Below are 57,223 nucleotides of genomic sequence, written 5' to 3' on the forward strand. Positions count from 1 at the left end.
CCGGGCCCTAACCTGTTGACCTAGCGACGGATAGACGGCCCGCCCCTGGGCACCATTTCCCCCATTTCCGAAAAGCCTCTGAGCCGCCCGGGCGCGACGTTGCGCGTCGCCCGGGACGATCCTAGGGCGCCGCCACGCCGGCCTGCTGCAGAGCGGCCAGCTGGTCGGCGACCGCCTGGGGGTCGAGGGCGAGGTCGATCGCCAGGGCGAGCAGGAGCAGCGCCGCTGCTTGGTCCCAGAGGGTGACCTGGGGCGCCCAGACCGGCTCGCGCAGCAGGGCTGCGGCGAGCAGGCTCCCGAGCGCCGCCCACTGCAGCAGGCCGCCGAAGATCGCCCAGGCCAGGGGCGGCGGCGCCAGCGAGGCGAGGAAGAAGGCGCCGGCGACGGTGCCGCCGAGCACCAGCAGCCGGTCGATGTCTGGGTCGTGGTCGCCTCTGTTGCGATGTCTCGTCAGGTTGCCGGGGTCGAAGCGCATGGCTGCACCTCCCTGGGCGAAGGCGTTGCGGGCCGCTCGGGAAGGGGCGCCGGCGAGGCCCGCGGCCCGCCGGCTCCCGAAGGCCGCTCACGCGGCGCGCTGTGCGGCCTTCCCCTTGCGGACCTCGATGCGCCGGGTCTCGCGGCGCGCCTCCTCGGTCTTGGGCAGCGTCACCTTGAGCACGCCGTCCTGGAAGCTGGCCGCGACCTTGTCGCGGTCGACGTGGGGCGGCAGGGGCATCACGCGCTGAAACCGGCCCCAGCGCCGCTCGCTCACCAGCCAGCCGGTGCCGGCCTCCTCCTGTTGGCGGTCCTGGCGTTTCTCGCCTTGGACGATCAGGCGATCGCCCTCGAGCGTGACCTCGACGTCCTTCTCGTCGAGACCGGGCAACTCCATGGTCATCTCCACAGCCGCGTCGTTCTCTGCGACGTCGGTGCTGGGCGTCCAGCCGAAGCGGTTGCCGCCCGAGGGCGCCAGGTCCCAGCGCCGCCAGACCTCGTCGAAGAAGCGGTCCATCTCGCGCTGGAAGCTCGCCAGCGGGTGCTCCTCGACGGCGCGACCGATCTCGGTCTTGCGATTCCAGGGAATCAGGCTGTTCAGTTCCATGGCTCCTTCTCCTCCTTGCGAAGCAAGACGTGAACCTCGACCGGCCCCGGCTCGTGGCGACCGGTCAGCGGGATGAAAGCACCACCACCCAGAAGGGCGGCGCCCAGAAAAAGGGAGCCGGCGCGATCAGCCAAGCGGCGAGACCGGCGGCGGCCAGCCAGTCCGGCTCTCTGGACCGGCCCGCGGCCATGCCGGCTCCCTGTCTCGAGCGATGTCGGCCGTCGCTGCGCAGGGCCTCGGGCCCGGCGGCTGCAGGACCGCGTGTCAGCCGTCTCGCAGCGGCCGGGCGGGCCGAATCGCAAGGGAGCGGCCTCGGCATCGGACGCCCTCCAGCGCGCGGCTCACCTCGCCCGCGGCCCGGCCCCCGCGAGGCCGGGAGCGCCGATCCGCGGCGAGAGGGCGCGCTTCAAGGCGCGGCGTATCGCCTCCAGGTCGTCGAAAATCCGGCCGTCCAGCTCGGCGAGCCAGGTCTGGTCCGAGAAGAACTGGACGCGACGGCCGAGGGTGACGGCCTGGCCGACGATGCGGCCGCCCAGGCTGACGTGCTCGGACTGCGGATCGAGGAAGAGATCGGGCGCGCCCGCCAAAAGCGCGGGAGCGGCCTGGGATTCGGCGAAAGCTTCGCTTGCCTGCATGGCTCGACATCCTCCGCAAAGCGATGACAAACCGCGGTTCCACCTGGAACCCGGGCCGCCCCATCAGGCGGCGGCCGCAGAAGCGATATTGGTGAGGCGGCGGGCCGGTTCAAGACCCCCTAAGTGCCTAGACGTGTTAGGGAAGTAGACGCATGCCGCTCGCACCGTCCGCTTCGCCCCGAGCGTCGTCGAGGAACGTTGCAGCGCCCGACGCGACACCCCCCGCGCCGCCTCAGTAGGCCAGCGCGTAGCGGGCGCAAAGCTCTTCGGGGGAGAGCTCCTTCATCAGGTCGATCTCGGCGCGCTTGTGGCGCCGGTAGGCCTCGACCAGGACCTCGCCGAAGGCACGGGTCGCCCAGGTCCCGGCCTCGAGGCGGTCGAGGGCGGCGGCGAGGCTGGTCGGCAGGCGCTCGCGGCCGAGCGCGGCCAGCGCGTCGGGCTCGAGCTCGGCGAGGTTCTGGGTCGTCACCGTCGGCAGCGGCAGCCCCTCGTCGAGGCCCTCGAGGCCGGCGTTGACGATGGCGGCGAGCACCAGGTGCGGGCTGGCGGCGGCGTCGGCGGCGCGGTACTCGAAGTTGAAGCGGCCGGCGTGCTGCTCGGCCGAGAGGCCGGTGCCGAACACCGGGCAGATGCGCAGCGAGGCCTCCCGGTCCTGGCTGCCCAGGTTGTTGAAGGCGGCGCTCCAGCGGTTCGGCGTCAGGCGCAGGTAGGAGGGCACGCCGGGGGCGGTCAGCGCGACCATCTCCGGCAGGCGCCGCACGATCCCGCCCAGGAAGGCGGCGGCGGGTTTCGAGACGCCCTCGGGCGCCGCCGGGTCGTGGGACAGCGGGCGGCCCTCGCGGTCCTGCAGGCTGAAGTGGACGTGGACGCCGTTGCCGACGCCGTTCGGGTCGAGGATCGGCGCGAAGCTGGCGCGTGCGCCCAGGCCGCGCGCCGTGGCGCGGGTCAGCTCGCGCAGGATCGAGGCCTCGTCGGCGGCGCGCAGGCCGGGCTGCGGCGCGACGGTGACCTCGCACTGGCCGGGGCCGTACTCCGGCATGAAGGTGTCGAGCTCCAGGCCCGCCCTGTCCAGCACCGCCATCAGGCGGTTCGGGAAGGCGCCGAGCCGGCGCAGAGCGCGCAGCGCGTAGCCCAGGCCCGGCTGCGCCTCGGCGTCCGAGTAGTGGAACTCGTGCTCGAAGCTGGCGATCAGCCGGAGGCCGTGATCGCGCTCCAGGCGCTCCAGGGCGCGCGCCAGCTGGCCGCGCAGGCAGCATTCCCAGGGTGCGCCGTCCAGGGTCAGCAGGTCGCCCAGCACGAAGGACTCGTCGAGGCCCCAGTCGGGCAGCGCGAGGTCGACCTCGCTGGAGAAGTCGGGCCGCAGCATCAGGTCGCCGAGCGCACCCCAGGGGCTCGGCGCGATCGGGCCGAAGGCGGTGATCATGACGTTGGTCGGCGTCCAGCCGACTCCGATCTCCCGCCGCCTCTCGATGGCGCGCCGGGGCATCGCCTTGCCGCGCAGCTGGCCGGCGATGTCGGGCGTGCAGACCATGATCAGGTCGGTGTCGGGGCGGGCGCCCTGGGGCCGGGCATTCTGGGACTCGGCGTTCTGGGAGCGGTTCGGCGTCATGTCTCGTCTTTCTTGGTACTGCGGGCGAGGGGGTCGTGCGTCAGGGCGTGCTCGAGGGGGCCGTCCTTGGGGATGCCGGGCCAGGCGAGGTTGAGGTTGGTCTCGACGCAGTCCAGCTCCTCGCACAGCGCCAGGCGCTCCTTGAGCGAGTCCTTGAGCCGGATCGCGAGCGCGCCGATCAGGCTCTCGGCCAGGACCAGCGGTGCGGCGAAGCTGTCCATCAGCGAGGGCGAGGCGGTCGGCAGCTGGAAGGTGTAGTCGGCCTCGAAGGTCGCCCGGTCGGCCCAGACGTCGGTGACCACGACCAGCCGGGCGCCGCGCTGCTTGGCCAGGGCGGCGAAGCGGCGGACGGTGCGCTGGTAGCGCCGGATGTCGAAGACGACGACGGTCGACCGCGAATCCATGTCCACCAGCAGCCGCGACCAGCCGTCCGGCTGGCCGTCGGCCAGGTGGACCTTGTCGCGCAGCACCCCGAGGTAGTCGGCGAACAGGCCGGCGACGTAGCGCGAATAGCGGCCGCCGATGCAGTAGGTCGTGCGCCGCGGATCGGCGAGCAGCTCGACGACATCCTGGAAGTCGGCCTCCAGGACGCCGCGCGCGCCCTCCTTCAGGTTCCCGCCGACCTGGGCGAAGGTGGCCTGGGCGAAGCTGCCCGGTGCGCCCGGCGCCGGGTCGAAGCGGTCCGAGGGGCCTTGCAGCAGCGTGTTGAGGTCGCGCTTCACGGCCTCTTGGAACTGCCCGTAGGTCTCGTGCCCGAGCCGGTTGACCAGGCGCAGCACGGTGGCGGTGCTGACGCCGGCGCTGTCGGCCAGGGCGGCCACGGTGGACAGCGCCGAGACGGGGTAATCCTTGAGGATCGCCCGCGCCACGCTCTTCTCCTGCTTGCCGAGCTCGGCGTAGGCGGCTTTCAGTGCCCCGGCCAAGCTGCGGTCCCTGTCGACCTCCACGTGCGATCCGTCCGTTGGGTTGCGATGGCTCTTCGAGCGGCCCGGCGGCGGGCAAAGCCGGACCGCCGACGCCGAAGAACCTATTGGTACATCTGCAATCCCTCAAGACGAAAATGTACGATACTGTTGACTCTACGCCCGGCTCGGCTAGCCTTCCGGCCAGGTAACGGTGATGGAAGCAGCGGCGGTCGCTCCCGGAAGAATGGGGTGGCGCCCCTGGCAGCGAACAACGGGGAGATGACATGACGGGACTTTCCAAGACACTCGCACTCGCGCTGGCCGCCGGCCTCGGGCTGGGGCTCGCTGCGACGGGCGGCGCCTCCGCCCAGGAGCCGATCAAGATCGGCGCCCTCTACAACGTGACCGGCGGCATGTCCTCGCTCGACGGCCCCTCGCTGCGCGGCGCGGAGCTCGCGGCCAAGCAGGTCAACGAGGCCGGTGGCGTGCTCGGCCGGCAGATCGAGGTCGTGGCGATCGACACGCGCACCGACCAGCAGGAGACGGCCAAGGCGGCACAGCGCGTGCTGTCGGACGGCGTGGTCGCCGGGATCGGCATGTCCGACACGACCTTCGTGATGGCCGCGGCCCCCCTGTTCCAGGAGGAGGGCATCCCCTTCGTCACCTCCGGGGCGACCCATCCGGAGCTGCCGGCCTGGGTCGGCGACCACATGTTCATGACGCCCTTCGGCGACGACGACCAGTCCTACGCGATCGCCGACTACGCCTACGACAAGCTCGGGCTCCGCAAGGCCGCGGTCTGGACCGACCAGTCGATGGACTTCACCAAGGCGCTCAGCAAGTTCTTCATCGAGCGCTTCGTCGAGCGCGGCGGCGAGATCGTCTCCGAGGACTCCTTCATGATCGGCGACACCGACTTCTCGGCCCAGATCGCGCGCCTGAAGTCGGCGGACCCGGCGCCGGACGCCGTCTTCGTCTCGGCGATCCCGACCGAGGCGGGCCTCTCGGTCAAGCAGATCCGCGAGGCCGGGCTCGAGCTGCCGGTCGTCTCGGGCGACGGCTTCGACACCGACCTGGTCGCGACGACGCCGGGGCCGGAGCTGGCCAACGACGTCTACTTCTCGACCCACACCTACCGGGGCGACGACCGCAAGGAGGTCACGGACTTCATCGCCGCCTACGAGAAGGAGTACGGCGTCGAGCCGGAGAATGCCTTCGCGCCGCTCGGCTACGACGCCCTGATGCTGGTCGTCGACGCGATCGAGCGGGCCGGCTCGGCCGAGCCCTCGGCGATCCGCGACGCCCTGGAGGAGACGCGCGGCTTCACCGCCGTCACCGGCGAGATCTCCTACACCCGCGACACCATGGTGCCGCCCAAGCCGATCTCGATCATCTCGGTGCAGGGCGGCAAGTTCGCCGTCGAGGAGATCTGGCGGCCGGAGTGACCCGCGGGCGCGACGCCGGCAGGACGAAAAAAGGCCCCGCAGTCCGCTGCGGGGCCTTTTCTCATGCCGGTCCCGGCGACGTCGCCCGGTCAGGCGGCCGCCGCGATGTCCGCCAGAATCTCCTCGACCGTCTGCACCCGGCAGTAGCCGCCGAAGGCCCTCAGGGACTGGGCGTGCTGCGCCTCGGTGCCGGCGGCGCAGGCGTCGGCCGCGCAGACCAGGTAGTAGCCGAGGTCGGCGCCGTCGCGCACCGCCATGTCGACGGCCTGGTCGGTCGCCAGGCCGGCGACCACCAGGTTGCGGACGCCGAGGTTGCGCAGCAGGTAGTCCAGGTTGGTCGCCGTGAAGACGCCCGAGGAGGTCCGGCGCAGAAGCAGGTCGTCCTCCTGCCGCCCGGTCTCCGGCAGGGTCTCGGCGAGCGGCGAGCCGTTCGGCACCAGGGTGCCCGCGAGCTTGTGGTCGAGGCCGCGTTCGCGGCCGTCCAGGGTCAGTGCCTCGGTCACCGTGTAGAGGATCTCGCAGCCGGCGGCGCGTGCGCCCGCCACCAGCCGCGCCACGGCCGGCAGCAGGCGCCCCTGCAGCGCCGCGGCGAGCTCCGGCGCCGCGGCGAGCCGCTCGGGCAGCGCCTGGCTTCGCTGCAGGTCGATGACCAGGATTGCGGTGACGGCCGGCGTCAGCGGCCAGTTCCGGACCGGCGCGACCTGCTTCACCGGCCGTCCGCCGCGTCGGGGTCGACCTCGATGCCGACGCGCGCGCAGGCCTCGCGGAGCGCGCCCTCCAGGATACCTGACCAGCGCAGGGTGCCCGCGTCGTCGCGCAGCAGGTCGTTGCGCACCTCGATCTCGACGCAGGGCAGGCCGCGCTGCTCGCCGTGGACCGGGATCGTGTAGTCGGTCTCGGGCCCGACGGCGTAGGGCTCGTTGCGGCCGATCAGGTCGCCGAAGCGGTCGTGCAGCACCTCGAAGAGGGCGGGCGAGAGCGCCGGGTCGCGGTCGTAGAGCACGCCGGCCTCCCAGGGTCGTGCGACGCCGTGGAACGCCGGCGTGAAGCTGTGGATCGTGACCAGCGCCTGCGTCCGGCCTTCGGCGCAGCGGCGGTCGAGCACCCCCGTGACGCCGTCGTGGAAGGGCCGCCAGATCTCGTCGGTGCGCTGGCGTCGTTCGGCCTCGCTCAGGCCCTGGTTGCCCGGCACCGGCAGGCCCTCGCCGGTCTCCGGGATATAGCTCGGCACGTCGGGGCGGCGGTTGGGGTCGCAGAGCAGCCGCGAGTAGCGCTGGTGCAGCAGCGGCGCGTCGAGAGCCCCGGACAGGTGGCGCGCCAGAGCCAGGGCGCCGATGTCCCAGACGAAGTGCGCCTCCCGGTGCTCGGGCGCCAGCTCCAGCGGGCCGAGCCGTGCCGGGAAGCGCCGGCCGCCGTGCTCGCAGACCAGCAGGATCCGGCTGCGCCCCTCGAGGTTCTCGGCGGCGAAGGGCGCGGGCTCGTCGGGTCCCAGCAGGGGCGCCGGCGACGGCCCCTCGACCGGCTCGCCCGGCGCGAGATCGGCTTCGCTCATGCTGCTCTTGTCCATGGTGCACAGGTGGGGTTGCGTGAGGCGGCTCCTAGCACGAACGATTTTGTACATCCAGGCTTGTGGATGCAATTATGTCCGATATTGTCCAAGTCGGGCCGGTCGGGGGGACCGTCGGCACGCGCCACCTACTGGGACAGGCCATGGCACTGGGACCGGCATGACGGATCTGCTCGCGGCCCGGGGGTTGGGCATCGCTTTCGGCGGCGTCGTCGCGCTCCGGGACTTCGAGCTCTCGGTCGCGGAGGGCGACCTGCTGGGGCTGATCGGCCCGAACGGCGCCGGCAAGACCACCGCCTTCAACCTGCTGAGCGGCGTGCTCGCCGGCGGCGCCGGCAGCATCCGCTTCGCCGGCCAGGACATCAGCCGCGCCAGCCCCGAGCGCCGGGCGCGCCTCGGCATGACCCGGACCTTCCAGAACATCCGCCTGTTCGAGGAGCTGACGGTGCTGCAGAACGTCATGGCTGGCGCCCATGCCCGTCACGGCGCCGGCCTCTTCGACGCCCTCTTCGGCGGCCCGCGCCTGAGGCGCAGCGAGGCGGCGATCCGCGAGCGGGCGGAGGCGGTGCTGGCCCGCACCGGCCTCGGCGACCTCGCCCGGCAGCGCGCCGACGCCCTGTCCTACGGCGATCGGCGACGCGTCGAGATCGCCCGCGCTCTCGCCAGCGAACCGCGCCTGCTGCTGCTCGACGAACCGGCCGCCGGCATGAACGAGCGCGAGAAGGCCGACCTCTCGACGCTGATCACCCGGCTGAACGCCGACGACGGCCTGACCATCGTCCTGGTCGAGCACAACGTGCGCATGGTCGCCGGGCTGTGCCGGCGCCTGCTCGTGCTGCACAAGGGCGAGCGCCTGGCCGAGGGTCCGACCGAGGAGGTGCTGCGCGACCCCGACGTCGTCGCCGTCTATCTCGGCCGCCGCCGCCAGCCCGCCGCCGTCGCCGCGAGCGCGCCATGCTGAGGCTGGAGGAGCTGCAGGTCGTGCGCGGGCGTACCCGGGTGCTGCACGGCCTGACCCTGGAGCTGGGCGCCGGCGAGATCGCCGCCCTGGTCGGCGCCAACGGCGCCGGCAAGACGACCACCCTGATGGCGCTGTCGGGCCTGCTGCCGATCGCCTGCGGCCGCGCCACCCTGGAGCTCGAAAGCGGCACGCTCGACGTTGCGCGGAGCACGCCCGCGGCCCTGGTCGCCGGCGGGCTGATCCACTGCCCGGAGGGCCGCCAGGTCTTCGCGCGGCTGACCATCGAGGAGAACCTGCGCCTCGGCGCCTACCTGAACCGCGACGAGGCCGAGGTGCGCCGGCTGCTCGGCGAGGCCTATGCCCTCTTCCCGGTGCTGGGCGAGCGGCGCGGCCTCAACGCCGGCGGCCTGTCCGGCGGCGAGCAGATGATGCTGGCGGTCGCCCGCGCGCTGATGGCCCAGCCGAAGGTCCTGCTGCTCGACGAGCCCTCGCTCGGCCTCGCGCCGCAGATCACCGAGCGGATCTTCGACACGCTGGTCGAGCTCAACCGGGAGCGCGGCGTCGCCATGCTCATCGTCGAGCAGAACGCCATGCTGGCGCTCGAGATCGCCCACAAGGGCTTCGTCATGGAGGAGGGGCGAATCGTGATGTCCGGGACCGGCCGCGCGCTGCTCGAGGACGCCGGCGTCGTCCAGGCCTACCTGGGAGCCTCGGCATGAGCGGCTACCTGCTGCAGCAGCTCGTCAACGGCCTGACCCTGGGCAGCCTCTACGCCCTGGTCGCGATCGGCTTCTCGCTGATCTACGGCGTCGTGCGCCTGGTCAACTTCGCCCACGGCGACCTGATGATGATCGGTGCCTTCTCGACGCTCGGGCTGGTCGCGGTCGGCGAGGTCGCCTGGGCCTTCGTGCCGCTGCTGGTGATGGCCGGCGGCTTCGCGGCCGGCGGCGTCATCGAGCGTCTCGCCTTCCGCTCGCTGCGCGGCGCGCCGATGATCACCGGCTTCATCGTCACGCTCTCGGCCTCGGTGGCGATCCAGAACCTCGGGCTGATGATCCTCGGCGCGCAGCCGCGCAACTTCGGCTTTCCCAGCGTCTTCCGCGAGCGCCTGGCCCTGGGCCCGGTCAACATCGCGGTGATCGACCTGGCGATCCCGGCGGCGACCCTGCTGCTGGCCGGGGCGGTCGTGCTCTTCGTGCAGCGCACGCGCCTGGGCATCGCCATGCGCGCGGTCTCGGAAAACGCCGTGGCGGCGCGGCTGATGGGCATCTCGCTCAACCGCGCGGTGCTCGCCGCCTTCGGCCTGGGCGGCGCGCTGGCCGCCATCGCGGGCCTGTTCTGGGGCGGCAAGTTCGGCCAGATCGATCCGCTGATGGGCTTCGTGCCCGGCCTCAAGGCCTTCGTCGCGACGATCATCGGCGGTGTCGGCTCGGTGCCTGGCGCGGTCCTCGGCGGCTACATCCTGGGCTTCGCCGAGGTCGCCTTCGTCGGCTTCATGCCCTCCGAGTACTCGGGCTATCGCGACGCCTTCGTCTTCGCCCTGCTGATCCTGATCCTTCTGCTGCGCCCCCAGGGCCTGTTCGGCCGCGAGGAGGAGGAGCGCGCATGACCCCGGCCCGGCTTGCCCGGCGGCTTTCCCGGCGCCTATCGCAGCGCCAGGCCCTGGTCCTGCTGGTTCTGCTGCTGGCCGGGACGGTCGTCCTGCTCGAGCTGCTCGGCAGCGGCTACCACCGCACCTTGGGCGCCCTGACCTTGATCAACGTCATGCTGGCGGTCAGCCTGACCATGACCAACGGCTTCACCGGGCTGTTCAGCCTGGGCCATCCCGCCTTCATGACGCTCGGCGCCTACGTCGCCATCGCCTTCACCTATCCAGCGGCGCGCAAATCCTTCGCCATGCCCGACCTGCCGGCGGTCTTCTCCGGCATCGAGTGGCCGCTGCCGGTCGCCGCCCTGATCGCGGCGCTGGCCGCGGCCGCCGCGGCGCGCCTCGTCGGCGCCTCCGTGCTGCGCCTCAAGGTCCACTACCTGGCGGTCGCGACCCTGGGGCTGATCATCATCGTGCAGAGCCTGGCCCTCAACCTCGACGGCCTGACCCGCGGCGGCCGGGGCCTGACCGGCGTGCCGCGCTCGGCCGAGCTGTGGCTGATCGCGCTTGCGACCCTGGTCGTCGTGGTCGGCTGCTGGCGGCTGAAGCATGCCTCGATCGGCCGCGCCATGCTGGCGGTGCGCGAGAACGAGATGGCGGCGCGCTGCTTCGGCATCGACGCCGTCGGCCTCAAGATCACGGCCTTCGTGCTGGGGGCCGGCGTCGCCGGCTTCTGCGGCGCGCTGCTGCCGCACGTGGTCGCCGTGATGACGCCCAAGTCCTTCGGCCTGATGCTCGCCTTCAACCTGGTCGCGATGATCGTCGTCGGCGGCCAGGGCAGCATCCTGGGCGCGATCTTCGCCGCCCTCGCCTTCAGCCTGGGCAGCGAGGCCCTGCGTCCCGTCGAGGAGTCGCTCGGGCTCTACGGCATGACCCAGGTCGTCGTGGCGGTCGCGCTGATCCTGGTGCTGATCTGGCGGCCGAAGGGCCTGTTCGGCCTCGACGAGCCGCTGGTGGAGGTGAAATGACCGGAGACTTCAAGCCGGGCCGCTCGGACCTCCGCCGCCTTGACTCTCGCAGCACGGCGCTGCTCCTGATCGACGTGCAGAACTACGTGCTCGACCCGGACAAGCACCCGCCGCGCCCGGCCTTCTACGAGCGGGCCGGGGGGCTCGTGCTGCCGACGCTGCGGGACCTGCAGGCGCGCGCCCGGGCCGCCGGCGTCGAGGTGATCTTCACGGTCATGGAGAACCTGACCCGCGACGGCCGGGACCGCAGCCTCGACTACAAGCTCTCGGGCTTCTTCATCGCCAAGGGCTCGGCGGAGGCCCGCGTCGTCGAGGCGGTGGCACCGGCCGCCGACGAGATCGTCCTGCCCAAGACCTCGGCCTGCCTGTTCAACTCGACCTGCTTCGACTACCTGCTGCGCAATCTCGGCGTCGAGACCGTCCTGTGCACCGGCTTCCTGACCGACCAGTGCGTCGAGCAGACCATGCGGCAGGGCTGCGCGCGCGGCTATCGCATGGTCTGCGTCACCGATGCCTGCGCCGCCGACACGCCGGAGCGGCACGAGCAGGCCTTGGCGCGCTTCAGCGGCTACGGCGCCCAGGTCGCGGCAGGCGACCTCGGCTTCGCGTAGAAGTGCTTCTCCCTGTTCCTTCCGAGCGCGCACTTGTGCTCCGCCGGCGATGCTGAAGCTGACGGTTGTATTCCGAAACCGCAATTGATCCGGAGCGAGCCACCGGGCTATTCTTCCGCGGCCCGCCGGGATAACTTCAGATCTATGAACGAGTTCAGTCTCCCGCCCCAGGCGATCGACGACATGCAGTGGGTGCTCGCCCACTGGCGTGCCCAGAAGGGCGCGCAGGCGCTGCCGTCGAAGAGCCTGATCGACGTGACCGACTTTCCGGCCCGCCTGCTGCCGATGCTGTTCCTGCTCGAGCGCATCGAGGCGGAAGCCAGCTACGTGGTGCGTCTGGCAGGGACCTCCTACCGGTTGATCTACGGCCGCGAGATCACCGGGCTGACGGTCGACGAGCTGCTCGCGCATTCCGACGCCGGCACCAACCTGCGGGCCGACCTGAGCCGGGCCCTGGAGTCAGCCGAGCCGGTCTTCATCGACGGCCTGATGACCTGGCCGGCGAGCGGCGCGAAGGTGCCATACCAGCGCCTGCTGCTGCCCTACTGCGCCGAGCCGGAGGGCCCCGTGCGCTTCCTGCTGGGCGTCGCCCGCATGACCGACCCGCGGATCGCGCTGCGCACCTGAAGGGCGTCCGTGCCCAGGCTAGCCGCCGTACCAGACGCCGACCACCAGGTGCAGGCCGACGACCAGGTCGCGCGCGAGCTCGAACTCGCCGGGAGGGTTGAGCTGGCGCAGGCGCACCCGCGCGCCGTCGAGCGCGACCAGCTCCTTGACGTAGGCGGCGTGCTGGCTGTCGTCCGATGCGCGGATCACCAGCACGTCCTGGCCGCGTCTGACCGGCCGCTGCGGGTGGACCAGCAGCAGGTCGCCCTGGCGATAGCGCGGCTCCATCGAGTCGTTGACGACGTACATCGCGAAGGCGCTGGGCACGCCGGCCAGGGGCGAGGGCCGCTCGATCCACTCGATCGGTTCGTAGCTGACCAGCATGCCCTCCGGCCCGCCCTGGGCGCTGGCGTAGACCGGCAGGTCGCGGGCGCCGAAGCTGGTCGGCACCGCCCCGCCGGCGTTGGGCAGCGGCGCGGCGACGCCGGGCGGAGTCGCGGCGCGCCCGCCGCCTGCCGGCTCCAGCCGGCCGTCGAGCAGCGCTTCAGGGTCGGCGGCCATCTCGCGCGCCAGGCGGACAAGATATCTAGGCGTTCTGGTGTCGCCCGACTCGAGCTGCTGGATCGCCTGCTGGGAGACGCCGACCAGCTTCGCGAGCTGCGGCTGGGAAAGCCCGCGCTCCTGGCGCCAGACTCGAACGATCGCTGCAAGGGACATGGAGGAACTTAACAAGAAAGGCCTGCTGGAATGCAACAACGACGATTGTTGCCCGGGGTCAGTCGGAACCGGAATCGCTGTCGGAGAACAGGCTGCTGAACCGCGAGACGATCAGGGCGACGCCGACCAGTCCGGCGACGTAGATCCCATAGCGCTGCACGAAATCCTCGCCGGGCTGGGCGCGGTTGGCGGCCTCGACGTTCGCCAGGTCTGCCGACTGCAGGAAGTCGACCAGCCGGGCCGCCTGCTCGCGGTAGGCCGGCGACGCGACCGCGCTGTCGGTGGTCCGGCCTTCGCTGAGATTGCGGAAGGCCTGGGCGGCAGCCAGCGGATGGATCTCCGCGACCCAGTCGAAGCGGGCCAGAAAGAAGCGCGCGCGCGCGGCGGCCTCGGCGTCGTCCTGGCGTTCGGCGGTCTCGGCCAGGCCCTCCCAGGCCGCGCGGAACAGCGGCCAGTCTTCGATCGCCGCCTCGAAGCGCCGCCGCGCTTCGGCCAGGTCGCCGCGCGCCAGGGCTTCGCCGCCGGTCCGGGTCGCCGCGTCGGCGGCGTCGTAGTCGTAGCGCTGCGCCACCTGCTGGGCCGGCGTGTAGATCAGCGGCATCGCCTCGGCGCGCGGCTCGGAGGCGGTGGCCCCAGGCCTGTCCGCGCCACCGCAGGCCGCCAGCGACAGGACCGCGGCGAGTGCGAGAGCGAGAAGGCGGCGCGGCGCGGACGGCGGCAAGGGGCGACTCCGGAAGGACCCTGTATCGGGCTTATCCCGTGGCGGAGCCGGCAGGGTCAAGTCGCGAGCAAAGCGCGCCCGGCGAGCCAGGTTCTCGATTGGCAGCCGTTTGCCGGGCCGCGCGGCCATCGCTCCTTTCCCTGTCTATTGCGCGGTTTTTTTCTGCCAGTTCGCCGCGCCGGCGGCCGCCAGACGACGCGGTCTTGCCATCTTTGCCTTGCAGATTCCATCTCGTGCCGATTGCGCACGGCTTGGCCTGCGCCCGGGCCGACCCCATATCACGGTTGCGGGCAAGGGTAGCGATTGCCCGCCCCGGACACCAGCAAGCGCCGGGCCGTACCGCTGCACAACCCTTCCTTGAACGCTTCGGCGCCATTGGCGCCGGAGCGTCTTTTTTTTACCTGCCGTTGACCAGCGCGGGGCTGGAAACGGCCGGGGCGAGGGTGCAGGCTTTGACTCGGACCTCGCTTTCCCAGCCGGGGCGCTTCGAGAGGCAGGCCGTTGCAGACCGACGTCCCGGAGTCCGGAGACCGCGAGGCTTCCGAGGGCCGCGCGGCGGCCGACGGCCCGGACGGCGAGGATTTGGCCGCGGCGCTCGAGGGCCTGCGGGAGCCGCTGTTCCTCTGCGACGGCCGGGGCCGGATCGCCTACCTCAATCCGGCGCTGCGCCGGCGCCTGGGCGTGCCACCGGGCGACGCCGCGGTCGGCTGCCCCTGGGAGAGCCTCTTCGACGGGGCGTCGCGGCGCCTGATCGAGCGCGAGGCCCTGCCGGCGATCCTGCGCGAGGGCCACTGGCGCGGCCCTGTCGCGCTGGGGCGCGCGGTCGCGCCGGCCCCGGTTTTCCAGCTATCGCTCTCCGCGGCCGATACCGGCGGGCTGCTCGGCCTGCTTCTCGGGGGCGAGAACGAGGGGGCCGGCCCGGAGGGGGGACTGATCTCCCGCGCCGAAGCGCGCAGCGAGCGCCTGGAAGCGCTGCGCCGCTTGGCCGGCGACCTGTCCCACGACCTGAACAACGCCCTCACCTCGATCCTCGGCTTCGCTCGCTTCCTGCGCGAGGACCTGCCGAAGGACAGCCAGCCGCACGGCTTCGCCGGGCAGATCGCGCTCGCGGCCGAGGGCGCCAAACGCAGGCTCGACGAGGCCCTGGCTTTCGCGCGCCCCGGCAGGAGGCCGGGCCAGGCGGTGGCGGTCGGCCCGGTCGTCGCGCAGGCCTGCGCGACCCTGCGGCCGCGCCTTCCGGACGGGACGGCCCTGGACGTCGAGGGCGACCAGGATCTTGCTGTCGAAGCCGAGCCCCAGGTCTTCGCCGAGGTGCTGCGCCAACTGCTCGCCAATGCCGCCGAGGCCCTGGAGGGCCGCGCCGGCCGGCTCGAGGTAAGCTGGCGCCTGGCCGAGGAGCCCGGCCGGCTGCCGGGCCTTGGCAAGCTTGGCGAGCCGGCGCGGGTGATCCTGCAGCGCCAGGCCGACGGCAGGCGCCTGCTCGTCGCGGCCGGCGCCCCCGATCCGGGGCGCCGCTTCCTGGAGCTGGTCGTGCGCGACAGCGGCGCCGGCATGACCGAAGCCGTGCTGGAGCACGCCTTCGAGCCCTTCTTCACGACCCGCGAGCCGGCGCGGGGCCGCGGCCTGGGGCTGTCCTGCGCGTTCGGCCAGGCCCTCGGGCAGGGCGGCGCGATCCTGGTCGATAGCGCTCCGGGCCAGGGCACGGCGGTCCGGCTGCTGTGGCCGGCCGCCGGGGCGGTACCGGGGGAGGCGCCTGCCCCCGGCGATGCAACCGGCCCCGACACGGCGGCCTCGGCGGCGCGTCGGCGGCTACCCAGGGGCCGGGGCCAGCGCATCCTGGTCGCCGAGGACGACCTCGTGCTGCGCGAGGCCCTCGGGGAGATGCTGCAACGGCTCGGCTACCGGCCGCTGTTGGTCGAGGACGGCGAGCGCGCCCGCCACGCCCTCGCCGGGGGTGAGGCGGTCGAGGCCGTGCTGACCGACCGCCGAATGCCGAAGCTCTCGGGCACCGGGCTGATCGAGTGGATGCGCGCCCAGGACCTGCACCAGCCGGTGCTGCTCTGCACCGGCTATGGCGAGGACCTGGACCCGGCCAGCCTGTCGCGCGTCGGCGCCGTTACCCTGCTGTCCAAGCCGATCGACGCCGCGACCCTGGCGCGCAGCCTCGATCGGCTGTTCGCCGGGCAGGGCTGACTCTCCGCGTCAGCCGGCTGGCAGCGCCGGCTCGACCTGCCACATCTCGCGGGCGTAGCCGCGGATCGTGCGGTCGGAGGAGAACCAGCCGGCGCGCGCGGTGTTGATGGCGGCGCGGCGGGTCCAGTCGTCGGTGTCGCGGAAGTCGAGGTCGACGGCGCGCTGGGCGTCGAAATAGGCCTGGAAGTCGGCAGTCACCAGGTAGCGGTCGTCGCGGCGCAGCCGCTCGGCCAGGCCGGCGTAGCGCCCGGGGTCGTCGGGCGAGAAGAGGCCGCTGCCGAGCTGCTGGACGACCTCGGCCAGCGCCGGCGTGTCGGCGATCGCGGCTGCGCCGTCGTGGAAGGGGGCGTGGGCGGCCGCTTCGGCGGCGCTCAGGCCGAAGACGTAGATGTTCTCGGCGCCGACGCGCTCGCCGATCTCGACGTTGGCGCCGTCCAGGGTGCCGATGGTCAGGGCGCCGTTCAGCGCCAGCTTCATGTTGCCCGTGCCCGAGGCCTCCATGCCGGCGGTCGAGATCTGCTCCGACAGGTCCGCGGCCGGGATCATGATCTCGGCCATGGAGACGTTGTAGTTCTCCGGGAAGACCACGCTCAGCCGGCCGGCGAGGCGCGGGTCGGCGTTGATCGTCGCGCCGACGTCGTTGATCAGCTTGATGATCAGCTTGGCGTCGGCGTATCCGGGTGCGGCCTTGCCGCCGAAGATCTTGACCCGCGGCGTCCAGTCGGCCTCCGGCGTGCGGCGCATGGCGTTGGCGAGCGCAGCCGTCTCCAGGATGTTGAGCAGCTGGCGCTTGTACTCGTGGATCCGCTTGATGTGGACGTCGAACAGCGCGTCGGGGTCGATGGTCTGGCCGGTGCGCGCCTTGACGTAGGCGGCGAGGCGCACCTTGTTGGCCCGTTTGGCGCGCGCGAAGGCCGCGCGGAAGCCGGTGTCCTCGACCAGCGGCAGAATCTCCTCCAGGCGCTCCAGGTCGTCGACCCAGGCGTCGCCGATCGCCTCGGTCAGCAGCGCCCGCAGCGGCAGGTTGCAGCCGTAGAGCCAGCGCCGCGGCGTGACGCCGTTGGTCTGGTTGACGATGCGCTCCGGGTGGGCCTCGTGCAGCGCGCGGAACACCGTCTGCTTCATCAGTTCGGTGTGCAGCGCCGAAACGCCGTTGACGCGGCGCGCCATGACGAAGGCCAGCTCGCCCATGCGGATCTCGCCGGAGGGCTCGACGATGCGCAGCGACTCGGGGCGCGGCCGGCCGGCGGCGGCGAGCTCGGCGCGATGCTTTTCGTCGATGCGCTCGACGATCTGCAGGTGGCGCGGCAGGACCCGGCCGAAGAGCGCGCCCGGCCAGCGCTCCAGGGCCTCTGGCAGCAGCGTGTGGTTGGTGTAGTGCAGGCAGCCGCGGGCCAGCTGGGTGGCCTCGTGGAAGGCCAGGCCGTGCTCGTCGACCAGCAGGCGGACCAGCTCGGCGCCGGCGACGGCGGGGTGGGTGTCGTTGAGCTGGATCGCGACCTTGGCCGGCAGCGACTCCAGGCCGTCGTGCTCGGCCAGGTGGCGGCGCAGCAGGTCGCGGATCGAGGCGGCGGTGAAGAAGAACTCCTGCTTCAGGCGCAGCTCGCGGCCCTGCTCGGTCGAGTCGTCGGGGTAGAGCACGCGGCTGATCGTCTCGGCCAGCACCGCCGGCGCCGCCGCCCCGGCGAAGTCGCCGCGGTTGAAGGCGGCGAGGTCGAAGGGCTGGGTCGGGCGCGCCGACCAGAGCCGCAGGGTGTTGGCCCAGGTGCCGCGCCAGCCCGGCACCGGGGTATCGTGGGCGGCGGCCGTCACGACCTCGGCCGGCGTCCAGACCGCTGCGTCGCCGCGGCTGCCGGCAACCGTGCCGCCGAAGCCGATTGCCACCGCCTGATCGGGCCGCTCGAAGTCCCAAGGGGAGCCGTCGGCGAGCCAGTCCTCGGCCTCCTCGACCTGCCAGCCGCCGTGGAAGCGCTGGCGGAACAGGCCGTGGGCGTAGCGGATGCCGTAGCCGTAGGCCGGGATGCCCAGGCTCGAGAGGGAATCCATGAAGCAGATCGCCAGGCGCCCGAGCCCGCCGTTGCCGAGCGCGGCGTCCGGCTCGTCGAGCACGATGGCGTCGTAGTCGGCGCCGAGGTCGGCCAGGGCGTCGCGCACCAGGTCCTCGAGGCCGAGGTTGGCGACCGCGTTCTGCAGCAGCCGGCCGACCAGGAACTCCATCGACAGGTAGTAGACCCGCTTGCGCTGCTCGGCCTGGGCCCTCTGCTCGGCGGCAAGCCAGGGCGTGACGATCTCGTCGCGCACCGCCCGCGACAGGGCGAGGCGCCAGTCGCGCGGGCTCGCCGTGGCCGGACTCTTGCCCAGCGAAAAGGTCAGGTGCTGCTCGATGCGCTGACGCAGCGGCGCCGCGGTCGCGATTCTGGCGGTCATCTGGCTCTGTGTCCGTGGTGGGAGCGGAACCCCTGCGGTCGGGACGTCCCAATCTAGCCGCTCCATGGTGAAGCAAGCCTTAAACCCGCCGCCGGAGTCCCGCCAAACGACGTGACGGGGCCAGTGTCTTGACGCCCTTCGACAGGCTCAGGGCGACGCGCAGGTGGGTCCCTCGTCAGAAGTCGGCTTCGGCCAGGGCCAGGGTGCTGCCGGCGCCCTGCGCAGCGGCGGCAGCGTTGGCGGCGACCTGGGGCAGGACCACGTCGGCGTAGAAGCGGGCGGTGACGAGCTTGGCTGACAGGAACGCCGCGTCGCCAGTGCCCTCGGCGAGGCGCGCCGCCGCCGCCTCGGCGCCCTTGCCGAGCAGCCAGCCGCCGGCCAGGGTGCCGAGCGCGCGCAGGTAGGCGCCGGCCCCGCTCGCCGCCTCGCGGGGGTCGCGTGCGAAGCTTTCGAGCAGCCAGTCGGTCGCCGCTTCGAAGGCGGTCAGCGCCTCGCCCAGCGCGGCGCGGATCGCGGGCAGGTCCGAAGCGGTCCCGCCGCCGTTTCCGCCCTCGACGAAGGCCCGTACCTCGGCCGCGAAGGCCCGGACCGGCTGGCCGTCGAGGCGGGCGATCTTGCGGCCGATCAGGTCGAGCGCCTGGATGCCGTTGGTGCCCTCGTAGATCGGGTTGATGCGGGCGTCTCGGTAGTGTTGTGCCGCCCCCGTCTCCTCGATGAAGCCCATGCCGCCGTGGACCTGGATGCCGAGCGAGGCGATCTCGACGCCGAGGTCGGTGCACCAGGCCTTGACCACCGGGGTCAGCAGCTCGACGACCTCGGTCTGGCGGCGCCGGCGCTCGCCGGCGTCGGGGTGCGCCCGCGCGAAGTCCATGCCGGCCACGGTGTAGTAGGCCAGCGCGCGCGCCGCCTCGGTCTGAGCCTTCATCAGCATCAGCGTGCGGCGCACGTCGGGGTGCTCGACGATCGCCACCGGCGCCGGGTCCTTCGAGCCGAGCGCGCGGCCCTGGACGCGCTGGCGAGCGTAGTCGCGGGCCTGCTGGTAGGCGCGCTCGGCGATCGCCACGCCCTGGATGCCGACGGCCAGGCGCGCGTTGTTCATCATGGTGAACATGTACTCCATGCCCCGGTTCTCCTCGCCGACGAGGAAGCCGGTGGCGCCGCCGTCGTCGCCGAAGGCCATGACGCAGGTCGGCGAGGCCTTGATGCCGAGCTTGTGCTCGATCGAGGCGCAGCGCAGGTCGTTGCGCTGGCCCGGGCCGCCCTCGGCGTTGGGCAGGAACTTCGGCACGATGAACAGGCTGATGCCCTTGGTGCCGGCCGGCGCCCCGGGCGTGCGGGCCAGGACCATGTGGACGATGTTCTCCGACAGGTCGTGCTCGCCGTAGGTGATGTAGATCTTCTGCCCGACGATACGGTAGCTGCCGTCCGCACCGGCCGGGGTGGCCCGGGTCTTGACCGCGCCGACGTCGGAGCCGGCCTGGGGCTCGGTCAGGTTCATGGTCCCCGACCACTCGCCGGCGATCATCTTCGGCAGGTAGCTCGCCTTCTGCTCAGGCGAGCCGTGGTGCTGCAGCAGCTCGACCGCGCCCATGTTGAGCAGCGGGCAGAGCGCGAAGGCCATGTTCGCCGAGTTCCACATCTCCGAGACCGCCGAGGCCAGCGCCCAGGGCAGCCCCTGGCCGCCGTATTCCGGGTCGAAGGGCAGGGCGTTCCAGCCGCCCTCGACGTAGTGGCGGTAGGCCGCGCGGAAGCCCTCGGGCGTGCGCACCACGCCGTTCTGGAAGACCGAGCCCTGCAGGTCGCCTAGCTGGTTGAGCGGCGCGATCTCCTCGGCGGCGAGTCGCCCCGCCTGTTCCAGCACCGCCTCGACCAGCTCCGGCGTCGCCTCGACGAAAGGCTCCAGCTCGGCGATCCGGCCGAGCCCGGCGATCTCCTGGAGCACGAAGCGCATGTCGTCGAGCGGGGCGCGGTAGTCGGTCATCGAAGGGCTCCGGGTGCTGGCGGGATCGAAGGCCTATGTAGCCCCCTGCCGTCGCACTGCCAACCGCCGGCCGCCGGCTCATGCCGCCCGGGGAAGGCTCCGCTCGCGCCGGAAGGCGATGCGCCAGCCGTCGGGCTCCTGCCGCGCCGCCGAGGTGAAGCCGCGCCGGCCGAGCAGGCGGCGCAGCGGCTGCGGGTGGAAGGGCGCGATTACCAGGAGCAGGCCGCCCTCGGCAAGGGCCTCGGCAGCGTCCAGGAGCGCCGGCAAGGGCTCGAAGCCGGCCTCGAAGATCGGCCGCGTGTCGACCAGGGCGTCGGGCTTCAGGCCCGCCCCCAGCTCTTCCCAGGCGACCGCCACGGGCGGCAGCGCCGGCGTCGCGGCGAGGCCCGGCAGGTCGGCGCCGTCGGCCAGCGCCACCAGGTCCTCGGGCGTGGTGGCGAGCATGGCGGCGACGTCGCCGAGCGAGAGGCGCCGCGCCGTCTCCTCCTCCAGCAGCACGCGCTGGAATTTGGCGACGCCGCCGTCGAGCTCGGCGAGGCGGTCGAAGAGGTCCTCGCGCGCCATCAGGGCGTCGAACCAGGCGGACTCGGCAGTGTGGGACGGGGGCATGGCGTTTCCTTTCGCCTCGCCGGGCTGTCTCCGGCGAGTCCCCCAAGTCTGCCCCGGAAGGAGTCGCGCCTCTTGTCCTGCAGCAAATGGCGGCGAGGTTGCGGCTTCCAGGGGATCGGTTCCGATGTGAGCGGCATGCTTGCCGGCGTCCTGGACCGTGCTCCGTCGGCCCCCCCCTCATTCCCGTGGGCTCCCGCTGACTTCCAGGACCAGGCGAACCAACTCAGCCTGGCGCTGGACTCCGAGCTTGTCGAAGATCCGCGAGAGATGCGTTCGCGCCGTGCCGAGGGAGATGCCGGCGCGAGCAGCAGCGGCCTGTCTTCCGTCGCCCCTCGCCACCTCCATCGCCAGGTTCGCTTCCGCCGGCGTCAGGTCGAAGCGGGTTCTGAGAGACTCCCTGGCCAGCGCTTGCTGACGCTCCGGGTCCGTGAGCGTGAGAACCGCAAGCTGCGATGAAAGCCCCAGCCAATCGGGCTCCGTTTCGCGGGGGCCGGTGTCGAGCGGCGCGATTTCGATGAGGAGCGGCGGGCGCTCCCGGTCGCGCGGGATCTTCAGGCTGCCACCCGCGGCTTTCCGCGAGATCGAGGGCCGGGCGCAGCCGGCGATCAACCGTCTCAGCCTCGCCGTCGTCGAGGCGTTTGTTCCGGCGAGCCGTCCGTTCTCGAGGAGCAGGCCGTCGCCGGCATCCAGGATGGTCTGGGCGACCTCGTTCGCCTCGACGCACCGGCCGGCCTCGTCGGCCAGGAGCGTGCCGCCCTGGACCGGCCCGCCGAGAGTGAGCGCGGCCTCGCAAGCGATGCTCGCGCGCTGCAGCCTGCGCTGAATCTCCACCGCGCGAACCAGATGCGGGACGATGGCCGCGAAGAGAGCGACCTCCTCGGCCGAAAATTCGGCCCGCTCCGACGATCGCTTGATGCCGCAGACCCCCGGGAGGCCGTCGTCGGTGAAGAGATTCACCCCCAGACCAGCCGTCCCCAGGCCGAGCGGGCGGTACCACTCGTTGTAGAAGGGCGTCCTGACCAGCTCCTCCCGTGGTGCAAAGCGCTCCGCGTGGAGGACGCACCCGATCGGCGCCCGGTTCGTGCGCTGCCACAGGATGTCGCCCCGTCCCCAGTGCTCCCGGTAGCTCGCCAGATGGGCGGGATCCATGCGCGGCGCGACCACGACGGCGGAACCCTGGGAGACATCGTGGATGCCCATCATCACCTGGGATCCGCCGACCGCGTCGGTGAGGGCGACCAGAGCGTCCGGCCAGAGGGCGGGATCGACCGCAGCGTCGTAGATGCGGTGGACGAGGCTTGGGACCTCCTCGCTGCTCCTGGCCATGGGAAGCCCTCGGTCAGTGGCAGCCGCGCCGGCCCGCGCAGAGCAGGCGTTCCTCAAGAAGGACTCCAAGCTCGCGAGAGCCGCACGACGTTGGCGCCTCCCGACTATACGACGAACGTCGCACGCGACAACCCGTCGGGACCGCCAAGCTTACAGGCGCGGGGTTGTCCAGGGCCGCGCCGCCCGTCCAGGCGTGGCAGAGTGATAGGCCTGCGGTCGTCCCGCCTGACGACGACAAGCAGAGGAGCGAGAACATGAGCATCTTCAGGACCGAGCCTGGCGCATCAGCCGGACGAACCGCCTGGATTTCGATGGTTGCCCTGGCGGCTGCCGGCTGCGCCATGGCGGCCGCTTCGCCCGCCCCCGCCGCCGAGGGGCATGCCGTCGTGCCGGCGGGGACCGTCGAATGGGGTCCCGGCCCGGCATCGATCGAGAAGGGAGCGGAGGCGGCCGTCCTCTATGGCGACCCCGGCGCGGAGGAACTCTTCGCGCTCCGCCTGAAACTGCCGGACGGCTACCACATCGCGCCCCATACCCACCCAAGGCCGGAGATCGTGACGATCATCTCTGGCACGCTCCTTCTCGGGACGGGCGAAGAGGCCGATCGCGCGACGGCCGAAGTACTCGAGACCGGGAGCTTCTTCGGCTTCGAGCCGGGCATGACCCACTACGTCTATGCGAAAGGCGAAACGGTCATCCAGCTCAACAGTATGGGGCCCTGGAGCATCGAGTACGTGAACGAGGACGACGACCCGCGCAGGTGAGAGCGCACGGGACTTGCGCCGTTCCGGACCTTGCGCAGGCCGGAACGTGCGCCTGCCCGGGCGGGTCTCGCCGTGACCCGAGGGGTGGTCATGCAGGGCGACACCGAGCGGCCGACCCCTGCAGAGGCGGCAGGCTTCGGGGGTCTTCTACGCCGCCTTCGCACCGGCACGGTGTCAGCCTCAATATCGCGCTCGATCGCTTCGGTCTCTCCGCCTCGGTGGCGATGGCGAGGGCGGTCAACGACCCGATCGCCGAGCCTCGCCTCGCGCCGAGGGTCTCCGCGGGCGCGGGCGCTCTACTGCCGGCTGAAGGTGCCGAGGCCGTTCTTGTCGAGGAACTCGACTGTGACGGCAGTGGCGCGGCCGATTCCGGCGCCCGCGAAGGCGACGCTGGAGAGCGAGCCGGCGGGAGCGTTCTCGCCGAACGGCACATAGGTGAAGGTGTCGCCGTCCCAGTGCGTTAGCGCGTGCGCCCGGCGCTCCGGCCCGAGCAGCAGGACGAGGGTCTCGCCGCGCTGCTCGACCACGGCCTCGCCGAAGTAGGCGTTGGCGTAGCGCCCGACGAAGGCCGAACGGGGCCGCGCCGGCTTCGGCGACGCCGGCCGCGGCTGTCCGACGAGGCTGCCGACCGGCGCCGTCATCTGCTCCATCCGCGCGCCGTAGGCCGGCAACCAGTCGCGCGTGACCTTCCCGAACTGGGCCAGGTCGGCAAAGCTCGCGGCCAGCGCCTCGACGGCGCCGATGGGGGCGGCATTGCTGAGCACCGCGATGCCGAGATCGAGCGAGGGAATCATCAGGAAGTTGGTCGCAGCGCCGAGGGCGAAGGCGCCGGAATGGCCGAGGCTGGTCCGCCCGGAGGGCTGCACCGCGACGTTGAAGCCGAAGCCGTAGAAGCTGGGCCGCGCGTCGGCGGCATAGGACGGCGAGGCGACCGACTGTGCGGTGATCGCGGGCAGCAGCGCCTTAGGCGCTATCAGCGGCCGACCCTCGTGGCGGCCGTTCGCCAGCACCAGGGCCATCCATTTCGCCACGTCCCGGACGCTGGCGCTGACGCCGCCGGCCGGCGACTGGGCGTCGGGCTGGCGCTGGTGGAGCGGCGCGTAGCCCTCGGGCCCCAGGACGTGGCCGTGGGCCCGGTTTTCGCGCGCCTCGAAATCGGCGAAGCGCGAGCTGGTCGCCGTCATTCCCAGCGGCCGGTAGAGCGACCGCTCGGAGAGCGTCGCCCAGTCGAGGCCGGCGGCCGCCGCCACCGCCTCGGCCGCCGCCGTCAGGCCGAAGTTGGTGTAGGCGTAGTGCGCGCGGAAGGGGTGCAGCGGCAGCAGGTGCAGGCGCTCCAGTACCTCGTGGCGGCCGTAGCCGAGGTCCTCGAGGTCGTCGCCGGCATGCTCCGGCAGGCCTGAGCGGTGGCCATAGAGGTCGCCGATGGTCACGCTCCGTCCGACCCAGGCGTCCGCGAGGGTGAACCAGGGCAGGTGCTGCGAGACGGGAGTTTCCCAATCGACTCCGGCAGCCAGCTGCTGTGCGACCACGGTGGCGCCGATGGACTTCGAGACCGAGGCGAGCTGGAAGACCGTGTCGGCATCGACGGCCGCCGGTTCGCCGCGCCGGCGCAGGCCGAAGCCCTTGGCATAGACCGTCTCGCCCCGATGCACGACGGCGACGGCCAGGCCCGGCAGCCCGCTGCGCTCCAGGAGCTCGGCCACCAGCCCGTCGAGCTGCGCCACCGCCCACTCGGCCTGCCCGGCGGGCACCGCCACGCCCGGCGTCTGCGGTGGCGGCAAGGGCTCCGCCGCGTCGGCCGGCGCCGCGGCAAAGAGGCCGGCAGGGAACAGACCGGCAGCGACCAGCAGGCAGGCGGCGAGCACGTTGCTCCCTGGGCGAGGGGCGGGAGTGGGCATCGGACGAACTCGCGCTGGTTGTCGGGCCCGTCATCAAGCAACGGCAGCCGCGCCGGGTCAACCTGTGCCTGGGCGGGTAGTGGGACCGTTTCAATTACGGTTGGCGGTATTCGCCATGGCTTGCCGTCTGCGCGCGCTCTCTCCGCTTGACCGCTCAGTCTTGCGGTTCGGCCCTCCTCACTCGATGAAGACTTCCTTTCGATGATAGGCGAGGTAGGAGCGCCGGGCAGACGCCATGCTGGTCATCTGCCACGCGGCAGCGGCTTCCGCGAGGCCGCGCTCCCGCCCGATGAATTGGTCCAAGCCGAGACGCTGCAGATCCCACTCGTCGACCCGCTTCGAAACCCGCGTTGCGCCGTCGTCCTCGAAGCTGATGAAGCCGCGGTCGAAGAGCAGGTCCACATCGGGCGTGAGCAGGAAGCCGTTGAACCCGTCGAGCCGCTCGTGCGCCGACTCGCAGACCCGCCAGGGCTTGATGTGGCTCGCGATCAGCAAGGAGGGATTGGTGATTCCCGTCACCCGGCAGAAGGGCTCGAGCGCTTCGACGTTGGCCCGGAAGCGCCCCTGGCCACGGCGGGCCTGTACGACGCTCTGCCTGATGGTCTCGTCCAATCCGGAGTCCTGGCGGATCCGGTCCTCGACGGCATCGTCGAGGCCTTCGACGACGGACTGGTATGTGAGGCTGTTCGCGCCGCCGCGCGCCAGAGCCTGGCGATCGAGGGAGGCTCCAGCGACGACCGTGTCGAAAACGCCCTCGGAAATCTCCGCCAGGTATGCGCCCTGGTTCCCCAGCCCCGTTGCGGGCCGGATGGGCGAATAGACGGTCGGCAGAAGCGGTCGCAGCACGTCGATCAGGTCTCGCGGGCGCACTGCGGGAAGGAGGGGAGTCCAGTAGACCGGCAGGTACCAACCGTCCTGGCTCCAGTTTTCTCCGATGCTGCCGAACTCTCTCGGCTTCGGGGCTGTCACGGCAAATTCCGTCACGCGTCCGATCTGTCGGACGTGCTGGTCCGAGTAGGAAATCACCAGGTCGCCCGGACTGGCGCGCCGCATGTTGTTGTAGAATTCGTTCCTCGTCCCACCTCGGCTGGTTTTGGGCGACCAGAGGTACTGTCCCTCGACTTCCTGGGTGGCCGTCTGCTTGTGATTCACCCACCAGTATCGCGGCATCGCGATCAAGCCCCGCTAGCCGAGGGACTCGAGGGGAAGAAGGTGCGGCTTGGACCGGGACGGCGCGCCGGTCACAGCACCTTGCCCCGGTTCATGATCCCGTGTGGGTCCAGCGCCTGCTTGACCGCGCGCATCAGGTCGAGCTCGACCGGGCTCTTGAAGCGGGCGTTCTCGGCCAGCTTGAGGCGGCCGATGCCGTGCTCGGCCGAGATCGAGCCGCGGTGGCGGTGGACGATGTCGTGGACCGCGCGGTTCATGGCGTCCCAGCCGGCCAGGAAGGCCTCGCGTTCGGCCGCGCCGCCGCCCTCGGGCTGGCTGACATTGAAGTGGATGTTGCCGTCGCCGAGGTGGCCGAAGGGCACCGGGCGGCAGCCTGGCACCAGCTCGCGGCACTTGGCCTCGGCTTCCTTCAGGAAGGCCGGCACCGCCGAGACCGGCACCGAGACATCGTGCTTGATCGAGCCGCCCTCGAACTTCTGCGCCTCGGTCAGGTTCTCGCGCAGCTGCCAGAAGGCGCGGCGCTGGGTCTCGCTCTCGGCCAGGGCGGCGTCGAGCACCGTGCCGTCCTCGTAGGCCGCCGCCAGCGCCTCCTCCAGCGCCTCGCGCAGGCCGCCGTCCTCGCGGCCGCCGAACAGCTCGACCAGCAGGTACCAGGGCTGCGGCGCCGACAGCGGGTCGCGGCAGCCCTCGATGTGGCGCAGCGCGAACTCCAGGATCAGGCGCGGGATCAGCTCGAAGGAGGTGACGCTCTCGCCCGAGGCGGCGCGCAGGCGGCCGAGCAGGGCCAGGGCCGCCGCCGGGTCGGGCACGGCGACGAAGGCGGTGACGACCTCGCGGGGCCGGGCGTAGAGCTTGAGCACCGCCGCCGTCACGACGCCCAGCGTGCCCTCGGAGCCGACGAAGAGCTGCTTCAGGTCGTAGCCGGTGTTGTCCTTGCGCAGCGCCCGCAGACCGTCCCAGATTCGCCCGTCGGGCAGCACGACCTCCAGGCCGAGCACCAGGTCGCGCATGTTGCCGTAGCGCAGGACCTGGACGCCGCCGGCGTTGCTGGCGATGTTGCCGCCGATCCGGCAGGAGCCCTCGGCGCCCAGGCTGAGGGGGAACAGGCGGTCGGCGGCGGCGGCGGCTTCCTGGACCTGCTGCAGGATGACGCCGGCCTCGACCGTGATCGTGAAGTTGTCCGCATCGAGCTCGCGAATCCGGGTCATGCGCTCCAGCGACAGCACGATCTCGTCGCCCTCCTCGAAGGGGATCGAGCCGCCGACCAGGGAGGTGTTGCCGCCCTGGGGCACGACGCCGACGCCGGCCGCGGCGCAGAGCTTCACGACCTCGGCGACCTCGGCCGTGCTGGCCGGGCGCACGACGAAGGCGGCCCGGCCGACGAAGCGGCCGCGCTCCTCGGCGAGGTAACGCGCCATGTCCGCCGGCGCGGCGACCACCCCCTCCTCGCCGACGGCGTCGAGGATCTGGTCGTGCAGGTTCTCGAAGGGCTCGGTGATCGCGGGCTTGGTCATGGGGCGAGCTTACGGCGGGCGCTTCCGCCCTGTCGATGGCCGACGCCCGGCCGGAGACGGCAGCTACCGGAAGTGGCGCCGCGCCGCCCCCTGCAGGCTACTTTTTGGCGCGCCGCGCGCGCCGGGAGGTGCTAGAATTTCCTACACTGAGTGGTGTCACGACTTTCATCGCCGCACCGGCGACGCGAGATTTCGTCCTGAGGCTGGGCTTCGGTCCGGCGGGTCGCCTGCGCCCTTGGGAAGGCGCCGCCCTGCAATTGGGGGATTGAACGAGGTTTTGGAGGCGCCGAGAGGGGCACCTCTTACTCCGGCCGCACCGAACGTTGGACCAGGCTGGTGGCAGGGGGAGTGCAGGCTTGTCAGAGATGTCACTCTTTCGCGATCTGGGCATTGTCGGGGCGTCGCCCTCCTTCCGCCGGATCCTCGCCTTCGTCGCCCGCTACGCCGTCTGCGACGTTCCGGTCCTGATCTATGGGGAGACCGGGACCGGCAAGGAGTTGGTCGCGCGCGCCCTGCACTATCTCAGCGGGCGGCGGGAGCGGCCCTTCGTGCCGGTCAACTGCGGCGCCCTGCCGGACTCCCTGCTTGAGAACGAGCTGTTCGGCCACAGCCGCGGTGCCTACACCGACGCAAGGGCGCAGCAGAAGGGGATGGTGGCGCTCGCAGAGGGCGGCACCCTGTTGCTCGACGAGGTCGACGCGCTGAGCTGCCGGGCCCAGGTCGCGCTGCTGCGCTTCCTGCAGGACCGGCGCTACCGCCCGCTCGGCGCCGAGGCGACGGTCCAGGCCGACGTGCGCATCGTCGCCGCCAGCAACGCCGACCTGCGCTGTCTGGTCGAGGCCGGCACCTTCCGACAGGACCTGCTGTTCCGCCTGGACGTGGCGCCGGTCGAGGTGCCGCCGCTGCGGGCGCGCGAGGACGACGTCCTGCTGCTCGCCGAACACTTCCTCCTCCGTTTCGCCCGGCAGTACGGCCGCCTGCCGGCGCGGCTCGGGCCGGACCTGCGCCGGACGCTGCTGGCCCATTCCTGGCCCGGCAACGTCCGCGAGCTGGAGAACGTCATGCACCGCGCCGCCATCCTGGCCGAGGAGGGGCGGCTCGACGCCCTCCCGCTCGGCGTGCTGGCAGGGATCGGTCGGGCGGCGCCGCTGGCCGTCGCCGACGGTCGCGGGGCGGGAGGTGCCGAGGAGGTCGGGCCGGAGGCGGCCGCGCCGTCCTCCGACGAAGGCGACTACGACGGCGGCCTGAAGCGGGCCAAGGCGCGCTGCCTCCGGGAGTTCGAGCGGCGCTATCTGGAGTGGCTGTTGTGCCGGACCCGCGGCAATGTCTCCGCCGCGGCGCGCACCGCCGGCACCGAGCGGCGCCATCTGGGGCGCATGATCAAGCGCGCCGGCCTGTCGCCCGAGATGTTCCGCCTGTCCGAGGAGCCGGCATGGGAGGGCGACCGCCACGGCTGATCCGGCCTGCGCGACGGCCCTTCACTTCATCTTCGGCGCGTTGAGCGCGGTGCCCAGAGGCACGCGGCCGAGCCGCTCCAGCTGCAGCAGGGTGCCCAGCTCGATCGGCACCTCCTTGCCCGGCGGGCCGACCAGCACGGCCACCTTGTAGCTGTAGGCGCCCCGGCTCTCGATCGCCTGGCCCGACAGCTGGTTGAAGTCGGCATCCTCCAGCATGAACTTTTCCGGCGCCCTCGACGCGAAGGCGTCGCGGTGGCCGACCTGAACGGTCGGGCCCTCCTCGCTGCCCGCGTAGCGGCCGGTCAGCGTCTCGCCGGCCTTGGTCTCGAAGCTGGTGGTGCGCCAGTCGCGGGCGGTTCCTCCGCCGGGGGCCGAGACCTCCACGGTCAGGACGTGCAGGGGGTGCGCGGGATCCGAAACCTTTTCGAGCTGCTCGGCGAGCCAGGGCCCGGTGGCGGCGCGCTGGCGCGTCTCGCCGGCCGGCGGCTGCCAGGCAGGGTCGCTCGAGTAGGCGGCGCCGCCGAGCGGGGGTGAGGACCGCGGCAGGGCTTCGACGGCCGGCCTCGACACCGGGTAGGGCAGGACCGTGTTCTCCGTGGCGCCCATCGGCCCGCGCTCGCCGCCGCCCGGCGGCCTGCGCATCGGCGTGGAGGGCGGCCGGAGAGTCGGTATCGCGGCCGGTTCCGGCGACGACGCGTCCGGCCTCGGCATCGGCACGGTTTGGGGGGCCGGCGCGACGGTGCCGCCCGGCCCGGGCGCGGTCGTTCGCGCTGGTCCGGCATAGCGCCAGGCGCCGACCGGATTGACCGGTCCGACGACCTCGGGCGTATAGGTGTTCCGCAGGGCCGTGGCCTGGGCGAGGTTGCCCGCCGTGTTGGAGAGCCCCGCCCCGAAGGCGGCGGCGGCGGCGATCTTCCGGGGGTCGTCGGTGAAGAGGCTGGCGACCTGGGCGCCGACGGCGCCCAGGAAGGATCCGGTGACGTGGCCGAGGCCCGAGGTCCAGGCCGCGTCGAAGGCGTCCCGTGCCCGACGCTCCTCGGCGTAGCGGCTGCTCCTGCCGGTCTGCTCCTGGGTCTGGTACTGGGCGCCCTGATAGAGGCCGCGCGCTTCTCGCCAATGGGTGTCGTACTTCAGCAGGGCCGTCCTGACGCAGGTGCGGTAGGTCTCCGGCCTGGTGTGCCAGCTCGGCAGGTCGCAGCCGAAATGCCGGACGATGTGCAACAGGCCGCCCTGGCCCAGCAGCTCCAGGATAACGCTTTTGGCGTAGCGGTGCTCCTCGAGCCGCCGCGCCAGCAGCAAGGCGTTGTCGTGCCGGGTCTCCTCCTGGTGAGCCAGACGGGCTTCCTCCAGCTTCCGCTCTTCCTGCCGCCCAGCCTCGAGCGCGCTGTGGTACGGATCGGTTTCGGGCTCCCAGCAGGGCCCCCCGCCGCAGAGGAACCGAGGGTCCGACAACAGCGGCAGGCCGGGCTGCGGCGGCCCCGAAAGAGCGGGCGCCTCCTCCTCTTCCTCCTCGAGGTCGGGGTCCGGTGCGCGCTGGATCGCCTGGGCGCCGCCGGCCTGCTGCACGACGTGCGCCAGCTCGTGCGCCAGAAGCCGGCGACCCTCGCCGCTCGCGGGCGAATACCGTCCGTCGGCGAAGGCGATGTGGCTGCCGACCGTATAGGCGCGGGCCGAGAGGTCCCTGACGGCCTGTGACGCGCGTCCGTCGGCATGCACCCGCACGCCGCGGAAGTCCTGCCCGAAGCGCTGCTCGAAGTAGGCGCGCGTCGCCGGGTCGTGCGGCGGCCCGCGGGTGCGGAGCGCCGCGAGCGCGCCGGCCGTCGCCGGCGCGCCGGCAGCCCATCCCCCGCCAGGCGCGGCGGGCGCCGACTCGAACAGGGCCTCGTCGGAGAGGCTCGTCGCCCTGCGGGCAACCTCCTCGGCCTGCCGCTCCGCCGGGGCGTCGCGCGCCGCACCCGGCTCCGTCATCAGCCGGATCATCGCCTGGTTGCCGACCCCCGGCGGTGGCGGGCGGTGCGGCGGGGCGCCGGGGACAGGCGCCGAGGCGGTCTTGCGGAGGTCGGGCTTCGGCAGGGGCGTCTGGCGCCGGGACGGGGACATCGCCGCCTTCGCCTCAGGGTCCGGCCGTCGTCGGCCCGCTGGCCTCGATCCAGGCCTGGATCGCGGCCAGATCCGCGGGGCTGGTCTGTTGCCAGCTCGGCGGCTGCGGCGCGGCGTGCGCGCGCGGGTCGGACGGTGCGGCCTGCGCGGCCGGCAGCAGCGGCAGGAGCGAGGGGCGTTGGGCGAAGTCGAAGGGATCCTCGATGACGTGGATCCTTTGGTGGTGACTCGGCAGGCAGCGCCCCTCTGCGAGGTAGCGGTCGTACTCGCTGCGGAACATGACCCGGTTGCCGGAGCTGTCGCGGGCCGGGCCGCCGCCGAGCTCGTCGTAGCGCGGGATCGTTTCGCTCAGCGCCCAGCCGACCAGGGCGCCGCCGATCAGCCCGACGACGAAGCCGATGGCAGTGCCGACGCCCGGCACCACCGATCCGGCCACCGCCCCGGCCGCAGCGGCGCCCATGGCGGAGCCGGCCGCCGCCGAGGCGCCGCCGATGACGAAGGAGCGGCCCATCCGGTAGGAGACCTCGCCCGCCGAATGCTCCCGGTCCTCGGTCAGGATGCTGTAGCCCTCGAAGCCTATGTCGACCACGCCGCCGGGCACCGCCCGGGAGGCGCCGCGCATCGCCAGCGAGCGGGCGGCCGAGACCTCCAGCCCCTCGCGCAGCAGGTAGGCGCTGGTGCGAGAGGCCGCCGCCGTCTCCAGCGAGGAGCTGAGGCCGCTGCGCAGGCCTTCGCGCCCGGCGGCGCCGCCGATGCGCTCCCAGGTCTCCAGGTTCCCGAACCCCTGTTCGCGGCTGTTCCAGGCCTCCATGCCGCCGCCCATCGCGACGCCGAGGAGACCGCCCCGGCCGCCGTAGGTGCGCATGGCGTGGAGGTCGCCGCGCAGGCCGCCGCCCTGGCCGACCGAATGCATGTACTCGGGCGAGGCGACGCGCCGGATGTAGTCGTTGGCGCGGGCGCGGGCGCTGTCGTAGTCGGCGCGCGCGCGAGCCTCGGCCGCCGTCGTCGGGGTCGGCACGTCGGGCGCGACGGTGCGCGCCGCCATGCGCCCGACGCGGTCGACCAGCTGGTAGTGCTCGCGCGTCGTCAGACGGCCCTGCTCGAGCGCCTGGTCGAGCGCGGCGACGCTGCGGAACTCCTCTCCGGCAGCCGAGCGGACCGGCGTGGCGGCCAGCAGCCCGTCGTAGACGCGGGTCAGGTCGGCGCGCTGGTAGTTGCGCCGCGGCGAGGCGCCGCCGCCGGCGGTCGGCTCGCGCGCGAAGGGGTCGCGCAGCAGTGCCTGGTAGGCCGGCACGTCGGCTGGATCGACGTGCAGGAGGCGGCCGCCTTCGCCGAACATCTCCGACTGGTTGCGCAGGTAGCTGCTGAACTGGTCGAGACGGCTGGCGGAGCCGGCGCGCGCGGTGCCCGTGCGCCGGCTGGCGCTGAAGCGCTGCGCCGGCGCCGGCGGCGCCTCGGGCCGCAGGCCCGGGTGCAGGCCGCCGAAGGCGTCGTGGAAGGCCTGGCTCTGCGGTGTGCCGAAGCCGATGTTCGGTCTGACCTGGGCAGCCGCCTCGGCGCTGACGCCGTTCAGCAGGGCGGTGTGCTGCATGATGCCGATCCGGCCAGACTGTAGCGCGGCGTCCAGGTCGGCGATGGTGCGCAGGCTAGGGCCACCGTCGCCGACGTCGATCGGCCGGTCCTGCAGGACGCCGTCGTAGATCCGGGTGACGGCGCTGCGCTGATAGTTGGGCAGGTCGGAGGCGCCGCCGCTGCTCGACAGCGGATCGGCGAGGAGGCCGCGGTAGCCCTCGAAGTCGCTCGCGTCGACGACCAGGGCGGACTGGGCGCGCACCTCGGCCGCGGTCCGCCCCCGCGCCGAGGTCGCCATGAACTGGTCGAAGCCCCTGTAGCCGGGATCGGCGCCGAGCAGGCGGGCGTGGCCCTCCAGGTAGTTGTGATACTGCTGCGTCAGGCTGCCGCTCTGGGAGGCTGCGGTGCCGGGCACGCGCGACTTCACCGAAAGGTCGAACTGGTCGCCGAACAGCAGCTGGAAGTCGGTGCGCGGGTGGCTCGGCGTCCGCACGTTCTGATCGATGACGCCGAAGCCGTAGAGCGCGTCCGGGCCGGTGCCGAAGTAGGCCTCGGAGATCGCGCCCTGGCGGCCTGCCGGGCTCTGGTTGCCGAAGGCGCGGGTCAGGGCGACGTCGCGCGGGCTGGCATAGGCGTTGGCACCGGAGATGCCATAGAGCCGCGCCAGCTCGGCGGCGGCGTCCTCGCCGGGGGGCAAGGTGCGCGGGTCGCCGGTGTCGAAGCGGGAGAAGGCGGTGCCGCTCGGCGGCCGGTCGCTGCCGGGCTGGCCGGGGACGAAGTCCTCCGAGGCGCCGAACTGGACCCGGGCGACCTCGGCCAGGTAGTCCTCCAGGCGGACCCGTCCGATGCCGTTGCGGGTCAGGTAGGCCTCGAACTGGGCCGTGCTCATGATCGGCTCGCCGCCCAGGTCCTGCGCCGTGCCGTTGATGAGATCGGGGTTGCTGACCGCGACGATGTCGAGGGCGCCGTTGGCGCCCTGCATCAGGCGGACCAGGGACAGGGTCGCGCCCTGCTCGATCTCCTCCAGCCAGAGGTGGCCCAGCTCGATGCGGAAGTCGCGCTCCAGGTCGAGCCGGTCGCGCAGGATCAGGTGCGCCTCGTAGTCGAGCTCCACGAGGCTGTGGTTGGCCAGCCACTGCCGGACCGCGAGCGTGCGCAGCACAAGGTCGTGGTTGCCGAGGCCGACGACGTCCTCGGCATAGGGATCGAAGCTCCAGCCAGGTTCGGGCGCAGCGGGCCCGTCCTCCCGGCTGACGGCGGCGCGCGGCGCCTGCGCGAGCGGCAGCACCGGCCCGGGCCGCCACAGGTCGTCGGCCCAGCGCACCGCCTCCTGCTCGGCCGCATCGCCGCCGGTGCTGAGCGGGCGCTCGTCGCGCCGACCGAGGGGGCGCTCCTGGGCGACGTGCAGCTGCTCGTCGCCGAGGTCGTCGCGGTCGGCGGCGCCGCCGAGCAGGATGCTGTCGCCGCGGGAGAGCGCGCGGGCGCCGAGGCCGGCGGTCACCCGGTCGGCGGCCGCGCCGCGGTGCAGCCGGACCCCCGAAAGATCGACGCCCAGGCGGGCCTCGCCCTGCCGTCTCGTCGGAGCGTCGAGCGGCGAGCCGCCGCCTGCCGCCGCCTGCAGCAGCTGGTTGCCGGGCAGGCCGCCAGTCGAGGGCTCCGGCCGCGCCGTGGCACGCTCCTGCCGTCCCGCCGGTTCGGCCGCCGCGGCCTTGGCCGCCGGCTCCCGCGCCGGCCGGCTCACGGCCCGGCTCCGTTGCTCGACGCCGCCCCCGGTCCCGCCCCGCGCGCGCGGCCAGCGGCTGCCGGGGCCGGCGGCGCGGCCTGACCGTTGGCGTGGCGCCGAGCCGGGGTGCCGGGCAGTTGCCCCCGCTTCATGAGCTGCCGGCGGATCGCCGTATCGAGCACCTCCGGATCGATGGGACTGCCGCGGGCCGCCGCCAGGAAGGCGGCCTCCAGGGCGGCGGTCCGGATGTCGCCGCCGCTCAGCTCGAAGCGCTGCGCCAGCTCCCGGAACTCGACCGTCGGGCAGAGCGGTGCCTGCGCCGGGATCGCCTTGCGCCAGAGCTTCGCGCGCGCGGCCGTGTCCGGCATGGGGAACTCGATGACGAAGGGCAGGCGGCGCAGGAAGGCCGTATCCAGGTTGCGGCTGAGGTTGGTCGCCAGGATCACGATGCCGTCGTGATCCTCCAGGCGTTGCAGCAGATAGGCGATCTCGATGTTGGCGTAGCGGTCGTGGCTGTCCTTGACCTCGCTGCGCTTGCCGAACAGGGCGTCCGCCTCGTCGAAGAAGAGGATGGCGTTGGCGGCGCCGGCGGCGGAGAACAGCCGCTCCAGGTTCTTCTCGGTCTCGCCGATGTACTTGCTGACCGTCGAGGCGAGGTCGATGCGCCAGAGATCCAGGCCGACCTCGGCGGCGACGACCGCGGCGCTCATGGTCTTGCCGGTGCCGGAGCCGCCGGAGAAGAGCGCGGCGAGGCCCTGGCCGACGCCCCGGCCGACGCCGCCGAAGCCCCAGAGGTCGAAGACCTGGCCGCGTGCCGAGATCGCCGCGGCGAAGTCCTTGAGCTGGGCGAGCGCGCCGGCGGGCAGCACCAGTTCTTCCCAGCCGGCCGAGGTGACCACCGGCCGGGCCAGGCCGGCAAGGTCGGCGGTGGTCTCCGCACGTGCGGCCGCGATCAGGGCCGGCGCGTCGACCCTGGCCGTCTCGCCCTCCAGGCCGAGGCGGCGCGCCGCTCGGGCGATCGCCGCCTCGCCGAGCGCGAAGCGCCCGGCGACCGCGCCTACCGCTTTCGGCGAGGCCTTGTGACCCAGGGCCGCGAGCGACCTCCGCCAGGAGTCGGAGCGCGCCTGCACGCCCGGCAGGTGGCACTGCCGCTGCTGCACCAGGCGAGGTGCCAGGGCCGCGGGCCAGCCGCCGGCCTCCTGGACGAGCAGGGCGACCGCCACGCCGAGGTCGAGGCCGCGCAGCGGGGCGGGCCGCACGTTGCCGAGGTCGAGGACCAGGACGGCCCCTTCGAGCCGCGCCGCCAGCGCCGCCTCGCGCAGAGCCTCCGGTGGCGGGGGCCCGTCCGCCTCGACCGTCGGCGGGTCGTAGAGCAGCGCGCGCAGGCCGAGCCCGGCCGCCCAGCGGGCCGCCTCCGCTCGCCGGCCGCTGCCCGGCGGCCCGCTGACGAGCACCGCCGGCGGGTCTGGCGGGAGCCCTTCCGGGGAGGGCCGCCGGTCACCCTCGTCCGGCGGATCGGGCAGCCAGGCGAGCCCGGGCGCGGGCAGGCCCGGCAGCCGGAGCAGGTGGTGCAGGAGCGAGGGCGAGCCGCGCCAGCCGCGCAGCAGCAGCGGGCGCGCCGGCTCGTCCGGCTCGCTCGGCAGCAGCAGGCCCTCGGCGACCAGGCCGCCGGCCGCCAGCGGCAGCGCCGGCGAAAGCACGGTCCGCAGGCGTGCGCTGCCGGCGGCGTCGCCGGGCGCGACGAGCAGCCGACAGGCCAGATCGAGCGTCGGCCAGCGCCGTGTCACGTCGTCGTTCAGGTAGGCGAAGAGCGTCGGGTAGCGGGCGTCGAGCTCCGGCGCCAGCGCCAGCACCAGCAGCGCGCAGCCGAGCGGGCAGAGCCCGAGCGCGCGGCCCCGCTCCGCGACCGGCGCGATCAGGGGCGCCGTCAGGCGCGGCAGCGGCGCCGCCGGCCCCGCGCCGCTTTGCGCGAGCAGGGCGTCGACCAGGGCGTCGGAGACGTAGAGGCCGCGGAACTCGTCGAGCGACAGCGCGTAGCGCGCGCGCAGCCGCTGCAGCTCACCGGCGATCAGCACGTCCAGCGCCGCCAGGGCCGATGCGAAGACGGGAGCCTGCAGGCTGCCGCTCATGGCCAGCGCTCCAGGACCAGCCGGCGGCCGTCGTCGAGGCGGACCTCCCGCTCGGCCAGCCCGCTCATGCCGAGCAGCACGTCGAGGGGCGGCCGGTTCAGGCGGATGCGGATCGCCTCTCGGCCGAGCAGCGCGCTGCCGCCGGCCCCGAGCAGGTTGCCGCGCAGGAAGGCGGGGGAGGCGCCGGCGAAGCCCGGAAGGCCCTGGGCGAGCCCCAGCATCAGCTGCCCGGCGAGGCGTCCGAGGGCCGCCCGTGCGGCGCCGCCTGGCACAAGGGACCGGGGCAGGCCCAGCGGGGCCGGTTCGCCCGCAACCGCGACCTGGCCGGGCAGGCCGCGCCAAGCCGGGGCGGGGATCGCGGCGGACCAGGCCGCGATGGCCGGCGCGTCGAAGACGCCGGGCAGGCGATAGAGGTCACGCCACAGCGGGTCGCGCCAGAGCGCCGCTTCCGCGCCGGCGGCGGCAGCCAGGATCAGCAGCCGGACGAGCTCGGCGGCCGGCGGCCCGGCGCCCTCCGCCGTCTCGGGCCTCGGCCAGTCCTGGACCGCCGTCTCGAGCGGCAGCTCGTGCAGCGCCGGCAGCAGCAGCGCGAAGCCGAGCAGCGGCGAGGCGCGCCAGCCTTCGGCCGGGACGGCCCGCTCGCCCTCGGCGGCTCGGGCCAGCCGCAGTGCCTCCAGCAGCGGCGCCGGCAGGCGCAGGCGGGCGTCCGGCGGCGCGGTGGAGCGGCCGCCGCCGTCGCGCCCGTCCGGTGTCGGCGTCTCCGCCCCGGGAAGGTCGTCCAATAGCAGGGGCCGCAGCTCGGCCGCGCGGCGGGCGATGGGGACCAGCCAGGCGATTCCCTCGGTTCCGGGTGCGGCTGCGGCCTCGACGACGGCGGCCAGCGCCGCGACCGGGTCGGGCAGGTCGCCGCTGTCGAGCAGGGCCCGTGCCATGGCGCTCCAGACGGCCTCGCCGGGCGCTCCGCCGGGGCCGGCGGCCAGGGCCGTGAGGATGGTGGCGGCCTCCTCCGGCGCCAGCACCCTCCAGAGCCGCGCGCGCTGCGGCGGAGGACAGGCGGCGAGCACCCTTGGCGCGCTCTGCCAGTCGCGCGACAGAAGCGTCCGGACGGCGGCGCCCGGCGGCAACGCGCGCAGCCCTGAGAAGCCGCGGAACCACCAGCGGTCCCAGGCCGATCCCTCGAGCAGGGCGCCGATGAAGGCGGCCGCATGGGCCGCCCGATCGGGAAACCGCAGCACGCCGGACTGCGCGGAGCCGGCCGCGGCGACGCCGGCGGCGATGGCTTCGGCCAAGCGCTCGGCGAGCAGGTCCAGCGGCGCCGCGGCGGGATGAGTCAGCTCGACGGCCAGGCGGCGGATCAACAGGACCGACGCGTCCTCCTCGCCCTCTCCCGGGAGGTGGGCGGCGAGGCGGTCGGCCAGGCGCGCCCGCAGGGCCGTCTCCGCCTCCTGCGCCCGGCGGCCGGTCTCGCCCGGATCGACCTCCAGGATCAGGTGCAGGCGGCGGATCGCGAGCTGGGGCACGGTCACGGCAGCTATCCCTCCGGCGCGGCGAGCCCGGCCGCCAAGGACTGCAGGGTTTCGCTCAGCCTGGAGATCCTCTCTTCCTGGGTCGCAAGCGCCCTGCTCAGGGCGGCGAGCGCGTCGGCTCCCTGGATCCCGACCGCGACCGTCACCGGCTCGGGATCGTCGGCCGAGCGGTCCTCCCAGGCGCGGCCGACGACCTGCCCGGCGAGGGCCGGGACGAGGTCCGCAGGCGGCACCGCGCGTCCCTCGCCGTCGTTGCGGCCCGAGGGCAGGATGAAGTCGCCGGATCGGACGCCGCCCGGCACGCGGAGCCGGACCTGCCCGACCAGGGCGACCGTCTCGCTGCCGCTCTCGCCGCTCATCGGCACGTTGCCGACGACCACGGCGCGGTCGGTGGTGACCAGCAGGGCGTCGGCGCCTTCCGTGACCAGGGAGACCCACCCGCCCTTGACCCCGACGAGGCGGCCCGGCCCGATGCCGTCGGCGGCCTCGGCGCGCGGCAGGGCTTCGGCGAAATCGGCGCCGCCCGAGAGCAGCCTCAGGAAGTTGCCGCCGGTCCCGGGATTGCTGCCGACGGTCGTGCTCTGCTCGATCCGTCCGACCGCCCCCGTCGAGTCGAAGAAGGTGATGAAGTTGTTGGAGCCCCCGGCGACGCCGCCGGCGATGCGGAGCGCCAGGACGTCGGCGTTGGCGCCGGCCAGGTTCTCGACCAGCGCGACATGGCTGTCGGGGTCGCCGGCGTTGCCGCCGATGGTGCCGCGCACGTGCAGGTGCGTGGTCGGCGAGGCCGCGCCCATGTTGATGCCGACCCGGTCCTCGCGCAGGGTGACGCCGACGGCCCCGGCGTTGGCGAGGAGCGTTCGCTGGCTGGCGACGTCGTATGTGATGGTCGAGCGCACGGCCGAGGCGACCGCGAACTCGATGCGCGCGGAGCCGCCGCCGCCGGTCACGTCCAGGGACAGCTCGGGCTGGCTCTTGGCGACGTGGAGGGAGGCGGCGGGGGCATCGGTGCCGAGGCCGAGCCGTCCGTCGCTGGTGACCGCCACCCGGCTGGAGGCCGCGGTCGAGCCGTGCACACGCAGCCCGCCGCCGTTGGCCTGAAGCTCCAGGCGGGCCGCGGCGCCGCCGTCCTCGGCGCGCAGCGCACCGGCGTCCAGCTTCAATGCCCGGCCGGAGCCGCTCTCGCGGATGTCGAGGCGGGCGGCGGGACTCTCGGTGCCGAGGCCGAGGTCGCCCTGGGCGTTGAGAGTCGCGCGCACCGCGTTGCCGGTTCCCAGGTGCAGCCGGTCGTTGGCGTGGGCGTAGCGCAGGAAGCCGGCGCGACTTTCGGCCGGCCCCGCCGTGCCGTCGGCGAAGTGGATGTTGGCCGTGGCGGTGTCCTCGGACAGCAGCGTCAGCCCGACGTTGGCGCCGGGGTTGTGGACGACGAGGTCGTTGGCGTCGGCATGGAGCGAGATCGGGTCTTCCATGCGGACGCCGACGTGCCCGGTTGCGGTGAAGGTCGTCGCGTTGGCGAGGTCGCCGCCGACACTCACCCGTAGCCGGTTCGCGCTGTCGTCGTAGGCGATGTGGGCCGCCTCCGCGAGGGCTGGCAGGGTCTGGAAGCCGATCTTGGCCGTGGCGTCGGCGTCGACGGCCAGCGCCAGGTTGATGCCCTCGCCCCGGCTGAACAGCACGTGGTCCGTCTTGAGGTCGTCCGGCAGGTCGAGACCGGCCGCCAGCACGCCGTCGGTGCGGACCAGGAAACGCTCCTCGAGGTCGCCGTAGTCGGCGGCCGGGCCGACGGCAAGGCGGTCCTTGCCGTCGCTGGTGCTGCCGATCACGATCTGGAAGTCCTGCCCGGCCGCCGGATTGTTCGGGCTCACGGCGCGGCGCGCATAGAGCGGCACGTCGGCGGCCTCGGCGCCGGCGGCGTCGCGCAGCTCCAGCCTGGTGCCGAACAGGCGGACCTGGCCGGTCGCGCGCAGGTTGCCCTCGACCCAGACCAGCTCCCGGCCGACCAGCCGGTCCGTGGTCTTGGTCGAGTCGTCCCGGTCCGGCTCGTTGATCAGGTCGTCGACCGTGATCCTGTCGGCCTGGCACAGGGTGTCGGCGGCGTCGCCCGGCTTGAACTGGGTGAAGCGGTCGCGCAGGCGGATCACGCCGTCGGCGGCGAACAGGCTCTCGGCGACCGCGCCGGCCGGCTGGCGCAGGGTGCGGCCGAGCTTCAGTGCATCGGCCGTGCGCGGCTGCAGCTGGCCGGGCGCCCCGTCCACCCAGTTGCCGACCCCGAGCGGGACGAGCCAGCGCGCCCGGTCGAGCGGGAACTCCTGGTAGGGCACCGAGGCATCGCACATCAGCGGTGCCTCCTCGATGAGCGCACGGGCCGCGAGCCGCGCGTCCTCGACCGCCTGGCCCGCGAGGCTGAGGCCGCCCTGGCGGTCCCGGATGCGTGCGAAGGGGCCGACCTCGAGGGCGAAGCTCTCGCGGATGCGGGCGAAGGCCTCGTCGACGCCGCAGCTCTCGAAGCCCTCGCGCAGGCCCCGGAAGGGCGTCTCGTCATAGCGTATCCAGACCTGCTGGTTGCCGCTCGGCAGGCCGCTGAAGCGCTCGAGCGGCACCTGCGCCGGCGACAGCACGACGATGGCGCGGCCGTAGCCGTCCCAGGCGAAGCCGGGCATGACGAAGAGGTCGACCGCGCCGCCGGTCTCGGCCGGCACCTCGACCAGCTCCAGCCCAATGGCGATTCCCCAGGTGTGGGCGGCCAGGGCGTGCTCGCGCCCCAGGTCCCGGGCGTAGGTGACCAGGGCCGCGAGGTCGGCGGCGCCCAGGTACTGGCCCTCGAAGAAGCTCGGACGCTCGAGTCGGCTGGCCATCTTGCTCTTCCTTCCTGGCTCCGCTTGCGGTCTCAGCGCTTGCGCTTGGCGGCGCCCCGGGTGCCGCCGGTCGGCTTCGGCGCGCCGTCGCCGGCGTCGAGCCGCGCCTTCAGCGCCGCGATCTCCTTGGCCTGGGCGTCGAGGGCGTACCTCAGCTCGGCGACCTCGCCGCCGGCGGTCGGCCGGCCGGTAATCGCCGTTTCCAGGCCGAGGCCGCCCGGCAGCAGTCCGCCGGAGCTGCGGGCGAGGTCCGCCAGCGTCTTCATCAGGCCGCTGCCGGCGAGCCGGGCGGTCAGCTTCGCCTCCTCCTCCGGCTCCAGTCCCTCGGCCTTGGCGAAGGCCGGCCGACGGAACACCAGATCGAATAGGTCGCCCTGGGTCAGGGTCTCACCGCCCGCGCTTTCGGGCCGCGACAGCTGCTGCGCGAAGGCCTTGGCGAGCAGCGGGTCGGCGAGCGGCTTGAAGTTCCAGGCCAGTCCGGCCGGTTGCTCGAACAGGTTTCCGCCGGTTCCTCCCGCCTCGCGCGCGCCCTCGCCCGGGCCTTCTGCCGCGCCCACCGCGAAGAGCCCGAACGGCTGCGGCTGGCCCGCCGCGAGACCCGGTTCGGCGGGGTCCCGATCGAAGCGGCCGAAGTCGAGGGCCTGGCAGCAGAGCTGCTCCATGAAGTCGCGCAGGATACGGCGCAGCGGAATCCAGCCGAGCCAGTAGCCCAGGGTCGGGAAAGTGACGACATGGCCGCGCAGCGGCGTCCAGTTGCAGACCTTGACGATGTGGCAGTCGCGCTTGCGCACGGTCACGGAGGCCAAAGGGACGCGCGGGTCGCCCGGCGCTGGACAGGGCGGCAGGATGTTGCTGCAGATGCAGTGCAGCATGGCCTCCAGCGCCACGCCCAGCATCGCCAGGATCGACTGCTGCAGGCCGCTTCTGAAGGCGTCGAGCGGCAGGTCGGGATTGGGGCAGGGCACGGCGGCCAGCTTTTCCATCGCCTCGCAATCGGTGCCGCCGATGCGGGCGTAGTAGCCCGACAGGCTTGCCCGGACCGCGCAGCACCAGCGGAACCAGGCCTGGCGGTCGGCGGCCGTCATGGCGCCGAAGTTGCCGGGCGGGCGCGGCAGCGTCTTCTCGAGGTCGCGCAGGCAGCAGGCGATGCGCGCCGCCATCTCGCCCTCCAGCCCCTCGAAGAAGCCGGCGAGGCTGCCTAGGATGACCTGGGCCGGGCCGCTGTTGCCGTTGGGGTCGCGTCCCTGCGGGTCGCGCGGCTCCTCCTCGGGCTTGCGGAAGACCTCGTAGCGGTAGCTTTCGCAGGTCACGGTCGGCTCGCAGGTCGGCGGCGCGCCGCGGCGCAGCCGCGGCTGCGTCGTCGTCGTCGCCGTCGGCCCGTGGCCGTTCGAGCCCCCGGTGCCGGAGCAGCCGCAGCCGCCACCGCAGGCGCAGCCCTTGCCCTTGCAGCCGCCGGACCCGCAGGCGCAGGTTGCCGGGCCGACGAGCGGGGTCTGCGGCCGGGACGGCGTTTCCAGGTAGCGGATCGCCAGGATCCACTCTTCCTCGACGTCGTCGCAGGCGTCGCGCCCGGCATAGGGACGGCAGTCGGGCTCCGCGATCTCGCGGCAGCGGGCGATCAGCTCGCAGATGTCGACGCTGTCGGGCTTGCAGACGACGATGTCCTCGCCGCAGGGCGAAAGGGCATAGCCGGGGCTGACGTTGACCAGCTCGTCGCAGGGCGCGCAGGTCACCACCAGGCCGCAGACGACGCCGGAGCCGAAGAGGTGGCGGTTGTGCAGCTTGTGCTTCTCGACGATGTAGTGGTCGAGCCGGTTCAGGTCCTGCTCGGTGAGCAGCTGGCCAGCGAAGAAGCGCGGCCTGCACAGGCACTCCAGGCCGCCGCAGTCCGGGCAGGGCTGGCAGCCCGGGTCGGGACCGTAGCCTTTCGTCTTCGCGACCGGGCGGCTGGCCCAGCGGACGCTGCCTCCGGCATGCCTGCCGACCGTGTGATTGTCGCTCATCATCCGTCTCCTTCAGGAGCCGCGCCTGCGCGCCTCAGCCCTCCAGGGCGACCACGAACCAGCTCTCGAACAGTCCGCCCTCGATGCCGTCGCCCGACCGGCGGTCCGGCAGCCACGGCGGCAGGTGGTTGCCGTCGAGCCCGCGGCCCTCGTCGTCGGCGATCAGGTCGCCGTGAAGCAGCACGCGCAGGCTCGCGCCCCGCTCCCTCAGGCGCGGCGGTATCCCGGCGGCGCGCCAGCGCACGCCGTCGACCAGGGGGTCGCCCGTCGCCTCGAACCCGGCGTCGGGGTTGCAGGGCTCGCGGAAGCGCAGGCCCTCGATCACCTCGGATTCCCAGTTGCACCAGCAGAGCAGCCGGTTCTCCTCGTCCGGCGTGCGGACCTGGACCTCGAGGCTGAAGTCGTCGATGTCCTCGCGCCGCACCGGCCGGTCGAAGCCGATCACCAGCCCGCGCTCCAGGACCTCGCCGAGGGAGATCTGGCCGCGATGCCGCCAGCTGATCGTGCAGACGTGGGCGAGGGTGGGGTCGAGGTCGCCGCCAGGCCCTGCGGGCCCTTGCGGTCCGGCGGGACCCTGCGGACCCACAGGCCCTTGCGGTCCCTCGGGACCTTCCGAGCCCTCGCCGGCCGGGCCGGCCGGCCCCTGAGGGCCCTGCGGGCCCGGCGGCCCTTGCGTGCCGCCTCCGCCGAGGCCGCCTTCCATCAGGCACAGCAGGGCGTTGGCGATGGCCTGGGTGCTGGGCAGGTGGAGGCGGCCCAGGTCGTTGTTCAGGCGCGCGATCTCGGCGGCGAGGTCGGCCGCCGGATCGGGCGCGCCCGGCGGCCGGTCCTCAAGGCTGAATCCCGGCCGCCAGTTCTCGATGGTCGCCAGCACGACGCAGTCGGCGGTGACGCAGCCGGGGCATTCGCCCCCGAGCAGGGCGGCGGCGCAGTCCGTCTGCTCGACGTCGAGCACCGCGACGCCGCCGGCGCTGGCGACCGCCAGGTCCCCGACGTAGGGGACGTAGGCGCGGCCGGCGGCACCGGCCAGCACGACCTGCCCGGCGTTGTCGCCGACCTCGACGGGCGCCGTCGGGCTGCCTGTGCCCCCGATCGCCAGCGGCGTCAGCGAGAGCCCCTGGACGAAGCGCGCGTCGCCGTCCGCGACCAGCAGGATCGCCCAGTTGCCGCCCGCCGCCACGGCCGCCGCGACCGGCGCGTGGGCCAAGCCGGCGCTGCCGAGCAGGCTTGCCGCCACCGGGTCGAACAGCAGCGCGGCCTCGGCCGCCTCGTCGAGGAGCAGCAGCCGGTCCGGGCCCGTCGAGCGGACGACCGCGCCGCCGGCCAGCGCTACCGCCGCCGGCAGCCCGGCGATCGCCGTCTCCGGCAGCCCAGCGGTGGCCAGGTCGAGAGAGAAGAGCTCGTTGCCGCCCGGCGCGCCCGCATAGAGCGTGCCGCCGCTGCCCGTCCCCAGCAGTTGGCGGGCGGCGCCCAGGTCGTGGCTGTCGTCCGGGGCCGCCGGGTCGGCCACGCCCGGGGCCCAGAGGCGCAGCGCGCCGGTCGCGCCGGCCAGGGCGACGAGGCGGCCGTCGTCGAGCGCGAGCAGGTCGAGCGGGCTGCCGCCGGTGCCGGGGACGGCGTCCTCGCGGACGGCGCCGGCGGCGATGCCGCCCGCACCGTCGGGCTCGAACACCGCCAGCCGCGCCGGGTCGGCGGGTGTCGCGGCATCGACCGTGGCGATGTAAACCGCGCTGCCGTCGGGCGCCACGGCCAGTCCGGTCGCGCGGCCGGCGAGGGCGGCGCTCGCCTCAAGCGCGTGATTGGCGAGGCTGAGCTGGTAGAGCGTGCCGCCGTCGTCGCCGGTCGCGACGAACAGCCGGCCGAGCGCGGGATCGACGGCGACCAGCTGCGCATGCGCGATGGCCAGGGTGGTCGCCCATTTGATCGCCGCCGCGCCGGGGTCAAAGGCCGGCGGCGGCGGGTCGAGCCGGATGTCGAGCGCGTAGGACTCCAGGACGCGGTTGGGCGCGCACTGCGTCTCGTCGCAGCCGCACTCGTCGAACAGGACCGGCACCTCCTCGGTCGGGCATTCGCGGTAGAGGATGCAGACCTGGAGGGTGTGGGACTCCGGCTCCGCCTCGGGATCCTCGGCGGCGGCCTGGATCAGCGCCTCGACCTCGGGGAAGGCGGCGAGCTCGATGATCTCCGGCTCGACGACCAGGATCTCGTGGCCGCAGCAGTCGATCGCGCTGCCCGGCTGCAGCACGAACAGGCGGTCGCGACAGGCGGGGTTGGGGTGCTGGACCAGCTTGAGCCCGCAGACGACCCCGACCCCGTGGAGCCGCTGGTGGTGCAGCCGGATCTTTTCCCGGAAGTAGTGCTGCTCGTCGGTGAAGTCGCGCTCGACCAGCAGCTTCCCGGTGAAGTAGCTGTTGCGGGTCAGGCTGTGGGGCTCGCACTGCTCTTGGCAGCCGCAGGCGGCGTGACGGGCTGCATGGTCGGTCATGGCAAGGCCTCACCGGGTGGGTGGGAGGAACGCGGGGTTCCGGGGCGCAGGCGGCTGTCCCGGCCGAGCCGCGGCGGCAGCCCGCCGGGACCGGCGGCGCCGGGCAGGACGCTGGCCCGGCCCAGCTCGACCGCCCCGAGCGCGAAGCCCTCGCCGGCCAGGCTCGGGGGCCAGCAGCCGACGACGCTGTCGAAGCCGAGGCTGGCCTGGATCCCGATGCGCATGCGCGGGGCGACCGGCACGATCCGGGCCTCGACGTGCGCCGGGATGTTCTCGGCGAGCAGGCGCCTGAGGGCGCCGCGCGCCTGGGGCGTCGCCACGGCGTGGGCCGGGACGAAGAGGCTGAAACGGTGGGCGTCCCTGTGGAAAGGGTCGCGCAGCGGGTCGCGCACGGCGTCGAGCCGGGTCGCGCCCGCCTGCGCGGTCCCGTCGAGCTGGCTGCGGCCGAGGATCCGGGCGCCCCACAGCTCGGCGGCGTCGCCCAGCCGGCCGGCGCCGAGGAACAGCCAGCGCCGCAGCTTCCAGTGCTCGAGCACGAGGAGCGGCAGCGGCGGGCAGCGTTCCGGCGGGGCGCAGGCGGGCGCGCAGTGCGCCGGCGGATGGGTCAACCCCTCCAGGCTGTCCCAGCCGAGCCAGAGCAGCAGCGTGCCGCGCAGGCCCGGCCAGGTGCCGCGGCAAGCGAAGAGGCGGGCGGCCGCGCGCACCAGGCGGCGGCGCCGCGCCTCCGGCCAGCGCTTGTCCAGCGTGACGCCGATCCAGGTTGCCAGCCAGCCCAGCATGTCCCGGTCCGCGCCGGCGGGGGTCGAGCGCGGGTCGAACAGCGCGGCCTGATCGTCGAGCGCCAGCTCGAGGTCGCGCAGGCCCCGGTCGAAGATCCCGAGGAAGCGGTCCAGGAAGCCGGCCGACTGCGGGTCCGCGCCGAAGGCGGCCGGCAGGTAGCGGCGCAGGCTGATCCGCGGATACTCGACGGCGAGACCGGTCACGGAAGGCGTCGCCGTGCCGTCGCCCGTCAGCGTCAGGCGCAGCCAGAGATAGCGGCCGGGCGGGCTCAGGATCAGCGCCTCGGAGGCACCCGGCGTCAGCGGCAGCGCGCTCCAGGCGCTGTCGGGCAGGCCCGCCACCACGCTGTCGGGCAGCTCGGTTTCCGCCGTCGTCGACTCCAGCCGGAGGGCCGCGTGCCGCGGCAGCGCGGCCTCGACCACGATCCGGTGCCACTGGCAGCGGGCGATGCGGCTGTCGAGCGCCAGGGACAGGGCCGCCGCGCTCGTGACGTGGGCGGGAGCGCTGTCGGGCGGGCTCGCCAGGGGCTCGCCCTCGAGGTCGAACCAGCCCGCTCCGGGGCAGAGACCCGTCAGGTCGACCGCGCCGTCGCGGGCGACGCAATGGGACAGGGCGGGAAAATGCTCCGCCACTTCGCCGGGCCGGCTCGGCTGGTCGAGCAGCCGGCCATCACCGTCGCGCAGGTCGATCGTGTCGCGGCCCGGTACCACCGCATAGAGCCGGCCGTCGCAGTCGACGGCGAGGCGCGAGACCGTGCCTGCACCCGCCAGGGCGCCGCGCCAGCCGCCCCAGGGCGCAAAGCGAGGCAGCGCGCCGTTCGCGGCGTCGGCGACCCAGAGCGTGCCGCCCCGGAGCGCGAGCGCCGTCGGCTGCCACGGCTGGGCCGTGGCGCCGGCCGGCGGCGACCAGAGGGCGCGAAGCGCCAGCGCGCGGGCGTCCAGCACCAGCAGGCGACCCGGCGGTCCGGCGTCGGCGACGTAGAGGCGTCCACGGTCCGCGGCGATGCCCCGCGGATCGACCAGCGCCAGCCCGGCGCAGGGCGCGTCGCGGAAGCGGCAGGCGCAGCGGTCGAACAGGCGGAGCCGCCTTCTTTTGCGGGCGAGCAGCCAGAGGTTGCCGTGGCCGTCCAGCGTCATGGTGCCGGGCAGCAGCAGACCGCCCAGGCTGCCCGAGGGCTCGGCGAGGCTGCGCGCCGTGCCGGGCAGGGCGGGCAGCACGAGCGCGCCGCTCGCCGGCTCGATCTCGATGTCCGGCAGCGTCGCCATCGGCCCGGGTGCGAGCCGCCAGCCGGTGCGCGGACCGAGGCTCAGCCAGAGCGGGTCGTGGGGCGGGCGCGGCGGCGGCGGCAGGTAGGCGGCGGCGGTCATGACACCGTCTCCAGCTCTTCGGCCGAGCGCACGGAGACGCTCACCCCGTCGACCCGGAGCAGGGCGCCCCGGGGCAGCGGCACGTCCTGGCAGGGCGCCTGCTCGACGCCCTCCAGGCTGACGACCAGCTCGGGCAAGCGTTCGACCCCCGCCAGCAGCGCGCGGCGATAGAGCTCGCCGTAGAAGAGCGTGCCGCCGAACGGCCAGCCCTGCCCGTCGGCGCCGCCCGTCAGCGGGTGCAGATAGGTCGCGACGGCCGCCTCGATGTCGAGGGTCAGGACCGCGGCGTCCGCATCCGCCGCCGCGACGACCTCCAGCCGCACCTCGACGCCCAGGTAGGACGGGCCGATGACGTAGAGCTCGGTCGTCAGAAGGCGCCGCCTGTCGAGGTGCGCGCAGACCGTCTGGGCCAGCGCCTCGCTGGGGCTCGGCGCCGGACCCGGCGCGTCCGGCACGATCAGCAGGGTGACGACGCCGGGCACGTCGATCCCCGGGAAATGCGGATGGGCGAGCGGCAGCGTGTGGGCCCGGCGGACGGGGCCGGCCTGCCGCGCCAGCATCTCGAAGTCCTCGGCCGTCACGGCCCGGTCGCGCGCCTTGAGCGCGACCGGGGCCCGTCCCGCCGCCGCCTCCAGGCTCTCCTCCTCGGTGCCGCCCTCGGCGGGCAGCGGGTTCGTCACCTTGCCGACGTCGATGCCAGGCAGGGAGCGCATCAGGGTGGCGACCAGGCCGGCGCCCAGGTTGCCGCGCGTGCCGCCGCCGAAGCGGTAGAAGGCGGCGACGACGTTGGACTGGGGCGCGGCCAGGTTGGCGACCGGCACCCGCCCGCGCCTGCCGTCGCCGAAGCGGATTTCGCCGGTCGTGCGGTTGAGGAGGTAGTGGCGGTCGTCCGGGCCGGAGCCGAAGAAGTCCTCGACCTCCCGCCAGGCCTCGAAGCTGCCGGTCTCGTCGACTTCGAGCGCCAGCGTCCCCGCCAGCACCGGGGCGTTGGCGAGGCGGAAGACCTGGGACGGCGTACCCTCGCTGCCGCCCAGCACCTCGCGCGCCACCGACTGCGCCTGCAGCGCCCGCACCGCGTTGGCACGGACGCCGAGCAGGGCCGGCGGCACCTCGTAGGCCGCCTGCTCGAGCCGCGCGCGCAGCCAGAAGCGGGCCTTGTCCTGCTTCTTGCCCAGCTTGGCCGGCGTCGCCTGGCCCGGCGGCGGCGTGCGCAGGCGCACCAACCCGGAGCGGGTCAGCGCCAGCGTGTCGTCGGACAGCAGCGTCAGCGGACGCCACTCGCTGCCGGCCCAGAACTCCCAGGCGAGACGTGCCGGCGCGGCCACCGGGACCACGCCCCCCCCGCAGGGCGCCGGCGGCGGTACCGGGCGGTCGCTCGGCGGCCAGAAGGCCAGCGACAGCTCGACCGACGGCGGCAGGGCGGAGTCGCCGGAAAAGCCCAGCAGCAGCGCGGTCTCCGCCCGGGCCAGCGGGCCGAAGGGCTGGAAGCTGGTGGCGAGGTCCGCATTGGCGGCCGAGACGTCGGCGTAGGCGTAGCCGTCGAACACCTGCAGGGCGTCGAGCTGGGCCTTCAGGGCGGTCAGGACGCGCTCGGTCTCGAACAGGATCGGGCCCTGCTCGTCCGGCTCTGCGGCGGCGACCGGCGTGCGCGCGGGCACTGTCACGCTGCTGCCGGCGAAGCCGGGCTTGACCGGGAAGACCAGCACCGTCTGGGCAGGCCGCGCCGGCGTCAGCTCGATGCCGACCAGCTCCAGGAACTTGAGGTAGTTGAGCTCCGGCACCCGCCCCATGCGGTAGACCAGGAGCTCGCTCAGCCAGGCGAAGAGCTCGATCAAGGCGAAGCCGGCGTCGCCCGGATTGTAGTCGGTCCACTCCGGCGTGTACTGCGGGATGCGGGCGCGGGCCTCGGCCACCAGGTCTTCGAAGCGGCGGTCGTCGAGCCTTGGGATGTGGTCGGAGAGCGGCATGGCCTACACCCCCTCGCGGATGAAGAAGGGGTAGACCAGGCTGGTCATGGCGTTGTTGCTGCGCAGCCGGTAGTCGATGCGCACCAGCAGCGCGTTCTGGTCGCTCGTCGCCGGCTCGGCCGTGACCTCGAGCACGGAGATCCGCGGCTCCTGTTCCGTCAGGCAGCGCCGCACCTGGTCGACGATGCGCACGATGGTGGCGCTGCTCGCCGGCCCGAACAGCTCGTTGTGGGCGGCGCAGCCGAGGTCCGGCCGCATGGTGCGCTCGCCGAGCGCCGTCGCCAGCAGCAGCCAGATCGACTGCTCGACCTTGGCCTCGCCGGAGGCCGCGGCGAGCCGGCCCTGCGGCGTCACGGTCAGCGGGAAGGCGAGGCCCCGGCCGAGGAAGGCGCGCGGCTCCGGGCGCGGCGCGAATAGGGCTGTGCTCATAGCGGGATCCCCTCGGCGATGCCCTCGATGGTCAGCACGACCTGCTCCAGGCTCGTGATCGCCTCCTTCATGCTGTCCAGCGACCCGTCCGATGCGAGCTGCGGCAGCTGGATCGTCGGCGCGCCGGGCATCAGCTCGAGGAAGGGCCCGGCGAGCGCCAGGATGGTGGCGATGGGGTCGATGGACTGCATGGCGCCCTCGGCGGCGAGCATCGCGTTCTCCTTGGCGCACTCGAGCTGCGCGGCCAGGGCGTCGTTGCCGTTCTGGGCCGCCGAGGCGAGCTCCAGCTCCAGGCCGTCGAGCAGCTCGACGATGCTTTTCAGGGACTGCAGCAGGCACCGCAGCATCTTCGCGATCATCAGGAGCAGGTCCTTGATGAACTGGCCGAAGGGAATCGCCGGCGAGATCACCATGCCGATGCACTTGGCGACCTCCTCGCCAGCTTCGGCGATCTTGAGCAGCCCGGGGGGAATGGCGAAGGGATCGCCGGAGCTCAGGTCCTTGAAGGTGCTGATCAGCACGCCGAGGAACTTCAGCACCTTCAGCAGGCACTCCATGCTCGCCATGATCGGCGCCACCTGGAGCGCCAGCGAGACGTTCATCGAGCAGTCGCTGGGCACGCCCTTGGTGATGTCGGCGATGCCCTTGATGGTGCCGCCGGTCGGCAGCCGCAGCTCCGGGAAGTTCGCCTTGGGCAGGCTGAGGTCGGCGCACTTCGGCGCCTCCAGGGCCTTGGTCAGGGCCTCGGGCAGCGGGATGTCGAGGGTCGGCATCGGCGCCTCCTCCCTAGACGGGGTTCGGGCTCGGCGTCACCGGCCGGCCGTTGAGGGTGATGCTGGCGCCCTGGATCACGAGCGTGCCGACCGCCTGGATCAGCATGTGCGTGTTGGCCATGACGATCTTGTTGCCGTGCGCGTCCTCGATGATCAGCGCGCCCTTGTCGCCGAGGGTCGGCGTCGAATCGACGAAGCGGATGGTGTGGCCGTTGACCGAGCGGATCATGCGCTGGCGGGGATCGGCCGAGGGTACCTCCGACTGACCGTTCCACAGGGCGCCCAGCACGACCGGGTGGTTGAAGTCGCCATGCAGGAAGCCGGCGACCATCTCGTCGCCGACCTCCGGCATCATGTAGAGGCCGCGGTCGGGGCCGGCGAAGGGCGATGCGAGGGGAATCCAGTCGCTCTCCAGCGTCTCGTCGAGCCAGGGGTAGGTGATCTTGATGCGGCCCTGGCCGAGCGGATCGTCGACTGCGGTCGCCGTGGCGAGCACCAGGCCGGGCATCTGGCCGGACTTCACGATCCCGCCTCCCCCAGCTGCTCTCGCCGCGCCTCGAATCGCACCGTGTAGCCGGCGTCGGTCAGGCCGTGCTCGGTCCGGGTGACGAGGTACTCGCCGGACAGCCGCGCGCCGATCTCGCCGATGCGCACCTTGGTGCCGGCCCGCAACTCCGGCAGGCCCACGGTGGTGCCCTTGGCCTTGACGACCGAGGCCGCGCGGTCGCGCAGCACGGCGCGCGCCATGTCCCGAGCCTGCTCGCGGCTGAACACGGGCCGGTCGACGACGAGTTCCTCGCGCGGATCGCACTGCACGAACTCGCGCAGGTCCGCGTTGAGGCGGCGCAGCTCCGGGTCGTCGAAGGCGACGGTCTCGCGGATCGCCCGCTGGGCCTGGCGGTCCCAGCCGTTGACCGTCACCGACTTGACCTGGTTGTGGCTGGTGATCGTCGGCTCGAAGTCGATCAGCGTGCGGCCCCAGTCGAGGCGGAAGTTGACCGGCGGCCGCGCCGAGGCGCCGGGGCCGAAGTAGAGCCGGCGCGGCGTGCCGGCCGCCTCGTTGGCCTCCTGCACGACCAGCTCGTAGCCTTGCTGGCGGGCCAGGTTGAGCAGGAAGTCGACGTCGTACTGGTTGGTCTGCGCCGTGTAGTCGAGCGTCGGCTCCGCCTCTTCGCGCTCCGGGTCGACGGCGATCGGCAGCGGGAAGCGCGGCTTGCCCGCGTCCCGCAGGGTCGCGATGTTGCGCGCGATCCAGCTCGGCTTCCGGCCGACCCAGGCGGTCGTGTACTTCTTGCGCCGCAGCTGGTGGAGCACGTTGAGCCCGGTCACCGTCAGCGTCGGCGCCGAGTCCGCCGGGAAGCGCGGCTCCACCGTGGTGAAGTTGCCGAGCATCATCGTCAGCAGGTTGTCGGAGTAGCCGAGCTTGATCTCGACCGTCTTCTCGCAGGGCTGGAACAGCCGGTAGAGGCGCGAGGCGGCGTCGGCGCCGGTCATGTAGTCGGCGGGCTCCGAGCCGATGAACTTGAACCTGCGGCGGTCCGGATCCCAGTTGTTGAGCGACAGCTCGAAGCGGTCGATCTCGGTCAGCCCGTCGACGTACTTGAGCTCCATGACGTCGCGCAGCACGTTGCGGGGCAGGTTCTCGCCTTCGATGCGGACCTGGAAGGCCGGCGCGTAGAAGGCCCGGTTCTCCGGCCGGTCGGCCTCCTCCAGGACGGCGCGGAACTCGGTCATCGGCCGCGCCTTCCGCTGTCGATCGAGGGCACCGCGAGGCGGGTGCCGGCGGCGAGGCGGCGGGGGTCCGCGAGGCCATTCGCCTCGGCGATCCGCCGCCACTCGCCGGGCCGGCTGTAGTAGCGCTGGGCGACCGACCAGAGCTGGTCGCTGCCGCTCAGCAGGTGGCCGTGGGTGCGGTCGGGCGAGGAGAGGTTCAGCTCGTCCAGCTGCTCGCGCATCGTCTTGTATTCGTTGACCGTGAGCGCGAGCTTGGCGCGCAGCGGCACGCCGCCGCCCGAGAAGAATGTGAAGGTCTGGCGGATGTTGACGATGGTGCCGGTGAAGCTCTCGCGCCGCTGGCCGCCGAGCTCCGACGCTAGGTTCTCCCCGGGAAAGCCCTTGCCCCAATGGAAGGTCACCGGTGGCGGCGCGTGGCCGGAGGGCTCGATGCGCGCCAGCGAATAGACCTTGTCGGTCTCGGTGGTGACGCTGGTCGCGACCGCCCCGGTGCCCTTGTCGGAGGTATCGAAGAACAGCTCGAGGGTCAGCACCTCGGCCTGGCCGCGCACGAACTGCTGCAGCGGCGCGGTCAGGCCCGGAATCGCGATTTCGGCGAACTGGACGCGCTTCTCCAGCGTCATCTCCGTGGGGTTGAACTGCACCGGAATGGGGTCGCTGTCGCCGGCCTGCCAGTGGGCGATCAGGTAGGCGCGTCCGGGCGGTGCGCTGCCGGTCATGACGGCCCGCCCTGCTGCCGGCTGATGCCGCCGCGCCCGTCGTCCTCGATGCCCGTCGCCTCGCCGCGCTGCAGCTTCCGTGCCAGGCGCTGGTCGACCGCGCGCAGCACGGCCTCGACCAGCTGCTGCTTCTCCTGTGGGTCCTGGTAGGAGCGGCCGCCCCTGACGCGGATCGTGCCGACCACCTCGTCGATCTCCACCTGCATCGCGCGCTCCTTTCTCCCAGTTCTCAGAAAATCGCGTCGACGACGGCGCCGATGGCGGTGCCGAGGGCGCCGCCCGCGTCCTCGCGGCGGATGCCTTCGTGCGCGATCTCGAGCGACTCGATGGCGACCTCGGAGCGGCCGGCGTTAAGCGAGGGCCCGCTCCAGCGCGCCGGCAGCCCCCGGCGGAACGACCAGACGTGGACGGGCGCGCCGTCGGGCTTGAGCAGCGTGACCAGCCCGTCCTTGCGCTTGCCTCGGCCCTCGAGGAAGTCGTTGAACCAGGTCCAGAGATCGGCGTCGTCGAGCGGGTCGCGCCGGCCGACGATGCCGCGCCTCAGCACCAGGTTCGACCAGCGCACCCGCCCGGGGAACTTGAGCACGGCGTCGTTGACGCCGCCGGCCTCGTAGTCCTCGACCGCCATGGTCAACTCGAGGCCGGAGACCTCGGAGAAGCCGGCGTAGCTGCGCGTGCCCGCCGTCGACAGGCCGATGGTGCCGGCGCCCGGCCCCTCGGCGCTCTTGGAGGGCAGGAGGGCGACCGAGAAGTTGTAGCCCGGCACCGGGTCGTAGCGCTTGCCGGTGGCCATCAGGCGGCTCCCACGCTGTCGAGGGCGAGCGCACCCTGCTCGGCAAGCTCGAAGGCCTCCTCCCGGCGCCCGAGGCGCAGCAGGATGAACTCCAGCGGCCGCGCCGGCGCGACGGCGATGTCGACCAGCAGCTCGCCGACGGCCCGCGCGCTCGGCGGGTTGTTGGTCTCGTCGCAGCGGACGCGGAAGGCCTCGGCCGGCCGGTCGCCGGCCAGCGCGCCGCCGCGGCGCAGGGATTCCAGGAAGATGCCGATGGACTGGGCGAGCAGCGCCCGGGTCTCGGCGCTGTTCGGCTCGAACACCGCCCACTGCGTCGCCGCGTCGAGTGCCCGCCGCAGCATCGAGACGAAGCGGCGCACCGGCAGGAAGCGCCAGGCGGGGTCGCTGCTCATGGTGCGGGCGCCCAGGATGCGCAGGGGCCGGCCGTCGCGCGCGGCGATGACGTTGAGGCCGGCGCTGTTGAGCAGGCCGTGGCCGCCGGCCCCCACCTCGAGGCTCGCCGCCTGCGCCCAGGCGAGCGGGCTGTTGGCTGCGGCCCGGTGCGGCCCGGTTGCGATGTCGGTCGCGGCGATCTGGCCGGCGACATGGCCCGACGGCGGGATCATGCGGGTCGGGGCCAGGCCCAGCGGATCGGGCACGGCCAGCCAGGGCAGGTAGAGGGCGCCGAAGGCGCTGTCGAAGCGGCTGCGCCAGGCCTGGACCGCGCCCAGCCCGACCGCCTCGCCGCGGACTGCGCGCCAGGGCGGGTCGACGAGGGCGACCCGGTCGCGCAGCCGCTCGCACTGCTCAAGCATGGCCGCCTGCACCTCGGCGATCGCGGCCTCCCCGAAGCGTGGCGGCAGCTCGGCCAGGGGCGGCGGCAGCGGCTCGGCGGCGGCCGGCGGCGGCGGGCAGGGCACGCAGGGATCCAGGGTCGGCGGGTCGTAGGACAGGACCGGCCGGCGGAGCGGCTCGATCAGGATGTCCGGCACTGCCAGGATCGACAGGTCGCGCTGGTCCTCGAGCGCCGCCAGGCCGGCCTTGAAGTCCGCGGGCGAGAGCTCGCCGAGGCCGTCGCGGCCGCCGGCGAGCGCCAGCGGCACGCCGGGGACGACCGCCAGCGGCAGGGGGATCTCGCCAGCGGGCCGCTCCGGCACCGTGACGGTCAGCGGCGGCGGCGGGCCGGGCAGGACGCCGTCGTCGTCCGGCTCGACGGGCCGCAGCACGTCGGCGACGTATCGCGGGCCGCCGGGGACCAGGCTCAGGCCCGCGTAGAGCGCGACCGGCAGGCCGTTGCTGGACACGGCGAGGTCGTAGTCGAGCCGCTCGATACGGACGGGCGCGCCGGGAAGCAGGCCGGCCAGCGGGCGGTCGGTGGCGCGCCGCGAGGCCGGCTCCGGATGGACGAAATGGAGGAGGCGCGCCCCCGGATCGACGGCGGCCAGGATGCGGTATTGCTCCGCCAGGCCGGGCTGGCTCAGGCGGACCAGCTGGCCGGCGGCGAAGCCCTCGGTCGCGGCGACGGCCAGGGCGGTGGCGGCGACGGGCGGGTTCGCGGCCACCGTCTCGGCGCGCCAGGCGGTGTTGATCGTGACGGTGAGGCCGTTGCCCCAGGAACCGGGGCTGGAGGCGGCGATCTCCAGGCCCGGCCCGCCGCCGGTGTCGGGAATCGAGCGAATGGCGGGGGCCGCCCCGGTCGCCGGGTTGCCGGCGGCGACGCGCACGACCAGGCAGCGGCGGCCGCCGTTCTCGAAGAAGGCCCGAACGCTGTAGGCGAGGAAGGCGCTGCCGAGATAGCCGCCGAACACCGTCTCGAACTGGCGCATGGTCTCGATGCGCACGGGTCGGCCGAGCGGGCCCTTCTCGGCGATGCCGACGAAGCCGGTGACGTCGGTGCGCACGACCGAGACGCCGGCGCGGCTGCGGTCGTCGCGCTGGATGTAGACGCCGGGGGTGTCGGGCAGGCCGGGCATCGCTACGGGCGCTCCGGCTAGACGTCGATGTCGAGGCCCTCATGGCAGAGCTCGACGCTCTCCATGACGACCTCGTTGCTGGTGGCGTTGAGGCTCGGGCCGGTGACCTTGTTCGGCCAGGCGCTGCGGAAGTTCCAGCGCAGCACGTCCTCGCGCGCCTCGTTCATCAGCACGATGGTGCCGTCGCGCCGGTCGGCGGCCCCGCCGGCGATGTTGCGGTACCAGGCCCAGAGCTCCTTGTTCTGGGTCACCCCGCGCTTCAGCACGATGTTCGGGTACTTGCGCAGGCCGGGCAGCTTGCGCACCCAGTTCACCCGGTCGGTGCCCTCGCGGTAGTCGACGGGGTCGCCCTCGGCGTCCAGGCCGGAGGCCTCGGTGAAGGAGGCGACGGTGACGCCGTCGATCTCGATCCGGAAATTGAACCCGCGGTAGGGGTCGTTACGGTCGCCGGTGGCCATGGCGGCTTCTCCTCACCTTTAGGTCAGCCCTCGGAAGAGGCGGTCAGCAGGCCGATGCGGATGATCACGAACTCGGCGGGCTTCACCGGCGCGACGCCGATCACGCAGATCAGCCGGCCGTTGTCGATGTCGGTCTGGGTCATCGTCGTGCGGTCGCACTTGACGAAGAAGGCCTCCTCCGGCTTCGTCCCCTCGAGCGCGCCGTCGCGCCAGACGTCGGTCAGGAAGTTCGCCACGCTTCGCCGCACGCGCGCCCAGAGCGGCTCGGCGTTGGGCTCGAAGACGACCCATTGCAGGCCGCGCTCGATCGACTGCTCCAGGAAGATCAGCAGCCGGCGTACCGGCACGTACTTGTGGTCGCTGTCGGAGGTGATGCAGCGCGCGCCCCAGACGCGGATGCCGCGCCCCTCGGGCCGGAAGTCCCGGATCACGTTGATGTTCACCGGGCTCGGGTTGAGGATGTCGTGCTCGCCCTTGTTGAGCCGCCGCGACAGGCCGGTGATGCCCCGCACCACCTCGTTGGCCGGCGCCTTGTGCACGCCCCGTTCCTCGTCGGTGCGGGCGAAGATGCCCATGACGTGACCGGAGGGCGGCAGGTGGTAGTCCCGGATCAGCGCCAGGTTGTCCGGCATCGGGTCCGGCACCGTGAGCCACGGGTAGTAGAGCGCGGCGTACTTGGTGTCGAAGGCTTGGCGCTGCGCCTGCACCTCGGCGAGCGTCGCCTCGGCGGTGGCGGAATCCAGGACGGCGAAGCGGTAGCGCATGAGCTCGCAGTGCGCGATCAGGCCGGCCTGGAGCGCCGCGCTCGCCTGGCCGGGGATCGCCACCATGCTGACCTGCGGCATGTTCCGCAGGGCGTGCAGGCCGGTCCGCTCGAGCGGCTCCGGATGGTCGGCGCCGAGGTAGACGGGGTCGGCGAGGGTGGCGAGGGAATCGTCGCCGCCAACGAGCGGGTGGCGGGCCGGCTCGCGGACGCCCGAGGGCAGCAGGTCGACCAGCGTCTCGGGGCCGGGCCGGATCGCCTCGGTCGCCGCCAGGTCCGGCGCGA

At 73.1% G+C, this 57,223-nt stretch carries 45 protein-coding genes (1 of these 45 cut by a window edge); 10 read left to right on the forward strand and 35 right to left on the reverse strand.

Annotation, left to right across the window (positions count from 1 at the left end):
• Nucleotides 1-121 precede the first annotated feature (121 nt).
• The 5 genes from WD341_RS16075 to WD341_RS16095 form a co-directional block, all read right to left on the reverse strand.
• Complete coding sequence (locus WD341_RS16075) at nt 122-475, reverse strand: hypothetical protein (RefSeq protein ID WP_368426491.1); 354 nt, start codon at nt 473-475, stop codon at nt 122-124.
• Nucleotides 476-562: 87 nt separating this feature from the next.
• Nucleotides 563-1,081 (reverse strand): Hsp20/alpha crystallin family protein, encoded by a 519-nt coding sequence (locus WD341_RS16080; RefSeq protein ID WP_368426492.1) that lies wholly within the window; start codon nt 1,079-1,081, stop codon nt 563-565.
• Between the two features lie 341 nt (nt 1,082-1,422).
• Nucleotides 1,423-1,716: a hypothetical protein gene (locus WD341_RS16085; RefSeq protein ID WP_368426493.1), complete on the reverse strand. Its 294-nt coding sequence runs from the start codon at nt 1,714-1,716 to the stop codon at nt 1,423-1,425.
• A 232-nt stretch (nt 1,717-1,948) separates the two neighbouring features.
• Entirely contained in the window at nt 1,949-3,325 is a 1,377-nt protein-coding gene (locus WD341_RS16090) for a glutamine synthetase (RefSeq protein ID WP_368426494.1), read from the reverse strand.
• A complete protein-coding gene (locus WD341_RS16095) occupies nt 3,322-4,272 on the reverse strand; it encodes a MurR/RpiR family transcriptional regulator (RefSeq protein ID WP_368426495.1) in 951 nt (316 codons plus the stop codon). The genes WD341_RS16090 and WD341_RS16095 overlap by 4 nt, the downstream gene beginning before the upstream one ends.
• A gap of 242 nt (nt 4,273-4,514) precedes the next feature.
• Here WD341_RS16095 and WD341_RS16100 point away from each other — a divergent pair, with 242 nt between their 5' ends.
• Complete coding sequence (locus tag WD341_RS16100) at nt 4,515-5,675, forward strand: ABC transporter substrate-binding protein (RefSeq protein ID WP_368426496.1); 1,161 nt, start codon at nt 4,515-4,517, stop codon at nt 5,673-5,675.
• 89 nt (nt 5,676-5,764) lie between these two features.
• Here the strand turns inward: WD341_RS16100 and WD341_RS16105 are convergent, their stop codons facing one another.
• Nucleotides 5,765-6,385 carry a cysteine hydrolase family protein gene (locus tag WD341_RS16105; RefSeq protein ID WP_368426497.1) on the reverse strand — a complete coding sequence of 207 codons (621 nt, stop codon included), beginning with the start codon at nt 6,383-6,385 and terminating at the stop codon, nt 5,765-5,767.
• A complete protein-coding gene (locus WD341_RS16110; protein ID WP_368426498.1) occupies nt 6,382-7,227 on the reverse strand; it encodes an N-formylglutamate amidohydrolase in 846 nt (281 codons plus the stop codon). The genes WD341_RS16105 and WD341_RS16110 overlap by 4 nt, the downstream gene beginning before the upstream one ends.
• A gap of 175 nt (nt 7,228-7,402) precedes the next feature.
• Here WD341_RS16110 and WD341_RS16115 point away from each other — a divergent pair, with 175 nt between their 5' ends.
• From WD341_RS16115 to WD341_RS16140, 6 genes are all read left to right on the forward strand, one after another.
• Entirely contained in the window at nt 7,403-8,203 is an 801-nt protein-coding gene (locus WD341_RS16115) for an ABC transporter ATP-binding protein (RefSeq protein WP_368426499.1), read from the forward strand.
• Nucleotides 8,197-8,922: an ABC transporter ATP-binding protein gene (locus WD341_RS16120; RefSeq protein WP_368426500.1), complete on the forward strand. Its 726-nt coding sequence runs from the start codon at nt 8,197-8,199 to the stop codon at nt 8,920-8,922. The genes WD341_RS16115 and WD341_RS16120 overlap by 7 nt, the downstream gene beginning before the upstream one ends.
• Nucleotides 8,919-9,812: a branched-chain amino acid ABC transporter permease gene (locus WD341_RS16125; protein ID WP_368426501.1), complete on the forward strand. Its 894-nt coding sequence runs from the start codon at nt 8,919-8,921 to the stop codon at nt 9,810-9,812. The genes WD341_RS16120 and WD341_RS16125 overlap by 4 nt, the downstream gene beginning before the upstream one ends.
• On the forward strand, nt 9,809-10,819 hold the full coding sequence (locus WD341_RS16130) for a branched-chain amino acid ABC transporter permease (RefSeq protein ID WP_368426502.1): 1,011 nt from the start codon (nt 9,809-9,811) through the stop codon (nt 10,817-10,819). Before WD341_RS16125 ends, WD341_RS16130 begins: the two co-directional genes overlap by 4 nt.
• Nucleotides 10,816-11,430, forward strand: coding sequence for a cysteine hydrolase family protein (locus tag WD341_RS16135; RefSeq protein WP_368426503.1), 615 nt, complete (start codon nt 10,816-10,818; stop codon nt 11,428-11,430). Before WD341_RS16130 ends, WD341_RS16135 begins: the two co-directional genes overlap by 4 nt.
• A gap of 144 nt (nt 11,431-11,574) precedes the next feature.
• Nucleotides 11,575-12,057: a PAS domain-containing protein gene (locus WD341_RS16140; RefSeq protein WP_368426504.1), complete on the forward strand. Its 483-nt coding sequence runs from the start codon at nt 11,575-11,577 to the stop codon at nt 12,055-12,057.
• A gap of 18 nt (nt 12,058-12,075) precedes the next feature.
• Here WD341_RS16140 and WD341_RS16145 read toward each other — a convergent pair whose 3' ends face one another.
• Nucleotides 12,076-12,753: an XRE family transcriptional regulator gene (locus WD341_RS16145; RefSeq protein ID WP_368426505.1), complete on the reverse strand. Its 678-nt coding sequence runs from the start codon at nt 12,751-12,753 to the stop codon at nt 12,076-12,078.
• A 58-nt stretch (nt 12,754-12,811) separates the two neighbouring features.
• On the reverse strand, nt 12,812-13,474 hold the full coding sequence (locus tag WD341_RS16150; RefSeq protein ID WP_368426506.1) for a hypothetical protein: 663 nt from the start codon (nt 13,472-13,474) through the stop codon (nt 12,812-12,814).
• A 501-nt stretch (nt 13,475-13,975) separates the two neighbouring features.
• Between WD341_RS16150 and WD341_RS16155 the strand changes: the two genes are divergently transcribed.
• Nucleotides 13,976-15,667 carry a response regulator gene (locus WD341_RS16155; protein ID WP_368426507.1) on the forward strand — a complete coding sequence of 564 codons (1,692 nt, stop codon included), beginning with the start codon at nt 13,976-13,978 and terminating at the stop codon, nt 15,665-15,667.
• Nucleotides 15,668-15,676: 9 nt separating this feature from the next.
• On the opposite strand, the gene WD341_RS16160 is transcribed toward WD341_RS16155, so the two are convergent.
• The 4 genes from WD341_RS16160 to WD341_RS16175 form a co-directional block, all read right to left on the reverse strand.
• Complete coding sequence (locus WD341_RS16160) at nt 15,677-18,094, reverse strand: glycogen/starch/alpha-glucan phosphorylase (protein WP_368426508.1); 2,418 nt, start codon at nt 18,092-18,094, stop codon at nt 15,677-15,679.
• A 175-nt stretch (nt 18,095-18,269) separates the two neighbouring features.
• Nucleotides 18,270-20,075 carry an acyl-CoA dehydrogenase gene (locus tag WD341_RS16165; protein ID WP_368426509.1) on the reverse strand — a complete coding sequence of 602 codons (1,806 nt, stop codon included), beginning with the start codon at nt 20,073-20,075 and terminating at the stop codon, nt 18,270-18,272.
• Between the two features lie 78 nt (nt 20,076-20,153).
• Nucleotides 20,154-20,684 (reverse strand): DUF2249 domain-containing protein, encoded by a 531-nt coding sequence (locus WD341_RS16170; RefSeq protein ID WP_368426510.1) that lies wholly within the window; start codon nt 20,682-20,684, stop codon nt 20,154-20,156.
• 177 nt (nt 20,685-20,861) lie between these two features.
• Nucleotides 20,862-22,010 (reverse strand): helix-turn-helix transcriptional regulator, encoded by a 1,149-nt coding sequence (locus WD341_RS16175; protein ID WP_368426511.1) that lies wholly within the window; start codon nt 22,008-22,010, stop codon nt 20,862-20,864.
• A 254-nt stretch (nt 22,011-22,264) separates the two neighbouring features.
• Here WD341_RS16175 and WD341_RS16180 point away from each other — a divergent pair, with 254 nt between their 5' ends.
• A complete protein-coding gene (locus WD341_RS16180) occupies nt 22,265-22,774 on the forward strand; it encodes a cupin domain-containing protein (RefSeq protein WP_368426512.1) in 510 nt (169 codons plus the stop codon).
• 296 nt (nt 22,775-23,070) lie between these two features.
• Here the strand turns inward: WD341_RS16180 and WD341_RS16185 are convergent, their stop codons facing one another.
• From WD341_RS16185 to WD341_RS16195, 3 genes are all read right to left on the reverse strand, one after another.
• Nucleotides 23,071-24,672 carry a serine hydrolase gene (locus WD341_RS16185; RefSeq protein ID WP_368426513.1) on the reverse strand — a complete coding sequence of 534 codons (1,602 nt, stop codon included), beginning with the start codon at nt 24,670-24,672 and terminating at the stop codon, nt 23,071-23,073.
• Between the two features lie 177 nt (nt 24,673-24,849).
• The gene (locus WD341_RS16190) at nt 24,850-25,824 is read right to left on the reverse strand and encodes an HNH endonuclease (RefSeq protein ID WP_368426514.1); all 975 of its coding nucleotides are present in this window, start codon (nt 25,822-25,824) and stop codon (nt 24,850-24,852) included.
• An 89-nt stretch (nt 25,825-25,913) separates the two neighbouring features.
• Entirely contained in the window at nt 25,914-27,356 is a 1,443-nt protein-coding gene (locus tag WD341_RS16195; RefSeq protein ID WP_368426515.1) for an FAD-binding oxidoreductase, read from the reverse strand.
• Nucleotides 27,357-27,721: 365 nt separating this feature from the next.
• Here WD341_RS16195 and WD341_RS16200 point away from each other — a divergent pair, with 365 nt between their 5' ends.
• Nucleotides 27,722-28,813 (forward strand): sigma 54-interacting transcriptional regulator, encoded by a 1,092-nt coding sequence (locus WD341_RS16200; protein WP_368426516.1) that lies wholly within the window; start codon nt 27,722-27,724, stop codon nt 28,811-28,813.
• Between the two features lie 21 nt (nt 28,814-28,834).
• On the opposite strand, the gene WD341_RS16205 is transcribed toward WD341_RS16200, so the two are convergent.
• The 19 genes in view from WD341_RS16205 to WD341_RS16295 are tightly spaced (at most 34 nt apart) and all read right to left on the reverse strand, a layout consistent with a single transcriptional unit that may run on beyond the window.
• Complete coding sequence (locus WD341_RS16205) at nt 28,835-30,913, reverse strand: DUF4157 domain-containing protein (protein ID WP_368426517.1); 2,079 nt, start codon at nt 30,911-30,913, stop codon at nt 28,835-28,837.
• Nucleotides 30,914-30,926: 13 nt separating this feature from the next.
• Nucleotides 30,927-34,226, reverse strand: coding sequence for a DUF4157 domain-containing protein (locus WD341_RS16210; RefSeq protein ID WP_368426518.1), 3,300 nt, complete (start codon nt 34,224-34,226; stop codon nt 30,927-30,929).
• Nucleotides 34,223-36,337 (reverse strand): ATP-binding protein, encoded by a 2,115-nt coding sequence (locus tag WD341_RS16215; RefSeq protein WP_368426519.1) that lies wholly within the window; start codon nt 36,335-36,337, stop codon nt 34,223-34,225. Before WD341_RS16215 ends, WD341_RS16210 begins: the two co-directional genes overlap by 4 nt.
• Entirely contained in the window at nt 36,334-37,863 is a 1,530-nt protein-coding gene (locus WD341_RS16220; protein ID WP_368426520.1) for a hypothetical protein, read from the reverse strand. Before WD341_RS16220 ends, WD341_RS16215 begins: the two co-directional genes overlap by 4 nt.
• Before the next feature lie 5 nt (nt 37,864-37,868).
• The gene (locus WD341_RS16225; protein ID WP_368426521.1) at nt 37,869-40,715 is read right to left on the reverse strand and encodes a hypothetical protein; all 2,847 of its coding nucleotides are present in this window, start codon (nt 40,713-40,715) and stop codon (nt 37,869-37,871) included.
• A gap of 32 nt (nt 40,716-40,747) precedes the next feature.
• Nucleotides 40,748-42,718 (reverse strand): hypothetical protein, encoded by a 1,971-nt coding sequence (locus tag WD341_RS16230; RefSeq protein ID WP_368426522.1) that lies wholly within the window; start codon nt 42,716-42,718, stop codon nt 40,748-40,750.
• Between the two features lie 34 nt (nt 42,719-42,752).
• Nucleotides 42,753-45,203 carry a hypothetical protein gene (locus tag WD341_RS16235; protein WP_368426523.1) on the reverse strand — a complete coding sequence of 817 codons (2,451 nt, stop codon included), beginning with the start codon at nt 45,201-45,203 and terminating at the stop codon, nt 42,753-42,755.
• Nucleotides 45,200-47,350, reverse strand: a complete 2,151-nt coding sequence (locus WD341_RS16240) for a phage tail protein (RefSeq protein ID WP_368426524.1) — start codon at nt 47,348-47,350, stop codon at nt 45,200-45,202. The genes WD341_RS16235 and WD341_RS16240 overlap by 4 nt, the downstream gene beginning before the upstream one ends.
• A complete protein-coding gene (locus tag WD341_RS16245) occupies nt 47,347-49,317 on the reverse strand; it encodes a putative baseplate assembly protein (RefSeq protein WP_368426525.1) in 1,971 nt (656 codons plus the stop codon). Before WD341_RS16245 ends, WD341_RS16240 begins: the two co-directional genes overlap by 4 nt.
• Nucleotides 49,318-49,320: 3 nt before the next feature.
• Nucleotides 49,321-49,746, reverse strand: coding sequence for a GPW/gp25 family protein (locus WD341_RS16250; RefSeq protein WP_368426526.1), 426 nt, complete (start codon nt 49,744-49,746; stop codon nt 49,321-49,323).
• Entirely contained in the window at nt 49,743-50,519 is a 777-nt protein-coding gene (locus tag WD341_RS16255) for a hypothetical protein (RefSeq protein ID WP_368426527.1), read from the reverse strand. The genes WD341_RS16250 and WD341_RS16255 overlap by 4 nt, the downstream gene beginning before the upstream one ends.
• A 13-nt stretch (nt 50,520-50,532) precedes the next feature.
• A complete protein-coding gene (locus WD341_RS16260; RefSeq protein ID WP_368426528.1) occupies nt 50,533-51,042 on the reverse strand; it encodes a phage baseplate assembly protein V in 510 nt (169 codons plus the stop codon).
• Complete coding sequence (locus WD341_RS16265) at nt 51,039-52,253, reverse strand: phage late control D family protein (RefSeq protein ID WP_368426529.1); 1,215 nt, start codon at nt 52,251-52,253, stop codon at nt 51,039-51,041. The genes WD341_RS16260 and WD341_RS16265 overlap by 4 nt, the downstream gene beginning before the upstream one ends.
• A complete protein-coding gene (locus WD341_RS16270; RefSeq protein ID WP_368426530.1) occupies nt 52,250-52,972 on the reverse strand; it encodes a LysM peptidoglycan-binding domain-containing protein in 723 nt (240 codons plus the stop codon). The genes WD341_RS16265 and WD341_RS16270 overlap by 4 nt, the downstream gene beginning before the upstream one ends.
• Nucleotides 52,969-53,178: a hypothetical protein gene (locus WD341_RS16275; protein ID WP_368426531.1), complete on the reverse strand. Its 210-nt coding sequence runs from the start codon at nt 53,176-53,178 to the stop codon at nt 52,969-52,971. Before WD341_RS16275 ends, WD341_RS16270 begins: the two co-directional genes overlap by 4 nt.
• A gap of 23 nt (nt 53,179-53,201) precedes the next feature.
• A complete protein-coding gene (locus WD341_RS16280; RefSeq protein WP_368426532.1) occupies nt 53,202-53,765 on the reverse strand; it encodes a phage tail protein in 564 nt (187 codons plus the stop codon).
• A complete protein-coding gene (locus tag WD341_RS16285) occupies nt 53,765-55,717 on the reverse strand; it encodes a phage tail sheath family protein (RefSeq protein WP_368426533.1) in 1,953 nt (650 codons plus the stop codon). The genes WD341_RS16280 and WD341_RS16285 overlap by 1 nt, the downstream gene beginning before the upstream one ends.
• Before the next feature lie 17 nt (nt 55,718-55,734).
• On the reverse strand, nt 55,735-56,175 hold the full coding sequence (locus WD341_RS16290) for a phage tail protein (protein WP_368426534.1): 441 nt from the start codon (nt 56,173-56,175) through the stop codon (nt 55,735-55,737).
• A gap of 23 nt (nt 56,176-56,198) precedes the next feature.
• Nucleotides 56,199-57,223, reverse strand: partial view of a phage tail sheath subtilisin-like domain-containing protein gene (locus WD341_RS16295; protein ID WP_368426535.1) — the 3' portion only. 2,119 nt of this gene lie beyond the right edge of the window; only the last 1,025 of its 3,144 coding nucleotides appear in the window; its start codon lies beyond the right edge, outside the window; the stop codon is at nt 56,199-56,201.

It is taken from the genome of Tistlia sp. (genome assembly GCF_040905785.1).
GTDB lineage: Bacteria > Pseudomonadota > Alphaproteobacteria > Kiloniellales > DSM-21159 > Tistlia.

Coding starts and splice junctions, on each gene's coding strand:
- WD341_RS16240 (WP_368426524.1), bottom strand. CDS start 47,350: ATGACCGCCGCCGCCTACCTGCCGCCGCCGCCGCGCCCGCCCCACGAC.
- WD341_RS16255 (WP_368426527.1), bottom strand. CDS start 50,519: ATGCCGACCCTCGACATCCCGCTGCCCGAGGCCCTGACCAAGGCCCTG.
- WD341_RS16195 (WP_368426515.1), bottom strand. CDS start 27,356: ATGACCAAGCCCGCGATCACCGAGCCCTTCGAGAACCTGCACGACCAG.
- WD341_RS16130 (WP_368426502.1), top strand. CDS start 9,809: ATGACCCCGGCCCGGCTTGCCCGGCGGCTTTCCCGGCGCCTATCGCAG.
- WD341_RS16245 (WP_368426525.1), bottom strand. CDS start 49,317: ATGCCGCTCTCCGACCACATCCCAAGGCTCGACGACCGCCGCTTCGAA.
- WD341_RS16165 (WP_368426509.1), bottom strand. CDS start 20,075: ATGACCGACTACCGCGCCCCGCTCGACGACATGCGCTTCGTGCTCCAG.
- WD341_RS16085 (WP_368426493.1), bottom strand. CDS start 1,716: ATGCAGGCAAGCGAAGCTTTCGCCGAATCCCAGGCCGCTCCCGCGCTT.
- WD341_RS16285 (WP_368426533.1), bottom strand. CDS start 55,717: ATGCCCGGCCTGCCCGACACCCCCGGCGTCTACATCCAGCGCGACGAC.
- WD341_RS16230 (WP_368426522.1), bottom strand. CDS start 42,718: ATGAGCGACAATCACACGGTCGGCAGGCATGCCGGAGGCAGCGTCCGC.
- WD341_RS16080 (WP_368426492.1), bottom strand. CDS start 1,081: ATGGAACTGAACAGCCTGATTCCCTGGAATCGCAAGACCGAGATCGGT.
- WD341_RS16180 (WP_368426512.1), top strand. CDS start 22,265: ATGAGCATCTTCAGGACCGAGCCTGGCGCATCAGCCGGACGAACCGCC.
- WD341_RS16075 (WP_368426491.1), bottom strand. CDS start 475: ATGCGCTTCGACCCCGGCAACCTGACGAGACATCGCAACAGAGGCGAC.
- WD341_RS16205 (WP_368426517.1), bottom strand. CDS start 30,913: ATGTCCCCGTCCCGGCGCCAGACGCCCCTGCCGAAGCCCGACCTCCGC.
- WD341_RS16185 (WP_368426513.1), bottom strand. CDS start 24,672: ATGCCCACTCCCGCCCCTCGCCCAGGGAGCAACGTGCTCGCCGCCTGC.
- WD341_RS16140 (WP_368426504.1), top strand. CDS start 11,575: ATGAACGAGTTCAGTCTCCCGCCCCAGGCGATCGACGACATGCAGTGG.
- WD341_RS16235 (WP_368426523.1), bottom strand. CDS start 45,203: ATGACCGACCATGCAGCCCGTCACGCCGCCTGCGGCTGCCAAGAGCAG.
- WD341_RS16250 (WP_368426526.1), bottom strand. CDS start 49,746: ATGAGCACAGCCCTATTCGCGCCGCGCCCGGAGCCGCGCGCCTTCCTC.
- WD341_RS16110 (WP_368426498.1), bottom strand. CDS start 7,227: ATGAGCGAAGCCGATCTCGCGCCGGGCGAGCCGGTCGAGGGGCCGTCG.
- WD341_RS16170 (WP_368426510.1), bottom strand. CDS start 20,684: ATGCCCCCGTCCCACACTGCCGAGTCCGCCTGGTTCGACGCCCTGATG.
- WD341_RS16100 (WP_368426496.1), top strand. CDS start 4,515: ATGACGGGACTTTCCAAGACACTCGCACTCGCGCTGGCCGCCGGCCTC.
- WD341_RS16120 (WP_368426500.1), top strand. CDS start 8,197: ATGCTGAGGCTGGAGGAGCTGCAGGTCGTGCGCGGGCGTACCCGGGTG.
- WD341_RS16115 (WP_368426499.1), top strand. CDS start 7,403: ATGACGGATCTGCTCGCGGCCCGGGGGTTGGGCATCGCTTTCGGCGGC.
- WD341_RS16265 (WP_368426529.1), bottom strand. CDS start 52,253: ATGACCGAGTTCCGCGCCGTCCTGGAGGAGGCCGACCGGCCGGAGAAC.
- WD341_RS16135 (WP_368426503.1), top strand. CDS start 10,816: ATGACCGGAGACTTCAAGCCGGGCCGCTCGGACCTCCGCCGCCTTGAC.
- WD341_RS16145 (WP_368426505.1), bottom strand. CDS start 12,753: ATGTCCCTTGCAGCGATCGTTCGAGTCTGGCGCCAGGAGCGCGGGCTT.
- WD341_RS16125 (WP_368426501.1), top strand. CDS start 8,919: ATGAGCGGCTACCTGCTGCAGCAGCTCGTCAACGGCCTGACCCTGGGC.
- WD341_RS16200 (WP_368426516.1), top strand. CDS start 27,722: ATGTCACTCTTTCGCGATCTGGGCATTGTCGGGGCGTCGCCCTCCTTC.
- WD341_RS16290 (WP_368426534.1), bottom strand. CDS start 56,175: ATGGCCACCGGCGACCGTAACGACCCCTACCGCGGGTTCAATTTCCGG.
- WD341_RS16280 (WP_368426532.1), bottom strand. CDS start 53,765: ATGGCCACCGGCAAGCGCTACGACCCGGTGCCGGGCTACAACTTCTCG.
- WD341_RS16215 (WP_368426519.1), bottom strand. CDS start 36,337: ATGAGCGGCAGCCTGCAGGCTCCCGTCTTCGCATCGGCCCTGGCGGCG.
- WD341_RS16090 (WP_368426494.1), bottom strand. CDS start 3,325: ATGACGCCGAACCGCTCCCAGAACGCCGAGTCCCAGAATGCCCGGCCC.
- WD341_RS16175 (WP_368426511.1), bottom strand. CDS start 22,010: ATGGCCAGGAGCAGCGAGGAGGTCCCAAGCCTCGTCCACCGCATCTAC.
- WD341_RS16270 (WP_368426530.1), bottom strand. CDS start 52,972: ATGACCGGCAGCGCACCGCCCGGACGCGCCTACCTGATCGCCCACTGG.
- WD341_RS16275 (WP_368426531.1), bottom strand. CDS start 53,178: ATGCAGGTGGAGATCGACGAGGTGGTCGGCACGATCCGCGTCAGGGGC.
- WD341_RS16225 (WP_368426521.1), bottom strand. CDS start 40,715: ATGGCCAGCCGACTCGAGCGTCCGAGCTTCTTCGAGGGCCAGTACCTG.
- WD341_RS16160 (WP_368426508.1), bottom strand. CDS start 18,094: ATGACCGCCAGAATCGCGACCGCGGCGCCGCTGCGTCAGCGCATCGAG.